This is a genomic window from Pseudomonas mandelii (assembly GCF_006438925.1).
Lineage (GTDB): Bacteria > Pseudomonadota > Gammaproteobacteria > Pseudomonadales > Pseudomonadaceae > Aquipseudomonas > Aquipseudomonas mandelii_C.
The window spans coordinates 227364-283544 of the sequence record NZ_RCZA01000007.1 but is presented as its reverse complement, the minus strand read 5'-3'; the positions used below and the strand labels follow the sequence as shown (position 1 = coordinate 283544).

Here is a 56181-nt window from a genome sequence, read left to right as displayed (position 1 = left end):
ACAAGCGATTGACGACACCCACAAAGCCGCAGAGCAGGCAATCAGTGACGCCACTGGCGGGCTGATCAGCAAGAAAGAACAACCGGCCAAAGAATCGGACAAAACCGAATCTACGTCCCAGGAAATCTAAACCGTCTTAAAAGAGTCAGGACTGACCCATGGAATACCTTTTAGAACTTGCTGCAAGCCCTACCGCCTGGGTCGCCCTGGCTACGTTGATCGTCATGGAAATCGTACTCGGCATCGATAACCTGATCTTCATTTCGATCTTGACCAATAAACTGCCTGAGCAGCACCGGCAGAAGGCGCGGCGCATTGGTATCGGCATGGCGCTGATCCTGCGATTGGCGCTGCTGAGCACCATTGCGTTCATTGTCCAGTTGACTGAGCCTGTGATCGATATCTTCGGCCAGACGTTCTCCTGGAAGGACATGATCCTGATTGCCGGCGGCCTGTTCCTGTTGTGGAAGGCGACCACCGAGATCCATCACAGCATGGACCCGGCGCCGGATGATCCGACGTCGGCCACCTCGACTGTGACCCTGGGCTTTGCCGCCGCGATCGGTCAGATCCTGCTGCTGGACATGGTGTTCTCCATCGACAGCATCATTACCGCTGTCGGCATGACCGAGCATTTGCCGATCATGATCATCGCGGTGGTGGTGTCGGTACTGGTGATGTTGCTGGCGGCTGATCCCCTGGCCAAGTTCATCAACGACAACCCGACGGTGGTGATGCTGGCGCTGGGCTTCCTGATCATGATCGGCATGACGCTGATCGCCGAAGGCTTCGGTGCCCACGTACCGAAAGGCTACGTGTATGCGGCCATGGCGTTCTCGGCGACGATCGAGGGTTTGAACATGATGTCGCGACGGGCGAAGCAGAAGCGTTTAGCCGCTGAAGCTTAATCTGCGTTAAACGAAACGGTCGCCTGTGCTCGAAAGAGCCCAGGCGGCCGTTTTTTGTTTGGAGACAAGGGTGTCGGTCAGTGCGCGGTAGCGTGCTGTTCAGCGGTTTTATCGGGTTTTGCCACTGGCGCCGACTGAGCCGGATGATGGTGCCGGCGGGTAATGCGCAGGACCCCCCATAGCATGGCGGCGGCAACGGCCAGCCAGCCAGAAATCAACATCACAATGGTCATTGTCAGGCTCATCAGTGCCTCCTCTTCGCCCTGCTGCGGGCACATACTCTTTGCACATGAGAGTCTAGTCGCTGCTGTGTTTCAGACTATGGACCAAAGGTCGGCTGTCACCAATCAGTTCGCTCTATCGTATGCCATCATCTGCCGGTTAAGGCTATACCGCTGCCGCGCGGCGTCCTATGATCGACGGCCAAGCCGGGAGCGTGAATGCCTGGCGTCTAAATCAAGTGAGTGATGATGGTGCGGGTATTTTCTCGAATTCGATCTTTAGTGCTGGTCGTTGGCTGCGTTGCTGGTCTGGCTGGCTGCGCGGGGAGTGTGGCACCTGAAATCAAGCGCCTGCCGGAACGAGTCGAGCTCAGTGGTACGTTCTACCGTGGCGTGGCGAATCAGAGTGGGCCGCAAGTGCTGGCCAGCATGTTGTCCCAGCAAGGCATTGTGATTACGCCAGGTTTGCTCGAAAAACCGTTGCATTTGCCGGGCGCAGAAGCCCAGTTGCAGCAGAACATGCAGAACCTCGCTCGTGAGTACGGCATGGTCGTCTATCCCCTCGACAGCAATTTGCCTGCACTGTTGACCCAGGTTGCGGCCGGTTACCCGGTAATGGTGCGTTTCACCGAAGGCTCGGCGTTCTGGGCTGAACCGCGTTACGCCATTCTTGCCGGGTACAACCGTCAGAAGCAGACAGTGCTGCTGCGCTCGGGCATGAATCGACGGGAGTTGATGGGCTTCGGTTCGTTTGAATCGGCGCTCAAGGATGCCGGTGGCTGGGCCGTGCTGATTCAGAAACCGAATCAACTGCCGGCCAATGTCGATCAGCAGCGATGGCTCAAGGCAGCGAGCGACCTTGCCCAGGCAGGTCAAGAACAGGCGGCCGCCAGAGCGAAGAAAGCGCTGAACGCGCAATAAGTCCGTTCGTCATCTGTCGGGCACCCTTGCACGTTGCCGACCTCTAACAAAGTAGGGCCCGGATTTCTCCGGGCCAGACTCAAAGGAGGCGTCCATGGCTCATTCCACTACCCCCGTCGGCCCGCACTCGTCTGAGCATTCTTCGGGTGATGAGTTGGGCTTCGATCCCGATTCGCCGGACCTCGCCGATCCTCAGGTCGACCCCATCGGACCTGCCAAGGCGCCCAGGGATGTGAAGCCGGGCGACAATCCCAAGGCTCCCGCGAAGCCTTATGATCCACTCGCCGATCTGAAACCCTAAGCCTGAGTGAGGTGCGTATGTCTACCGATTCGAGTTTCAACGACAAACGTCCGGACAGCGTTCCAACCACGCCGGAAGAGGGTATTGACCCCGTGATGGATCCGAACGATCCGTTAAGGGATCCCTTGGCGCGTCCGATGGTAGTGCCAACGGAACATCCCCACGGCACGAGAGATCCGAGTGCCGGGGACGGTATTCCAGATGACGACCAGATGCCGCTGCCCAATGACTGACGCTGGACGAAAAAAAGCCCCGAATAGTCGGGGCTTTCTTTTATCTGTAGTTATCTGTAGTTAATTATTTCGACGCTTCAACCACGCCGCTTTGACGATGCTTGAGATTCTTGTCGGATTTGTACTGCAAGGCTACAGACGGCACGTCCGCGCCCCTGCCGGTTTCAACCCAGCTGCGGATGCGAGTGGCATCGGCAAAGTGTGTGTACTTGCCAAAGGCATCGAGGATGACCAGCGCAACGGGGCGATTGCCCATGCTGGTGACCAGCACCAGGCAGTGACCTGCCTCGTTGGTGAAGCCGGTTTTCGTCAGCCTGATGTCCCAGTTCGGCTTGTTGATCAAATGGTCGGTATTACGAAAACCCAGGCTGTAGTTGGGTTTACGGAACGAGACGGTTTTTTCCTTGGTGGTGCTCAGCTCGGTCAACAATGGGTATTTGTGCGCAGCGATCAGCAGTTTGCTCAGGTCGCGGGCTGTGGACACGTTGCGAGGGGAGAGACCGGTGGGTTCGACGAAGTGCGTGCTGGTCATGCCCAGTGCTTTCGCTTTGGCATTCATTGCGGCAATGAACGCGACGTAGCCACCCGGATAATGATGGGCCAGGCTCGCGGCAGCGCGGTTTTCAGAGGACATCAGGGCAATCAGCAGCATTTCCTTGCGCGGCATTTCGCTGTTGAGTTTCACCCGGGAAAACACACCTTTCATTTCCGGGGTGTCGCTGATGTTGATGTTGATGTATTCGTCCATGTTCTGCCTGGCTTCAACCACGACCAGGCCGGTCATCAGTTTGCTGACGGAAGCGATCGGCACAACCACGTCAGGATTGCTGGCAAAGATGACTTTGTTGGTCTGCAGATCCATCAGCAATGCGCTACCGGAAGCGATTTTCAGTGTTGACGTATCTCGCGGCGCCGAAGTGGTGTCGGCAGCGTTGACCATTGGTGTGGTGAAAGTCCCTGTAAATGCAAAAAATAGGCTCAGGATGGAAAGACGGATTTTCACGCTGGCGAACTCATAAGGGTGGATATGCCGTTTTGTTACGGGCTGTTTCTTAAAAACGACGCATTTTAGGAGTATGAGCCACGAAAGCGCTAGGCGCCTGTATGGCGAGAGCATTATATGAAAAAAAATTTACGGTTTTTGATGCCTGCCCCTTGGTGAGCAGGCGCCGGATTGACTTACTTTTGATCGTTGCGCCGTGGGTCGGGTTTACGTTTGGTCAGAGGCACCAGCATTGCGACGTTCTGCTGATAGCGTCGGTATTGCTCCCCAAACAGATCCACCAGATCTTTCTCTTCAAAATGCACCCCAATCAGGATGTAGAAAGTGTTGAGTAGCGCAAAAAGTAGATGTCCGGCTGTCATGTCGGGTGTCGCCCAGAACACCATCACAAACCCCAAGTACATCGGGTGGCGAACCAGCTTGTAGAGTAAAGGGGTTTTAAAGGCAGGGTTCTCGGGTCTGGCGGGGTAAAAGGCGTTGAGTGCCTGCTTTATGCCGAACAGTTCGAAATGGCTGATCAGGAACGTCGCGAGCACGACCAGGCCCAGGCCCAGCCAGAATAAAGCCATGAGTAATCCGTGGCCCCATACAGACGTTACGCGCCAGATGGACGTTTCCATGGGTTGCCACAGCCAGAACAGCAGCGCGAGCGGCAGGCACGTGGACAATACGTAGGTCGCGCGCTCGATGGGGGGCGGGACGAACCGGGTCCACCAGCGCTTGAAGCGCTTTCGCGCCATGCCGCTGTGCTGTACGGCAAACAGCGTAATCAGCAAGGTGTCGACGAGGATCGCCACGGGCCAGTCGAGGCTGGAGCCGGAGTTAATGTCTTTGGGCACTCCGATGCCTGAGAGAAAACCTGTCAGGTAAAGCGCGGTGAGCAGAAAACACAGGTAACAGAAGAGGCTGTAAAGCAGGCCAGCGAGTTTTCCAGTGAACACGAAAAAGCGATGTTGAGTCAGGCCGCGGGGGCTCATAAATGATGCCTTTTCAGCGTCGCGCGTACTTCCCGATTCGCGTCTACGGTTTATGGGATGTTTCGATAATCAGTCTAGGACGATTTAAGGTTTTCGCCGTTGCTCTGTCCGGCAGTCCTTCAGGGGTATTACTTGTTCCATGGCTGAAAACAAGAAACCCCACCAGAGGCGGGGTTTCTTGTTTGTTCGGCGTGGCGTGGAATCAGCTGTGCAGTGTTTCGGCTGCGTACAGAGTGTTTTCCAGCAGGCAAGCGCGGGTCATCGGGCCAACGCCACCCGGAACCGGAGTGATCCAGCCGGCGCGGGGCAGGGCGGTGTCGTAGATCACGTCACCGACCAGTTTGCCGTCTTCCTGACGGTTGATGCCAACGTCGATCACGATCGCGCCTTCCTTGATCCACTCGCCTTTGACGAGGCCCGGCTTGCCGGCAGCGACGACAACCAGATCGGCACGACCGACGTGGCCTGCCAGATCCTTGGTGAAGCGGTGGGTGACAGTCACGGTGCAGCCGGCCAGCAGCAATTCCATTGCCATCGGGCGGCCAACAATGTTGGAGGCCCCGACAATCACTGCGTCCATCCCGTAGAGATCGACACCGGTGCTTTCCAGCAGCGTCATGATGCCTTTAGGGGTGCACGGACGCAGCAGCGGAATACGCTGTGCGAGACGGCCGACGTTATAAGGGTGGAAACCGTCGACGTCCTTGTCTGGACGAATGCGTTCCAGCAATTTGGAGGCGTCCAGGTGTTCAGGTAAAGGAAGCTGAAGCAAAACGCCATCAATCGCCGGGTCGTCGTTCAGGCGATCGATCAGATCGGTCAGCACTTCTTGAGTGGTTTCGGAAGGCAGGTCGTAGGCTTGGGAAATGAAGCCGACCTCTTCACAGTCTTTACGCTTGTGCGAGACATAAACCTGAGAGGCGGGATCGCTGCCGACCAGGATCACCGCGAGACCGGGCGTGCGCAGACCTTGCTGGCGACGCTCGTTGACGCGTTTGGCGATCTGCTGGCGCAGGCTGGCGGCGATCGATTTGCCGTCGATTAGTTGTGCAGTCATTGCGCGTGATTAACCATCGAGAGGGGAAAAAAAGAGAACGCATTCTCGCATGTCATGAGGTGAGGGCAAAGGCGCTTGGTCTGCAAATTCCCCTAACCCCTTTAATTAAATGAATTTTTTTTAAAAAAGAGTTGACGACCTTCAGGGTCACCTATAACATTCGTCGCACTTGTCGGGCACAGCCTAGCACTGGTTAAGAAGGTCGAGCAGAGTTGATGTTTAATTCGGTGAGACTGAAAGCACTTAGTTTGTAATCGTCCAAGAATACAGATTAACAAGGCGCCCGTAGCTCAGCTGGATAGAGCATCCGCCTTCTAAGCGGATGGTCGCAGGTTCGAGTCCTGCCGGGTGCGCCATTAGGCAGCTTTGGCACAAGTAGCAACATGGCAATATGGTGGGCGTAGCTCAGTTGGTAGAGCACGGGATTGTGACTCCCGTTGTCGAGGGTTCGATCCCCTTCGTCCACCCCATATTTAGAAAGGCGCCAGATTAACAGTCTGGCGCCTTTGCTTTAAAAGCTTGATGCGGATGTGGTGGAATTGGTAGACACACTGGATTTAGGTTCCAGCGCCGCAAGGTGTGAGAGTTCGAGTCTCTCCGTCCGCACCATTACAAGTAGCTATTTAATAGCAGAAAACGGCGCAGCACCTGAAAAGGGCTGCGCCGTTTTTGTTTTAGAAGTCTGAATTTTCAAAGCGGCCGCAGGTTCTGGGTCGAGAGGGCGGCTCGGATCGTCGGATTTATGTTTCTCGATGATGCTGATTCGTCCGTTGGTCCCCTTGTGGGGTCGACTGTCAGGGATGGATTGCCGATGCCTTCTATATATAGAAGGATTGGTGCAGAGTCTTGGCATGATTGGCTGTATTTGCTAACAGGGCGAGGCACAACCGTTTGTCCCCGCCTATAAATTGCCTGCTGCTTTTTTACCCGTTTTCAGTAGGGTGACTTCTTGAGTTTGACCCACTAGAATGCATGCCCTTGATTCTGGGGTCGGAAACGGCCGGCTAACGTCTGTGCAACGAGGAATATCCATGCAAGTTTCTGTTGAAAATACTTCTGCTCTTGAGCGCCGCATGAGCATCACCGTGCCGGCTGAGCGCATCGAGACTCAGGTCAACAAGCGTCTGCAGCAGACTGCCCAAAAGGCCAAGATTGCTGGCTTCCGTCCAGGCAAAGTGCCAATGAGTGAAATCAAGCGCCGTTTTGGTGCTGATGCACGTCAGGAAGCGGTCGGCGACGTGATCCAGTCCTCTTTCTACGAAGCTGTCGTTGAGCAGAAGCTGAACCCGGCTGGCGCTCCTTCGATCGAGCCGAAATCGCTGGAAGCAGGCAAAGATCTGGAATACGTCGCGATTTTCGAAGTGTTCCCTGAGTTCACCGTTGCCGGTTTCGAAGGCATCGCGGTTGAGCGCCTGAGCGCTGACGTGGCTGATGCCGATCTGGACAAAATGCTGGAAGTGCTGCGCAAGCAGAACACCCGTTTCGAAGTGGCCGATCGTGCTGCTCAAAACGAAGACCAGCTGAACATCGATTTCGTTGGCAAGGTCGACGGTGAAGTGTTCGCTGGCGGTTCCGCCAAAGGTACTCAGCTGGTTCTGGGTTCCGGCCGCATGATCCCTGGTTTTGAAGACGGTCTGGTTGGCGCTAAAGCCGGCGAAGAGCGCGTTCTGAACCTGACCTTCCCAGAGGACTATCAGAACCTCGACCTGGCAGGCAAAACCGCTGAGTTCACCGTAACCGTGAACACTGTTTCCGAGCCAAAACTGCCAGAACTGACCGAAGAATTCTTCGCTCAATTCGGCATCAAGGAAACTGGTCTGGAAGGCTTCCGCACCGAAGTTCGCAAGAACATGGAGCGTGAACTGCGTCAGGCGATCAAATCCAAGGTCAAGAATCAGGTAATGGACGGTCTGCTGGCCACCAACCCGATCGAAGTGCCTAAGGCTCTGCTGTCCAACGAAGTTGACCGTCTGCGCGTGCAGGCTGTTCAGCAGTTCGGTGGCAACATCAAGCCTGAGCAACTGCCGGCCGAGCTGTTCGAAGAGCAAGCCAAGCGTCGCGTTGTGCTGGGTCTGATCGTGGCTGAAGTGGTCAAGCAATTCGACCTCAAGCCTGACGAAGCCCGCGTTCGTGAAATGATTCAGGAAATGGCTTCGGCTTACCAAGAGCCTGAGCAGGTTGTGTCCTGGTACTACAAGAACGACCAGCAACTGAACGAAGTCCGTTCGGTTGTGCTGGAAGAGCAAGTTGTGGATACTGTTCTGCAGAAAGCTAGCGTGACCGACAAATCGGTCTCTTACGAAGAAGCAGTCAAGCCGGTAGAAGCTCCACAAGCCGACTGATCGTTTTTGCGGTAAGAAGTACACACCATAAGCCAGCCTTCGTGCTGGCTTATGCGTATTCAAGACATAACTATTTGGGAGTGACTGCAGAGCATGTTCCGTAATTCGTATATTCAGCAGAACTCTGATATCCAGGCCGCAGGCGGCCTGGTCCCGATGGTTGTCGAGCAGTCTGCTCGTGGCGAGCGCGCCTATGACATCTACTCGCGCCTTCTCAAGGAGCGAGTGATCTTTCTGGTTGGCCCGGTAGAGGACTACATGGCCAACCTGATCTGTGCGCAACTGCTGTTCCTTGAAGCGGAAAACCCGGACAAGGACATCCATCTCTATATCAACTCCCCGGGCGGTTCGGTGACGGCGGGCATGTCGATCTATGACACCATGCAGTTCATCAAGCCAAACGTGTCGACCACCTGTATCGGTCAGGCGTGCAGCATGGGTGCGTTCCTGCTGACGGCCGGTGCTGCTGGCAAGCGTTTCTGCCTGCCGAACTCGCGTGTGATGATTCACCAGCCATTGGGCGGTTTCCAGGGCCAGGCTTCGGATATCGAAATCCATGCCAAGGAAATCCTCTTCATTCGTGAGCGTCTCAACACGCTGATGGCCAAGCATAGCGGGCACACTCTTGAAGAAATCGAGCGCGATACCAACCGCGATAATTTCATGAGTGCAGAAGCAGCGCGTGAATACGGGTTGATCGATGAAGTGATCAGCCAGCGCCCCGCTTAAAATAAGCAGCTCAAAATAGGCTTGGTCGGCGCGTCTGATCACTAGCGGGCTTGAAAAAGCCCGCAATAGCCTTCATCTTGTGTTGCAAGCCTATCGGATTTGGATCGAACGAATGACTGACACCCGCAACGGCGAGGACAACGGCAAGCTGCTCTATTGCTCCTTCTGTGGCAAAAGCCAGCATGAAGTGCGCAAATTGATTGCCGGCCCCTCGGTCTTTATCTGCGACGAGTGCGTCGACCTGTGCAATGACATCATCCGTGAGGAGGTGCAGGAAGCCCAGGCCGAAAGCAGCGCGCATAAATTGCCTTCGCCTAAAGAAATCAGCGGCATCCTTGATCAGTACGTGATTGGTCAGGAGCGTGCGAAAAAGGTTCTGGCCGTAGCGGTGTACAACCACTACAAGCGCCTGAACCAGCGTGACAAAAAGAATGACGATGTCGAACTCGGCAAGAGCAACATTTTGCTGATCGGCCCGACCGGCTCGGGTAAAACCCTGCTTGCCGAAACACTGGCCCGCTTGCTGAACGTTCCGTTCACCATCGCCGACGCAACCACCCTCACCGAGGCAGGTTACGTGGGTGAAGATGTCGAAAACATCATTCAGAAGCTGCTACAGAAGTGCGATTACGACGTAGAAAAGGCCCAAATGGGCATTGTCTACATCGATGAGATCGACAAGATCTCGCGCAAGTCTGACAACCCGTCGATCACCCGGGACGTTTCCGGTGAAGGCGTGCAGCAGGCCCTGCTCAAGTTGATCGAAGGCACGGTCGCTTCCGTTCCACCTCAAGGTGGTCGCAAGCATCCGCAGCAGGAATTCCTTCAGGTTGACACCCGTAACATCCTGTTCATCTGCGGTGGTGCGTTCTCCGGTCTGGAAAAGGTTATTCAAAACCGTTCCACCAAGGGCGGCATCGGTTTCAACGCGGAAGTGCGCAGCAAGGAAGAAGGCAAGAAAGTCGGTGAGTCCCTGCGTGAAGTCGAGCCTGACGATCTGGTCAAGTTCGGTCTGATCCCGGAGTTCGTCGGTCGTCTGCCGGTACTTGCCACGCTGGACGAGCTTGATGAGGCTGCGTTGATGCAGATTCTCACCGAGCCGAAAAATGCTCTGACCAAACAGTATGCCAAGCTGTTCGAGATGGAAGGTGTGGACCTGGAATTCCGGGCCGACGCTCTGAAATCGGTCGCCAAACGTGCCCTGGAACGCAAAACCGGTGCCCGTGGACTGCGTTCGATTCTCGAAGGTGTATTGCTCGACACTATGTATGAAATTCCCTCGCAGTCCGAGGTGAGTAAAGTAGTGATCGACGAAAGCGTTATAGAAGGCAAGTCCAAGCCACTGTATATCTACGAAAACAGTGAGCCGGCTGCCAAGGCAGCGCCAGACGCCTAAGCGTCACGCTGCTGGAATAAAGAAGGGGCCTTCGGGCCCCTTTGCTTTTTGCGCGTTTTAACACCTTCTTTAAGCTTGTTTTTTTTGAAGGTAGCCCCCATCTTGGTTTCAAGCTCACTTCCATCTGTTTACGGCCTTATGGCCGCCGTAGAGGCGAAATCATGAAGACAACCATCGAATTGCCTCTCCTGCCATTGCGTGATGTTGTGGTTTATCCGCACATGGTTATCCCGCTGTTCGTGGGGCGCGAGAAATCCATCGAAGCCCTCGAGGCCGCGATGACGGGCGACAAGCAGATCCTTCTGCTGGCTCAGAGAAACCCTGCTGACGACGATCCCGGTGAAGATGCACTTTATCGCGTAGGCACCATTGCTACCGTTCTACAGCTGCTCAAGCTGCCTGACGGCACGGTCAAGGTCTTGGTCGAAGGTGAGCAGCGGGGCGCCGTTGAGCGTTTCAGCGAAGTGGACGGCCACTGCCGCGCCGAAGTCTCATTGATCGACGAAGTCGACGCGCCAGAGCGCGAGTCGGAAGTGTTCGTACGCAGCCTGCTGGCTCAGTTCGAACAATATGTGCAACTGGGCAAGAAAGTCCCGGCTGAAGTCCTGTCGTCGCTCAACAGCATCGACGAACCAGGCCGCCTGGTCGACACCATGGCCGCACACATGGCCCTGAAGATCGAGCAGAAGCAGGAAATCCTCGAAATCATCGATTTGTCTGCCCGGGTCGAGCACGTTCTGGCGTTGCTGGATGCCGAGATCGACCTGCTGCAAGTCGAAAAACGCATTCGTGGTCGCGTCAAAAAACAAATGGAGCGCAGCCAGCGCGAGTACTACCTGAATGAGCAGATGAAGGCCATTCAGAAAGAGCTCGGCGACAGCGATGAAGGCCACAACGAAATTGAAGAGCTGAAAAAGCGCATCGATGCCGCCGGTCTGCCGAAAGACGCCTTGGCCAAAGCCCAGGGTGAACTGAACAAGTTAAAACAAATGTCGCCAATGTCTGCGGAAGCGACTGTGGTGCGCTCGTATATTGACTGGCTGGTTCAGGTGCCGTGGAAGGCACAGAGCAAAGTTCGCCTGGATCTGGCGCGCGCTGAAGACATACTCGATGCAGACCACTATGGTCTGGAAGAAGTCAAAGAGCGGATCCTCGAATACCTCGCCGTGCAAAAGCGAGTGAAGAAAATTCGTGGTCCGGTGTTGTGCCTGGTCGGTCCTCCAGGAGTGGGTAAAACCTCTCTGGCGGAGTCAATTGCTCACGCCACCAACCGCAAATTCGTGCGCATGGCGCTCGGCGGTGTGCGTGATGAAGCGGAAATTCGTGGTCATCGCCGTACTTATATCGGTTCGATGCCAGGAAGATTGATTCAAAAGATGACAAAAGTGGGCGTCCGCAACCCGCTGTTCCTGCTCGATGAAATCGACAAAATGGGCAGCGACATGCGTGGCGATCCGGCGTCGGCGTTGCTGGAAGTGCTCGACCCTGAGCAGAACCACAACTTCAACGATCACTATCTGGAAGTCGACTACGACCTGTCCGATGTGATGTTCCTTTGCACCTCGAACTCCATGAACATTCCACCCGCCTTGCTGGACCGGATGGAAGTGATTCGTCTGCCGGGTTACACCGAAGACGAAAAGATCAACATCGCCGTCAAATACCTTTCGCCAAAGCAGATTACTGCCAACGGTTTGAAAAAAGGCGAGCTGGAATTCGACGCCGAAGCGATCCGCGACATCATCCGCTACTACACCCGCGAAGCCGGTGTACGTGGGCTGGAGCGCCAGATTGCCAAGGTTTGCCGCAAGGCGGTCAAAGAGCATGCAATGGAAAAGCGCTTCTCGGTGAAGGTCACTGCCGAGATGCTGGAACACTTCCTGGGCGTGCGCAAATTCCGCTATGGTCTGGCCGAATCGCAGGATCAGATCGGTCAGGTCACCGGGCTGGCGTGGACTCAGGTGGGTGGCGAATTGCTGACTATCGAAGCCGCCGTCGTGCCGGGTAAAGGCCAGTTGATCAAGACCGGTTCCTTGGGTGACGTCATGGTCGAATCGATCACAGCGGCCCTGACTGTTGTTCGCAGTCGCGCGAAGAGCCTGGGGATTCCCCTGGACTTCCACGAGAAGCGCGACACGCATATCCACATGCCGGAAGGGGCGACCCCGAAGGACGGCCCTAGCGCCGGTGTGGGCATGTGCACGGCTTTGGTGTCGGCATTGACCGGGATCCCTGTGCGCGCGGACGTCGCCATGACTGGCGAAATTACGCTGCGTGGTCAGGTGCTGGCGATTGGTGGTTTGAAAGAAAAACTGCTCGCTGCTCACCGTGGCGGAATCAAGACGGTGATCATTCCTGAAGAGAACGTACGCGATCTGAAGGAAATTCCTGACAATATCAAGCAAGATCTGCAGATTAAACCGGTTAAATGGATTGACGAGGTCCTGCAAATTGCGCTGCAATACGCGCCGGAGCCCTTGCCAGATGTAGCTCCAGAGATAGTCGCAAAGGATGAAAAACGCGAGTCTGACTCTAAGGAAAGAATTAGCACGCATTAGTACGCATTTGCCTGGGTGGCTTGTTGACAGCTTTTTAGAGCCCTTGTTATAAAGCGGCTCTTAAGTGTCTGTAGGCCATTCAGCACTCGTTTTTGCTTTCACCAAAAAACTTAGAATCATACTCAAATAGATATAAGGGGACTTAGAGTGAACAAGTCGGAACTGATTGATGCTATCGCTGCATCCGCTGATATCCCGAAAGCTGCTGCTGGCCGTGCGCTGGACGCTGTAATCGAATCCGTCACTGGCGCTCTCAAGGCTGGTGACTCTGTTGTTCTGGTTGGTTTCGGTACTTTCTCCGTAACTGATCGTCCAGCTCGCATTGGTCGTAACCCACAGACCGGTAAGACGCTGGAAATCGCAGCAGCCAAAAAACCAGGTTTCAAAGCCGGTAAAGCACTGAAAGAAGCTGTCAACTAAGTTCGATTCAGGTTTTTGCCTATCCGGGTCGGGGTCATGCCTGACCTGGCAGCGGAGCGGTAGTCCAGTCGGCGAGTCGCCGATTCGAGACGCCGAGGCTCGCAAGTTCGAGTCATCGGTCCGCTCCGCCAGTTACGAGAAGGCGCATCCTCGGATGCGCCTTTCTTCTATCCGGATTCTACCCACGCTCCACGGTTGCCTAATTTTGAAGTTCAACCGTTTCTGGGGGACGCATGCTGCAGAATATCAGGGACAATTCACAAGGCTGGATTGCCAAGACCATTATCGGGGTCATCGTTGCACTGATGGCTTTGACCGGTTTCGACGCCATCTTCAAGGCCACGACGCACAAAAATGATGCGGCCAAGGTCAATGGCGAAGAAATCAGCCAGAACGAGCTGAGCCAGGCGGTCGATATGCAACGCCGTCAGCTCATGCAACAGCTGGGCAAGGATTTCGATGCTTCCTTGCTCGACGAAAAAATGCTGCGTGAATCGGCTCTCAAAGGCCTGATCGATCGTAAGCTGCTGCTGCAAGGCGCAGAAAAATCGAAGTTCGCATTTTCCGAAGCTGCTTTGGACCAGGTGATCCTGCAAACGCCTGAATTCCAGGTTGATGGCAAGTTCAGCTCTGAGCGTTTCGACCAGGTTATTCGCCAACTCGGTTACAGCCGCATGCAATTCCGCCAGATGCTGGCTCAGGAAATGCTGATCGGTCAGTTGCGCGCTGGTCTGGCAGGTAGTGGTTTCGTCACCGATGCACAGGTTCTGGCATTCGCCCGTCTGGAAAAACAGACCCGCGACTTCGCTTCCCTGAACGTCAAGGTTGACCCGGCGGCTGTGAAGCTGACCGACGATGAAGTCAAAGCCTACTACGACGAACACGCCAAGGAATTCATGACGCCGGATCAGGTGGTCATTGATTACCTGGAGTTGAAGAAGGCTTCCTTCTTTGATCAGGTCAGCGTCAAGGACGAAGACCTGCAAGCTGCGTATCAGAAAGAAACCGCGAACCTGTCTGAACAACGCCGGGCCGCGCACATTCTGATCGAAGTGAACGACAAGGTGACCGAAGCGCAAGCCAAGGCCAAGATCGAAGAGATCCAGGCACGTCTGGCAAAAGGCGAGAAGTTCGAAGTTCTGGCCAAGGAGTTCTCCCAGGATCCTGGTTCGGCGAACAACGGCGGTGACCTCGGCTATGCCGGTCCTGGCGTCTACGATCCAGCCTTCGAAACAGCGCTGTATGCGCTGGCCAAGGATCAGGTCTCGGCGCCGGTCCGCACCGACTTCGGTTTCCACCTGATCAAGCTGTTGGGTGTCGAAGCGCCTGAAGTGCCGACGCTCGCCAGCCTGAAAGACAAGCTGACCCATGAACTGAAAACCCAGCAGGTCGAGCAGCGTTTCGTCGAGGCGACCAAGCAACTGGAAGACTCGTCGTTCGAAGCCTCCGATCTGGCTCAGCCGGCGCAGGACCTGAAGCTCACTGTTCATACGTCCAAACCGTTCGGCCGTGAAGGTGGCGAAGGTGTTGCGGCCAACCGTGCCGTGATTACTGCTGCGTTCAGCCCTGAAGTGCTGGATGAGGGTGCCAACAGCACCGCCATCGAGCTCGATCCGGAAACCGTGATCGTGCTGCGCGCCAAAGAGCACCTGAAGCCTGCGCAACTGCCGCTGGAAAGCGTTGCTGCAAGTATTCGTGCGCAATTGACCAAGGAACACGCCAGTGCCGCCGCCAAGACCAAGGCTGAAGAGCTGATTGTCAGCCTGCGCGATGGCAAAACGCCGCTGGACAAAGCGATCGACGGCCAGAACTGGAAAGTGACCCAGGCAGCTACTCGTGGCCAGGAAGGGGTAGACCCAACCGTGCTGCAGGCGCTGTTCCGCATGCCGAAGCCCGCCGCCAAGGACAAGCCGACCTTCAGCAGTGTGACCCTGGCCGATGGTAGCCTGGTGATTGTGCGTCTGAACGGCGTGAATGAAGCGGCTGCGCCGACCGAAGAAGAGAAGGCTCAATACCGTCGCTTCCTCGCTTCGCGCATTGGCCAGCAAGACTTTGCGGCCTACCGCAAACAGCTGGAAAGCGAGGCTGAGATCAAGCGCTTCTGATGCCTGACTAAGCTTTGCGCTACACAAAAAACCGGCCGAAAGGCCGGTTTTTTTATGGGTGAAACGAAAGCAGCGCGGGTTACCCGTCGCCTGAGTATTTACCGTGCGACTTTTTCCTGTAAATGACAGTCAGTACACTTGTAACTGTTTTAAGACACTAATCGATGCTCCGCTAAGCATCGATCTGTTGCACAATACGCCCCGGACCGTTTTCCTCAGGATGTTCAATGTTTAAATCATTTCCCATGCGTGTTGCAGGGCTGGCGTTGGTGCTGGCCGCCGCGGCCGGCTGCTCGTCGAAGAAAGCCCCTATCTACGAGCATGAGAATTTCGCTGACTCCGGTACGTTTTCGCGCAGCTACCCAGTGACTGACGCACAGACATGCGAAGCCGCCCGTCGGGCGTTGCTCAGCCAGGGCTACATCATCACCAGCTCCGACCCGAAACTGGTCAGCGGACACAAAAGCTTCCAGCAGACCGGCGAGAGCCACATGGAGATCAGCTTCAGTGTGGTCTGTGCCGATGACGGCAGTGAGGGGCACCACGCGACCATGTTCGCCAACGCCCTGCAGGACCGTTATGCGCTGAAGAAGACCAACAACTCCGCCAGCGTTGGTGTGGGCGTGTTGGGCTCGGTGTCGATGCCGATCGGCTCGTCCGACGACTCGATGGTCAAGGTTGCCAGCGAAACCGTATCGTCGCCCAAGTTCTACGAGCGTTTCTTCACCCTGGTCGAGTTGTTCCTGCCGCCGGAAGCGAAAAAGGCCGCGCACATCAAGGATAAGCCGAAACCCGATCTCGGCGTGCCTGAAGCCAAGACCGCACAGGCTCCATTGGCACCGCCTGCGGCAGAACCTGCGCCGGCACCTGCCGAAGCTGCTCCAGCAGCCTCTGAACCTGTTGCACCGCCGCCTGAAGCCGCTCCGATTGCTCCGGCCGAGAATGCCGAACCGGCACCGACCACGGAAACCGTTACTCCACCGCCCCAATCAAGCCTGCCTCCACCCACCGAGCCTATTTCGGCCATTCCTGTTTCAGGCGAGTAATCGGGTTCCTGCACTACGGGATCGGGTCAGATGACACCGATTCCGCAGCGTCTTTAAAGATTGATCCACGTCAACCCAGGCCGTTGTCCTACGGACTGTATCGAAAAAATCCTGTGATAAATTCCTGACTGCCTGCTACGTTTTATCAAGTAGCTGCTGAGCGGCGTGCCTGCGTCATTTTTCTTTCACGTGGGCACTTTATGCTCGGGGCGCTGGTCATTTATTCAGGCGTTTTTTCAACGAGCTGTGGGGGATTCAAAATGGACGAATATCAAGAAGAGCTGCTCGAGTATCAGGCGTTTGAACTGGACCCGCTGGAACCGGCCGAAGACGCTACCGAGCTGTAAGCGTCAAGCGGATTGGCGATGACTGCGGCGAAACTCGCCGGGAGTCTGGCCGTTCCAGCGTTTGAAGGCCCGTTGAAAGGCTTCGGCTGAGGCAAAGCCCAGCAGGTAGGCGATTTCTCCGAACGCCAGTTCGGTATCGCGGATGTAGGTCATGGCCAGGTCGCGACGTGTGTCATTGAGGATCGCGCGAAATTGCGTGCCTTCCTCGGCGAGTTTGCGGCGCAAGGTCCAGGTCGGTAGCTTCAGGCGTGCCGCCACTTCTTCCAGGTCGGGTTCCCGGCCACCATTGAGCAATGGCCCCAGTAACTGAGTGATGCGTTCACGCAGGCTGCGGGTGCGTGTCAGTTGCTCCAGTTCCCGCTCACACAGTTGCAGCAAGTGTCGCCAGGTGCTCGGGCAGTGTTCCGGGTTGCGCTGGGCGAGGCTGGCAAGGCTCAGGCGCAGTTGATTGTGCTCGCAGCCAAACTGGATCGGGCTGTCGCCCAGCACTTCATAAGCCGTGCGGTAATCCGGCTCTTCGAACTCGATCTCTATGCGTTCGGCCCGCAACGGGGCAGGGCTGACGCTGGACAATTGCTGCAACCAGCCCGCGATGATCGAATCCACCACGAAGCGGTTATAGGCGTTGTAAGGGCTGATGGAATAAAACCGCAGCCAAGCACCTTGGGCGTCTTCGTGAAAGCTCGATTGACCGCGATAGTTGGAGCCATACAAGGCTTCGAAGCGAATCAGGCACCGCGCGGCTTCGCGTACCGTTGGCGCCTGAGCGGCCGTGACCCCGGCCAGGCCGACCTGGCTCAGGCGACTGAGCTGACCCATGCGCAAGCCAAGTGCCGGGTTGTCGGTCAGTTGAATGGCGCTGTGGCCCAGGCGCATGTAACGCGGGATCGAGAGCCGGGCGCCCGCTTCGCTGAGGCGAGCCGGGTCGAGGCCGTATTGTTCGAGCAGCGGCTGAGGGTCTGCACCGTGGCTGCGCACGGCGTCGGCCAGGCTGTGAACAAAGCCCACCGACAGATCGCCGAGGCGCATCGGCAACGGTTTCATCGGTTACAACCAGAGGTTCAGCAAACGCGCGCCACGGGCATTGCCGTCGGCGAACTGCTGCCCGTTGCTGCTGAGAAAACTTTGACCGGCGCTACCCTTATCCCAGAACTGACCACGCAGGAACACGCTCATGCCGGCGATTGCCTGGCTGCTGGGCGGTTGAGCGGTGAGTGTCAGACGATGCCAGGCCTGGCCCTCGCTGAGCTCCCCGGCCTTGAGACTGACCGAGCCAGGCGTCGACAGCCCCTTGTAACCGCGCCACGGTTGGTCCCAGGTGCCGCGCCCGACCACAAACGCCGGGACCGCGACGAACTTCGCACCCTGGTCGTCGAGCTTGCGGTAATTGTCCGGGTACCAGCTGTCGCTGCCGATCAGCACGCCCAGGCGTCCGGCCGGGGTGTCGACGACGTTGAGCGTATGCTCGCCATTGGCGGCGATGACGTCATGTTCATCGAAAATCGGGTGCATCTGGCGCTGGGGTTGGCCGATCGGAAAGCCATCGCGACCGAACACCACGCTGCTGTTGTACAACGCGCCGCGGCCGATTTTCAGGGTGCCGTCGATGATGCTGGGCTCGGGTAGCACGATGGAGCCCGCCACCAACGTCACGTGGAATTCTTTCGCCAGACCACCAAACAGCGCCTGGTAGTCCTTGGCCATGCCTTTGGCCTTCATGCGCAGGTGCGCGTCGTCCAGACGTTTGTCGCCCTTGGCGTTGATCAGTGCGCGGACGAACTTCAAGGGATTGCTCACCGCCAGCCAGTTCATGGCCTCCTTGAGCGTGGTGGCCTGATACAGCTCATCTTTCTCGCCGCTGACCATCAACCAGGTGCCGACATGTTCGGGCAGGACGACGATGGTTTTTTCATTCAGCAGGCCCTGGTCCTGGGCCTGCTGCAAGTAAGCCGCCAGCTTACGGTGCAGGCGCTCGGGGCTTTGATAGTCGGTGGGAAACAGCTCGGGCTGGATGCCCAGCAAATTGCCGCGATCAGCGGGTGTGCCTTGGTCGACCGCGAGGTTGATACGCAGGTCCGACAGGTAATGACCCACCGGGCGGTCCGCGGCCCACATGGCGTAGGTCGTAAGGGCGGCAATCAATGCCATGGAGAAGGTCAGGTACAGAAGTTTGCGCATGGGGAAACAGTCAACGGCCGTGTGCAGGATTCGCGACTAGGGTAGGGCGCATGCCCGCACTTGCCAAGGGGCGCTGTACATTTGGATCAATAAGTTGTCAGTTACGGTCATTGAGTGACGGCGGCGCGACTCTTAGTCTGTCCAACATGACTGACGGGGGCCGAAGAGCTCCTGCACTTTTTCCGTGATCGCTCGATGTGGAGTTACCGATGGCCGCCGCTCATTACCCGCACCTGTTGGCCCCGCTGGACCTGGGTTTTACCACGCTGCGCAACCGTACCCTGATGGGGTCGATGCACACCGGTCTTGAGGAAAAGCCCGGCGGTTTCGAGCGCATGGCGGCGTACTTCGCCGAACGTGCCCGCGGCGGCGTTGGCCTGATGGTCACTGGCGGTATTGGCCCGAACGACGAGGGCGGGGTGTACTCCGGCGCAGCCAAACTGACCACCGAGGAAGAAGCGCTCAAGCACCGGATCGTCACTCGCGCGGTGCACGAGGCGGGCGGCAAGATCTGCATGCAGATCCTTCACGCCGGGCGTTATGCCTACAGCCCGAAGCAGGTCGCGCCGAGTGCCATTCAGGCACCGATCAACCCGTTCAAGCCTAAAGAGCTGGACGAGGAAGGCATCGAGAAGCAGATCAGCGATTTCGTCACCTGTTCGACCCTTGCGCAACAGGCCGAGTACGACGGCGTCGAGATCATGGGCTCCGAAGGTTATTTCATTAACCAGTTCCTCGCCGCCCATACCAACCACCGTACTGACCGCTGGGGCGGCAGCTATGAAAACCGCATGCGCCTGCCGGTGGAAATCGTCCGCCGGGTGCGTGAAGCGGTAGGCCCGAATTTCATTATTATCTTCCGCCTGTCGATGCTCGATCTGGTGGAAGGCGGCAGCAGCTGGGAAGAAATCGTCCAGTTGGCCAAGGCCATCGAGCAGGCCGGTGCGACCATTATCAACACTGGCATCGGCTGGCACGAAGCGCGGATTCCGACCATCGCCACCAAAGTGCCGCGCGGCGCGTTCAGTAAGGTGACGGCCAAACTGCGCGGTTCGGTGAGCATTCCGCTGATCACCACCAACCGTATCAACACCCCGGAAGTGGCCGAGCAGATTCTGGCCGAAGGCGATGCCGACATGGTCTCCATGGCGCGGCCGTTCCTCGCCGATCCGGATTTCGTCAACAAGGCCGCGGCGGGTCGTGGCGATGAAATCAACACCTGTATCGGCTGCAACCAGGCATGCCTCGATCACACCTTCGGCGGCAAGTTGACCAGTTGCCTGGTGAACCCGCGCGCCTGTCACGAAACCGAACTCAATTACCTGCCGGTGCAACAGATCAAGAAAATCGCCGTCGTCGGTGCCGGTCCTGCCGGCCTGTCGGCTGCCACTGTGGCAGCCGAACGTGGTCATCAGGTGACACTGTTTGATTCGGCCAGCGAAATTGGCGGCCAGTTCAACATCGCCAAACGCGTGCCGGGCAAGGAAGAGTTCTTCGAAACCTTGCGTTATTTCAACCGCAAACTGCAGACCACCCATGTTGAGGTGTGCCTGAACACTCGCGTCGACGTCGCACAGCTGGTCGAAGGCGGCTACGACGAGATCATTCTCGCTACCGGCATCGCCCCAAGAACTCCAGCGATTCCGGGTGTCGAGAACGCCAAGGTGCTGAGCTACCTGGACGTGATCCTTGAGCGCAAACCGGTGGGCAAGCGCGTCGCGGTGATTGGTGCCGGTGGTATCGGATTCGATGTCTCGGAGTTCCTGGTTCACCAAGGCGTGGCCACCAGCCAGAATCGCGAGGCGTTCTGGAAGGAGTGGGGCATCGATACGCATCTGCAAGCGCGCGGCGGTGTCGCGGGCATCAAGGCTGAACCTCACGCACCGGCGCGTGAAGTGTTCCTGCTGCAGCGCAAGAAATCCAAGGTCGGCGATGGTCTGGGTAAAACCACGGGCTGGATTCACCGCACCGGTCTGAAAAACAAGCAGGTACAGATGCTCAACAGCGTCGAGTACCTGAAGATCGACGACGAGGGTTTGCACATCCGCATCGGCGAAACCGGCGAGCCGCAAGTGCTGCCGGTGGACAACATCGTGATCTGCGCCGGACAGGATCCGCTGCGTGAATTGCAGGAGGGTCTGGTGGCGGCTGGGCAGAACGTGCATTTGATTGGCGGCGCGGATGTGGCGGCGGAGCTGGATGCCAAGCGCGCGATCAACCAAGGGTCCCGGTTGGCTGCTGAGTTGTAATAAGCAGGCTCAGCGTGCCAATGGCTTTCGCGAGCAGGCTCGCTCCCACACTCGATCCATGTCGCACTGAAGATCTACTGTGGGAGCGAGCCTGCTCGCGAAGGCGTCCACAGAGCGACTAGAATGCCGGCTCTTCACCCAGAGCCGGTATCGATGCTTCTCCCGCCCAACGAATGGCTACCCCAAGCCCCCCTCGAACCCCTTCATCTTGATTGGCTCACCCGATCAAGCATCGAAGTCGCGATCCTGCGCCTCGACCAGATCGATCCACTGATCAGCGGCAACAAGTGGTTCAAACTCATCGAGCACCTGAAAGCCGCTGACCAGATCGGTGCCAAAGGCATCATCAGTCTCGGCGGTGCCCACTCCAATCATCTGCATGCACTGGCCGCGGCGGGTAAACGTTTTGGTTTTCGCACCGTTGGCCTGCTGCGTGGACATCCACAAGAAACGCCGACGGTGAAAGACTTGCTGGCGTTCGGTATGCAGCTGCATTGGCTCGGTTATGGCGGTTATCGAGCGCGGCACGAGCCGGGTTTCTGGTTGCCATGGCAGGCGCAATATCCCGATCTGCATCCGGTGCCGGAAGGTGGCGGCGGTTTGCAGGGAGCCAAGGGTTGCCTGCAGCTGAGGACAATGGTCAGCGAGCAGTTGAACGGTCTGGGCTGGAACGGCTACGACGGCTGGTGGCTGGCCTGCGGAACGGGTACCACCCTGGCTGGTCTGGTGCTGGCCGAGGCGGGTGAACACCCGGTGTATGGCGCACTGGCCGTGCCCGACGATCATGGTGTGGCGCAGCAAGTCGAATCAATTGTGCAAGAGGCGGGTTTACAGGATCGCGCTTATGAATTGTTCGACGCCAGCCGTGGTGGCTTTGCCAAAGTCGATCCGCTGTTACTTGAATTCATCGATCAGACCGAACAGGCCAGCGGCATTCCCCTCGAACCGCTGTACACCGGCAAAGCACTGTTGGCACTCCAGCAGCAAGTAGAAGCGGGAAGATTCGAAAAGGGCACGCGCCTGATCTTCGTCCATACCGGCGGTTTGCAGGGCCGCCGGGGTTTCCACTGAGCGGCGGGATTCACCCGCGCTTGGGCATCATCCGCAGCAAGGTGTTATCGCCCACGACATAGTGGTGATAAATCCCCGCCACGGCGTGCAGGCCGATCAGCCAGTAACCAATGGTGCCGCCGAGTTCATGCCAACCCTGAATCTGCTTGGCCAACGCCTTGTCTTCCTCGATCAGCAACGGCAAGTCGAAGCCGAAGAACATCACTTGGTGACCCTTGGCGCTGGTGACCAGCCAGCCCAGAATCGGCATGGCGATCATGAAAATGTACAGCGCCCAATGCATCAGTTTGGCCACCACGATCTGCCACTGAGGCGAAGCCGGGAAGATTTTCGGTGCCGGGCCCAAGCTGCGAGCGAACAGCCGCAGCCAAACCAGAACAAACACCAACAAACCCAGCATGAAGTGCGATTCGGTGATCAGCGTCCGGCCGCCACTGCCTTTTGGAAAGCCCCCGCGAAATTCGATACAGGCATAAACCAGCGCCAGCAGGACCAACATCAACCAATGTAGCGCGATCGATACGGTGCTGTAGCGTGAGTCCGAATTCTTCCAGGGCATACAGTGTTCCTCACAGGTCAGGTCGAACCACCGTTCTTGTTTGACGGTGTGCTTTAACTGTAATCCGCTTTGGTGGATTTGCCTGTGGCTATTTGGATGTTCAATGCTCTGGATCAGATGGTCGCCCAAAAAAAAGCGCCAGTTCCGTTAAGAAACTGGCGCTTTTTTATGAGACGACAGGCGCAATTAGTTGGTTTGCGGCATCTCGCCCTTGGCCAGGCGCTTATTGATATCGGCGATCACTTCCGGCAAATCGGTGATGGTGTCGATCATGTAGTGCGGACGCGAGCCTTCGAACATCCCGTGGATGCGCTTGCGTTCGCTGGCCAGTTGGTCGCTGCCCAAGGCACGATAACCTTCGTAGTCCAGGCCCAGCGCGTTGCCCGAGCAGATCAACGCCACGGTCCACATGCCGGCGCGACGACCTTCAAGAATGCCCGGCACGGTATCGTCGATCTTCACGCAGGCTGCGACATCATCGATCCCGAGGGCGATCACGTTGGCCAGCGCCTGGGCCGGCCATGGGCGGCCGTTGGGCACTTCGTCGGTGGCGACCACGTGGTCGGCGACGTAACCGTTAGTGGCGGCCAGCTCGACAACCTTGTCCATGACCTGTTTTGGATAGCCGGAGCAGGAACCGATTTTGATTCCTTGCTGGCGCAGATTGGCGATGGTGTCCAGCGCGCCCGGAATCAGCGCCGAATGCTCGGCGATTTTCTCGATTTGCAGGGGCATGAAGCGTTTGTAGATAGCGGTGACGTCATCATCGGTCGGCGTGCGGCCGAACACCTGGCGATAACGTTCGGCCACTTGCGGCTGATCGCACAGGGTGCGGATGTGGTCCCACTTGCCCATGCCCATCGGGCCGCGGGCTTCTTCGATGGAAACCTGGACGTCGAACTCGGCGAATGCTTCGACAAAAATCTGCGTCGGGGCGAAGGAGCCGAAGTCGACCACGGTGCCGGCCCAGTCGAGGATGGCGGCTTGCAGCTTGGTTGGGTTTGCGTAGTTCATGTCTCAAATCCTGTATTGGGGAATGAAGAGCCGTGTAGCAGCTGTCGAGCCCCAGCGAGGCTGCGTTCGGCTGCGCAGCAGTCGTTAACTATGGCGACTCGGTTCATCTAAAAACACCGAGGTGGATGGCTTTTACGACTGCTTCGCAGCCGAACGCAGCCTCGCTGGGGCTCGACAGCTGCTACAGGTCGTCGTGAATCAGATTTCGAGGACTTCCATCTCGCGCAGTACGTCGGCGACCGCCGCCACGGCCGCGTGCATCTCGGCCTGGTTGACGTGGCCGATGCAGCCGACGCGGAAAGTTTCGACCTGGGTCAATTTGCCGGGGTAGAGGATGAAACCCTTGGCCTTGACGCGTTCGTAGAACTCCTTGAACTGGTAACGCGGATCTTTCGGCGCATGAAAGGTGACGATGATCGGCGCCTGGATCTCTGCGGGCAGAAAGCTGCGCAGTCCGAGCTTGGCCATGTCTTCGAGCAGCACCTGGCAGTTGTTGGCATAGCGCCGATGCCGGGCGGGCAAACCACCTTCTTCGTTGTATTGCAGCAGGGCTTCGTGCAGCGCGGCGACCACGTGGGTCGGCGGGGTGAAGCGCCATTGGCCGGTCTTGGCCATGTAGGTGTGCTGATCGAAAAGGTCCATCGCCAGCGAATGCGAGTTGCCGGCGGCATTGGCCAGCGCTTCTTTGCGAGCGAAGACAAAGCCCATTCCCGGCACACCTTCCAGGCATTTGCCCGAAGCGGCGATCAGCGCGTCGAACGGCACCTGTTGCGCATCGATCGGCAACGCGCCAAAAGAACTCATGGCGTCGATGATCAGGCGTTTGCCGTGTTGCGCGATGACGTGGGCGATTTCCGGCAGTGGGTTGAGGATCCCGGTGCTGGTTTCGCAGTGAATCAGCGCGACGTGGGTGATGCTGGCATCGGCGCGCAGCAGGCGGTCGACGTCGGCGGCGGTGGTCGGCTCGTCTTCGGCGGTTTCAAAAGTGCTGAAGGATCGGCCGAGCACTTCGCAGATTTTCGCCAGGCGTTTGCCGTAGGCGCCGTTGATCAGCACCAGGACTTTGCCGTCCCGAGGCACCAGCGTACCGATCGCCGCTTCGACCGCGAATGTGCCGCTGCCTTGCAGGGGCACGCAGTGGTGGCTGTCGCCGCCGTTGATGATCGCCAGCAATTGTTCGCACAGGCTGGCGGTCAGTTGATTGAAGCGGTCATCCCATGAACCCCAGTCGACCATCATCGCCTGACGGGTGCGGGCCGATGTGGTCAGTGGTCCGGGGGTGAGCAGGATGGGTTCGGCAGTACTCATTCTCGTGTCCTCGCAATCGATGGGATGAAGCTACGGGGCTTAAATTGCAATTTGCCGTGCTATCAATCAAATTGTTTGTTGTTATGCCAGCCATCAGTGAGGGTTATTCATGAACCTGTTCCAGCTCCGCGCCTTCGATGCGGTGGCCCGCGAGGGCAGCTTCACCCGGGCCGCCGCACGACTGTTCATCAGCCAGCCGGCGGTCACCGGGCACATCAAGGCGCTGGAGGAGCATTACCAGATCACCCTGTTGCGGCGCACCGCGCGACGGGTGGAGCTGACGGAGGAGGGCACCAAACTGGCCGCGATCACCTGGGCAATGTTCGGTCTGGCTGAAGAAGCGCAGGTGATGCTCGAGGCCAACCGGCAGTTGCTGACCGGGCGTTTGGAGGTTGCGGCGGACGGGCCGCACATGGTCATGCCGATGCTTGCCAGTCTGCGCGCGCGGTATCCCGGCATTACCGTGAACCTGCGGCTGGGCAATGCTCAGGAAACCCTGGCGGCGTTGTTGTCGGAGCATGCCGACGTGGCGGTGCTGACCGAGGTCGAGCCGCGCAAGGGCCTGCATTTGCAAGCCTTAAGCGAATCACGGATTTGTGCGCTGGTGCCCGACGGTCATCCCTGGGCGCAGATGTCCAAGGGGGTGCCGCTCAAGGCGCTGGATCAGGTGATCATGGTGTTGCGCGAGCCAAGTTCGATCACCCGGCGCACCTTCGACGAGGCGTGCGCGATGGCGTTGGTCAGTCCACGGGTGTTACTGGAGCTGGACAGTCGCGAGGCGGTGACTGAAGCCGTCGCCGCAGAGTTGGGGGTCGGCGTGGTGTCGTCGGTGGAGGTCAGCCACGACCCGAGGGTGGTGGCGGTGCCGATTCTTGGTGACGGGTTGGTCAATCGGCACATGATTGGCTGCATGGAGCGGCGGCGGGATTTGCGCTTGATACAGGCGTTTTTCGAGTTGGCGCCGAATCTGAATTGACCGCGCAGTCTCTGTAGGAGCTGTCGAGTGAAACGAGGCTGCGATCTTTCCCGGTTCACTTGAGTCTCAAGCGAAAGGTCAAAAGATCGCAGCCTCGTTTCACTCGACAGCTCCTACAGGGGGAGACTCTCGCGGACCATCTCCAGAAACGTCGCCACCACTCGCCGCGAACTCTGCTCGCGCAAGCACACCAGGGTTTCAGTTAGTCGCCGTTTGCAGTCGGTAATCGGCAACGCACACACCCGTGAATCCGCACCGAACTCGGCAGCAGAAACAACACCAACGCCAATCCCCACGACCACCGCCTCACGCGCCGCTTCCCGACCTTCAACCTGAATCGCCGGGCGAATGCGAAAGCCTGCCTGAGCCATTTCTTCTTCCAGCGTCTGCCGCGTCACCGAGCCGATTTCCCGCAGCACCAACGGCGTGTCATCCAGATCCGCGAGGCAAATCGACTCACGGTCGGCCCACGGATGATTGCGCGAAACGAACGCCACCATCGGGTCGTTGCGCAGCGGCAACGAGATCAGACGCTCGTCACTCACCTCCCGGCCCAGCAACGCCAGATCGGCCTGGTAGTTGAACAACCGGAACAGCGATTCGTCGGTGTTGCCAGTTTCGATCTTCACGCTGATGCCGGGGTAGCGTTCGCAGAACCGCGCGATCTGCGGCAGCACATGTACCGGCGCATCGACGGCGAGAATCAGAGTGCCGGTCTGCAGTGCCTGAGACTCTTGAAGTAATTCCTGCGCCTCGGCCTCGATGACGAACAGCCGCTGAGTGATGCTCAACAAGCGCTCGCCCAAATCCGTCAGACGGACCGAACGTTTATTGCGGTGGAACAGCAGCACACCGAAACGCTCTTCGAGCTTGCGCACTTGGTCGGAAATCGCCGGTTGCGTGAGGAATAGCCGCTCGGCGGCTTTGGTAAAGCTTCCGTGCACGGCCACGGCGTGGAAGGCTTTGAGCTGGGCGTGGGAAACCGACATCGAAACCTCCAGTAACAAGCTGAGCTTATATTGGAAATACGATAAATCGATTTCACTTATTAATCAGTAATTGTTTTTATCCACCTCAGCCCCGGTGACTGGTCAGTCGAACAGCGTCGGCGGCCATGAGCCTGTGCGTGCAACAGCAGGACTCATCTGACCGATATCGCCAAAGGGAAGCCGCGATATCGAAGTGCTCAACAATAAAAAAACAGGCGTTATTTCTCAATTTCTGCCGGCACACTCACACCCTGAGGTCAGAACCACCATGAACAAGCACATCGGCACCATCAAGCGTTGGCGCGTGCAGATCTTCGCGATCACCTGGCTCGCTTACGCCGCGTTCTACTTCACCCGCAAAGCTTTTTCCGTGGCAAAACTGGGGATCGCCGAAGACCCCACCTTCATGCTCGACAAAATGGCCATGGCCAACCTCGACGCCATCTACCTCACGGCTTACGCCATCGGGCAATTCACCTGGGGCATTCTGGCCGACCGCTTTGGCCCAAGGGTCGTAGTGTTTGGCGGGTTGTTGATTTCAGCGGCGGCCGCCTTGGTGATGGGCAGTTTTGCGACGTTGCCAATCTTCGCTACGTGCATGTTGATTCAAGGGTTTGCCCAGTCCACCGGCTGGTCCGGGCTGTGCAAGAACCTCGGTAGCTTCTTTCCCGCCGAACAGCGCGGGCGGGTGCTGGGGTTGTGGAGTTCCTGCTACGCCTTTGGTGGGTTGGTGGCTTCGCCGTTCGCTGGCTGGTGGGCGTATACGCTGATCGGCACCTGGCATGCGGCGTTCTTTTCCAGTGCGGCGGTGGTTGGGCTGGTCGCCGTGCTGTTTTTTATTTTTCAGCGCAACAAACCCGAAGACGTTGGCTTGCCGGCGGTGGAACCGGAGCCGCAACTGACGGCGCAAGAGGCCGATGCGCAAAGCAAGATCAGCATTCTGGAACCGTTAAAAGAAATTCTGCGCAACCGCACCGTGCTGGTTCTGGGCCTCGCGTACTTTCTGCTGAAACCGGCGCGCTACGCGATTCTGCTCTGGGGGCCGGTGATCGTCTTCGAGCAGATGCCCTCGGTGGGCAAGGTCGGCGCGGCAATCATTCCGACCGCGTTTGAACTGGCCGGGTTGCTTGGGCCCATTCTGCTGGGTCTGGCTTCGGACAAACTGTTCGGCGCCCGACGCATGCCGGCGTGTGTGCTCAGCCTGTTGGCGCTGACGGTGACCCTGGCGTTGTTCATGGGCGCCCTGCATACCGGCAGCGTGATGCTGGTGGTGGCGCTGCTGTTCGTCATGGGCCTGACCCTGTACGGACCGGACTCGATGATCAGCGGCGCGGCCGCGATCGATTTCGGCACCGCCAAGGCGGGCGCCACAGCGGCCGGTTTCGTCAACGGTTGCGGCTCGGTCGGGGCGATTCTTGGCGGATTGCTGCCGGGCTACTTCGACTCGGTCACCGTGTTCATCGTCTTCGCCGGTTGCGCGATGTTTTCAGCCCTGGTGCTGATCCCGCACTGGAACAGCCGCCCGGCTGGCCTGCGTGCCGAAAGCGCTTTCGTGCCTAACCAACGGATGACTGTAAAACCTCTGCGTAGCTGAACCCCTTTCCCTCGCGGCTTGCTGCGCCTGCGGCAGGCTAGCGGGTGGACATCTGACTGGAGATTTCCAATGAGACCCTTTTGGCTGGACCAGGCCCTGAAGGCCGATGTATCCGACACCTGTCCGGCACTGGAAGGCGACACCCGGGCCGACGTCTGCATCGTCGGCGGCGGCTACACCGGGCTGTGGACCGCGATCATGCTCAAGGAACAGAACCCCGAACTGGATGTGCTGCTGATCGAGGCCGATATCTGCGGCGCTGGCGCCAGTGGTCGCAACGGTGGTTGTGCGCTGTCGTGGTCGGCCAAGTACTTCACCCTTGAACGGCTGTTCGGCGTCGAAGAAGCGGTGCGATTGGTCAAGGAGTCCGAGCGCAGCATCCATGCCATCGGCGCCTTTTGCGAGCAGTACGCGGTGGACGCCGATTACCGCCTCGACGGTACGCTCTACACCGCCACCAACCGTGCCCAATGCGGCTCGACCGATGCCGTGATCGCGGCGCTGGAGCGCAATGGCATCAACTCTTTCACCCAACGGCCGGTGGCCGATGTGCAACGCATGGCCGGTTCCAGCAAACATCTGGAAGGCTGGTTTTCCCCGGCGGCGGCAAGCGTGCAACCGGGCAAACTGGTGCGCGGCTTGCGCCGGGTCGCCTTGCAACTCGGGGTGAGGATTCACGAGCACACCGCCATGACCGGGTTGCAGGAGGGCAAGCCTGCGGGGATACAAACCCCGAACGGCACCGTTCGAGCGGATCGCGTGGTGCTGGCGATGAACGCCTGGATGGCCCGGGCGTTTCCACAGTTCGAGCGCAGTGTGGCGATTGTTTCCAGCGACATGCTGATCACCGAACCGCGACCTGATCTGCTCAACGAGATCGGCTTGACCAGCGGCGTCACCGTGCTCGATTCGCGGATTTTCGTGCATTACTACCACAACACTCCGGACGGCCGAATCATGCTCGGCAAGGGCGGCAACACCTTTGCTTACGGCGGTCGAATGTTGCCGGTGTTCGATCAGCCATCGCCCTATGCCGGATTGTTGCAGCACAGCCTGAGCGAGTTCTTCCCGGCGTTTGCCCAGGTCAAGGTCGAGGCGACCTGGAACGGTCCGTCTGATCGCTCGGTCACCGGTTTGCCGTTTTTCGGTCAGATGAGTGCCAGCGGCAACGTGTTTTATGGTTTCGGATACTCCGGCAGCGGGGTTGGCCCGTGTCATATGGGCGGGCAGATTCTCGCCTCGATGGTTCAGGGACTGGACAACGCCTGGACCCGTTCGCCCCTGGTCAACGGCCCGTTGGGCTTGTTTCCGCCGGAACCGATTCGTTACCTCGGCTCATTGATGGTGCGCAACGCCATCCGCCGCAAGGAACGCGCCGAGGATCACGGGCGCCGGCCACGGCATCTGGATGTGCGTCTGGCGAAGTTCGCGGCGGCGGCAGGCAAGGCCGACAAGGTCTGAGTGTCAGGGCGTGAGGTCCGAGCGATTGACCAGCCAATCGAGCAGCAAGTGGCTATCGCGGCGTGGCTCGGGAACAGGCCGAGTGCGCGGGTGATGGCCCATGCCGACGCACAGCACCGGTCGGTCCGGGTCGCTGTCGAGAAAACTGATCAGGACGTCGCTGCCGGCCTTTGGCAGGCTGGACGGGTCAATCCGGCCGTCCGGCGCTGCAAAGGCCACCGGTAACCAGATACCGGCAGATTCAAGCGGATCCGCTTGCGCTGTTGGCCACAGCCCAACCTGTATTCGACCTCGATCATCCAGCGTCGCCGGCTGCCCGGCAGGGCCCAGCACCCGGGCGGGCTGATAGCCCGGGATGCTCGGCCTGGTCTGTCTGAGCGCCGGCCTGAAGACCGTTGACCAGGGAATGGCGGTGAACCGATTGCGGTAATGGCGGACAGTAACGGGTTTGTCGGTGGCAAGAATCGAAGGTTGTTGCCCCTGATGTCGGGTTTCGGTGAGCAGCCATTGATCGTTGAAATTCGGCATTGGATGTTCTGACACTTGCACTATCCGTGCGCTGCGCAGTGCACTCTGGTTGCTTTGGCCGTGGATCTGCAGGTGCTGGCAACGCAGACGTTCCAGTTGTCGTCGGCTCAACTGATCGTGATGGATGTGCTCGGGCGCGGGGCGGACCATCACCGGCAATGGTTTGCTGAAAGCGTGGTTGGCCGCTCCCTCGTCGGTTTTTTGCGAACCACGGTTCCTGGCCTCCAGTCGTGAGGGAAAGGGCGGCGAGTCATGGCGCTGGAACAACTCACTGATCACGGGCACGTCACTGTCTTCGGGCGCGTTGCCCTGGAAAGGCGTAAGGACGGGGTCCTGGGGGAAACTCAGGCTGTCATCCGCCAGGACCAACACATGCCCCTCGCGCTGATGTTCGAAATGATAGTGAATGCCTTCTTCTTCGCACAGCCGTTGCAGCAATGCCAGATCGCTCTCCTCGTACTGAATGCAAAAAGGCCGGACGGGATAGCGTCCGTTGGATAATTCGAAACGATAGCTCCCCTCGGGCACATCATGTTCTTCCAGCAGTTGGCGCAGGATCATGGGTACGCTGAGGTGATGAAAGACTCGGCGTGAACGCTGCCGGTCGAGCCATTGAAGGTAGGGCACCAGCACCAGTTTGTAGCCGATCCGGTGTGGGCCGCGATGCTCGCGACTGGCACTGTGAAGGATGCCATGAATACCCTGGCCCTCCATCAGACTGAGGAACACCGGCTGTTGCAGCAATCGGTCGAGGTTCATGGCCGGTGCGAGGCCGATCACTTCGATGTCGAATCGATAGGGCTGGTTGAGGGCTTCTCGGCCACTGAACTGCAACACCTGCAAACTCAAATCGCCGTCGAGAAGTGTCAGGGTGAAGGGACTTTCCTTGTCGTTGTGCATCGAACGCGCTTCTGCCATGGAATTCGGGCGCAGAGGGTACGAAACCACAGCCCTTTATGGTCACCGCAAATCGAAGTTTCAGAATCGCCCTACAACTGCCGGTGAAGATGTCGATTCGTCATGCGGGTGAACAGGGTGGATTTTTTGGTCGATTGCCAACTTTAGGGCGTATAAACTTGCGCCATGCGTCGGCCAATAGATGTCTCGGCGCCACAGATCAAGAGAGTGAGTAATGGGCGCACAGTGGAAGGTTAAACACAAAGAAGCGGCATCTAACGCCAAGGGCAAGATCTTCGGCAAACTGGTAAAAGAAATCACCATCGCTGCCCGTAACGGTGCCGATGTCACCACCAACGCACACCTGCGTCTGGTGGTTGAACAGGCTAAAAAAGCTTCGATGCCCAAGGAAACCCTGGATCGCGCGATCAAGAAAGGCGCGGGCCTGTTGGGCGAAACCGTGCAATACCATCGCGTGACCTATGAAGGCTTCGCACCGCATCAGGTGCCGCTGATCGTTGAATGCGTGACCGACAACATAAACCGCACCGTTGCTGAAATCCGCGTCGCGTTCCGCAAGGGCCAATTGGGCGCTTCCGGTTCGGTCGCGTGGGACTTCAACCATGTCGGCATGATCGAGGCGTCCCCGGACAGCCCGGATGCCGATCCGGAAATGGCCGCCATCGAAGCCGGCGCCCAGGATTTCGAGCCGGGTGACGAAGAGGGCACGACCCTGTTCCTGACCGAGCCTGCGGACCTGGACGCCGTGCAGAAAGCCCTGCCGGAGCAAGGTTTCACCGTGTTGTCGGCCAAGCTGGGTTATCAGCCGAAAAACCCGGTCAGCGGTCTGAGCGATGAGCAGATGGCTGAAGTCGAAGCCTTCCTCGAAGGCCTCGATAACCACGATGACGTGCAGGACATGTTTGTCGGGTTGGCGGGGTAATTTGATTTTTCAGTGATACCGCCATCGCGAGCAGGCTCGCTCCCACAGTAGGTTGTGTTGAATAAAAATTATATGTTCGACACAAAACCTGTGGGAGCGAGCCTGCTCGCGATTGACCGCGCCGCGGTCACCAGCGATTCAACGCCTGCACAATCTCGCTGAACCCCGGTCGCGCAAGCACCTGCGACTGACAGCAGCGCTGCTGCAATTGCTCCAGCTGCAAACGACCTTCATCGCTCAACCCCGAGTCGATCCGCTCCAGCAATTCCCCCAGCAAAACACCAAACGCCCGTACCTCGATCCGTTGCAGCGCACGGCTTTCAAGGCTGTCCGAGGTGGCATGGAAAGACGCCGCACCAAAATCCCCCAGCAGGCAATCACCGTGCTCGTTCCACAAAATGTTGTGGCCGTAGAGGTCGCCGTGGGTGATGCCATGCTGGTGCAAATGCTCGGCTGCCGAGGCGATGCCACAAGCGATGCGCAATGCCACGCCAGCGCTGAACCGGGTGTCGTTGGCGTAAACATCGCGGGTACATGACGCCAGGCTCGGCAGGCTGGCCAGATTGCGATAGCTCGGATCGATCAATTGCATCACCAGCCCGGCCTGGGCTTCTGGATGCCCGACGACTCGTCCTTCAACCCGGATCAGGTTGGGGTGACTACCGGCGGTGATGCAGGCGTTCATCTCGTGCAACGGCGAGCCATCGCTGGTCATTTCGCCTTTGTAGAGTTTGACGGCGACCTGAGTGGCCGGCTGGCCCGGTCGATCCCAGATAGCCCGATGAATCACTCCTGAGGCGCCTTCGCCCAGTTGCTGCTCCAGACGCAGTTCAGACCAGGGAATGCGAGGCGTGGCTTCGAGGGCGGCCGCATCGGCTTCGGTCTCCAGCGGATTACCGGCGTACGCCAGCCAGGTCAGGCTCGGCAGGGACATCAGCCACTCGGGTAACTCGCTCAACTGGTTGGCGGCGATGCGGATCAGTTCGAGTCGATGGCAATGACGCAAGCTCTCCGGCAAACGTTGCAAGCGGTTGCCAGCAAGCATGAGTTTTTGCAGGTGCGGGCGTTCACCCAGCTCGACCGGCAGTTCAGTGATGCAGTTATCGGTCAGGATCAGCCAGCGCAGCAACGGTGGCAGGGCAGCGCCTGGCACGCGCTCGATGCGGTTGGCCTTGAAGCCGACCATCGTCAGTGCGGCGCATTGGCCCAGGCAGTCGGGCAGTTCGGTGAACAGATTGTCCGAGCAGAACAACACGCGCAAACGGGTCAGGCGGTGCAAGTCGTCCGGCAGGCTGCTCAAGGCGTTGCCGCTGAGGTTGAGGACTTCCAGCGAGTCCGCCAGGTCGAAAATTTCTCGCGGAAACTCCGTCAGGCCGCCGGAGAGGTCCAGGCGGGTGATGCCCGACAGTTGGCCGGCGCGTAGTTGGGCAAGGGTATCCATGAACAGATTCACTTTGATCGGGAGGAGGCTCGGGGGCCAGAGAAAGGGCGACATGATAGCGGGAAACGTGTGGTGTCTGTCAGAACGCCTTCGCGAGCAGGCTCGCTCCCACAGTTGACCGAGTTGTCTGGATGGACGCGATCTAATGTGGGAGCGAGCCTGCTCGAGAAGGCGGTCTGAACTGCACCACAAAACCTACGGATCACTGACTTCGACCAACTGCCCCAACCGGCTGCGCGTGCGCGCCAGATCGATGGCATCACCGCCCAGGCTGTCACGCAAAGACTGCTGGCCGAGCAGAATCAGGTGCTTGTCCTGGTCGTACAGGACGTCGACCAGGTTGATGAAGCGCTGCTGGGCGGCGATGGAACAATCGGCGAGGTTGGGCAGTTCATCGATAAACCAATGATCGAAACGTCGGCACAGCTCCAGGTAATCCATGACCGCTGTGGGGTGGTCGCACAGATCGCCGAAGGTGAAACCGATGGTTCGCCCTTCGCAGTGTCGGGCCTGAAGGTTGCGTGTCCCGACGGGCAGTTGAATGGCCGGCGCGTCGCGTTCGGGCAGGTTCAACGACTGACGCTGCGCCAGCGTGGCCGGCCAGATGTACTGGCCTTGGGTAAACAGCTGCTGGGCGTGGGTTCTCGCCTGACTGCGGTAGTCGTGAGGGCCGCCGACCTCCATGACCTGCATGCGAGCATTGATCAGGTCGATCACCGGTTTGAAGCGCGCGTGGTACAGCGGGTTGGACAGCAGTCCTTCCGGTGGGTAGTTGGAAGTGACCAGCAGCAGGATGCGTCGGCGGAACAATGCCTTGAACAGCCGGGTAATGAGCATTGCATCGCCGATGTCATGGACGTGAAACTCGTCGAAACACAGCACCCGGCAATCGCGCAGCTGTTCGTCGAGGGTGGTTTCCAGCGCATCGGGCTGATCGCGATGACTGAACATTCCTTGGTGTAGCTGCGCAAAAAACTCATGAAAATGCAGGCGCTGTTTTTCCGCGATGGGAAGGGCCTGGAAAAACCCGTCGAGCAGCCAGCTCTTGCCGCGACCCACGGCGCCGTGCAGGTAAAGGCCGGGAAGCGTTTTTGCCAAGGTGCCCGACAGCGCTGCGGCGTGTTGCGCCATGCAGTCGATGACGCGCAGTTGGCTATGGCTGAGGGTGTAACCCTGGGTGTGGGCCTTGCGGTGGAAGTAGTCGTGGATGACTCGACTGGTCGCGGTGTTACCGGCGGATGTCGCCGATGACTTGCCGAACAAGCGGCGTAGCGCAGGCCAGCGTGGTGTGAGTCGCGAACGGTTTGGCGGTCGAACGGCCACTGTGATTTCACCCCGTAATTTGCACGCCGGCTCCCCCGAGCGGCGGCATAGTGTAACCAGAGGGGGAATAGCCCGACCACTCCGGACGGTGTGGTCGTCGTAAAGGTCGCAGCCTGCGCCAGCTCCTACAGGTGCGCATACACCTGTAGGAGCTGGCGAAGCCTGCGATCTTTTGACTTTGATTTTCAGCAACTTAATCAACTACAACCGCACCCAGGATCAAAAGATCGCAGCCTGCGGCAGCTCCTACCGCTCGATACTGCGATTCCACCGCGCATTCCATGCCGGGCGCTGTTCGTTGACCTGATCCCAATCGATCGCAATGGCAGTGGTCAGGTACTGCTTCATCGCCTCCACCTGACCGCGAGTCTTGTCGGTGGTCGGGGTATTGGGGTTGGACGGGATCTGGTCGCCGTCTTCAAGCGCGGTGGCCTGCGCTTCAGGTGTCAGCAAGAAAGCAGCGAGTTTCTGCGCCAGTTCCGGCTGAGTATTGTTGGCGATGGCACATTCGGCCACGTTGAGCACCACGGCGCCTTCCTTCGGTTGCGCATACTCCACCGGCATGCCTTTGAGTTTCAGGGCGGTGACCTGGGTCGGCGTCAACGGGAACAGCGCGGCTTCGTCGGTCTGAAGCATTTCGGAAATCTTCGCCGAGCTCGGAATGTACTCCAGCACGTTGCGCCCGACGGTGTTCGGCCAAGCCTTGAAGCCTGGCTCGACGTCGGTTTCGCTGCCGCCCTGAATCCGGTTGAACATCAGGAACCCGTGCAGGCCAAAGGTCGAGGACGCCATCGACTGGAACACCAGTTTGTCCTTGAAGCGCGGGTCGGCCATGTCCATCCACGAGGTCGGTGCGGTCCAGCCTTTCTCCTTGAACAGACGCGTGTTGTACGCCAGCCCGGTCACGCCGAGGCTGACCGCCACCGCTTGATCCTTGATGCGGCCCTTGGCCGGAATCTGCGCCAGCGATGCGCTGTCTTCGAGTTTGTCGCACAGGCCCATGGCGATGGCGCGGTACATGATGCCGTCGTCGAGGAACATCACGTGCATCTGCGGGTTGCCTTTGCTGGCCTGGACCTTGGCCAGAATATCGGCAGAGGTGCCGGGCACAATCACCACTTTGACGTTATTGGCCTTCTCGAAAACCGGCAGCACCTTATCGGCGTAGAGCCGCTCCATGGTCCCGCCGTTCATGCCCAGGTAAAGCGTCGGTTCGGCCTGGGCCTGGGTGACCGTGAGCAGGGCGGTCAGACAGGAGAAACCGAGCAGTGCAGTGCGTTTGACGTTATTCATTGGCGCGACCTTCCTCTATCAAGCAACGGAGATGGAGTGAAACCGGGTGATGGAAAACGCATCCAGCGACGTTTTTGAAGCGCCGCTGCAGATGATTTCGGTGAGCGCCTGGCCCACCGCGGGGCCGATCTGAAAGCCCGCACCGGCAAAGCCGAATGCGTGCAACAGACCGGGTTGAGTGCCACTGTGGCCGATCACCGGTTGGCGATCGGGCAGGTAACCTTCGGTGCCGCTCCAGGTGCGAATCGCCTGGGCGCCTTCAAGAAACGGATAAAGCTCGACCGCCTGACGCAGGATCTCGATGACCGCGTGCTGGCCCGGCCGGGCGCGGGCACCGTCGAGGGCAAAACCCTGGCCGCCACCCAACACGCAATTGCCGCGCGCGACCTGACGGGCATAGATACCGCCGCCCTCGACCCCGGTGCTGGCATTCATCACCAACGGCAAGGGCTCGGTGACCAGCATCGCCGGGTGCCCGGCGTGCATCGGCACGCCCTCACCGAATTGTTCTGCCAGGGTGTCGGCCCAGGCTCCGGCGCAATTCAGCAGCCAGGGCGCCTGCAGCTCCAGACCGGTTTGCGTGCTGACGCGAAAGCGCTGACCGTCGTGTTCCACCGCCGTCACCGCGCATTGTTCATGGACCTGTGCGCCGTGCCGACGCGCCGCCCGGGCAAACGCCGGGGACACCAGGCGCGGGTTGGCATGACCGTCATCGGGGCAAAACGAGGCACCGACCGCCACCTCACCGACCCACGGAAAACGTGCGCGTAACTCAGCGCGATCGAGTACCTGCAAATCCAGGCCAAAACCCCGACTGCTGGCGGCATAGTCTTGCAAGGCGTGCAGATCGTTGAGGCTGCGGGCCAGTTTCAGGTGGCCGCTGCGCTGATACTCACCGTCGATGCCAATCAGCTGCGGCAGCTGCCCCCAGATGTCGTGGGCCCGTTGCGACAGCGGCAGTTGCGACAGCGGTCGCCCCTGGCGCCGCACGCCGCCGTAGTTCACGCCGCTGGAATGCGAGCCACAGAAGTCCCGCTCCAGTAGCGCCACGCGCCGCCCGGCCTTGCTCAGAAACAGCGCGGCGGAGGCGCCGACAATTCCTCCACCAATGATGACGGCATCGACTTCGATCATGACTCGACCTCCAGACCAAACGGCAGGGGTTTGATGGGGGCCTGAGCCCGAAGCCTGCCGATGTCGGACACGCAGCGCTGACTTTCGCAGGCAATGATTTCCGCGGCGGCGGCGCCACACATCCGTCCCTGACAGCGCCCCATGCCAACCCGGCAATGCGCCTTGACCCGGTTGATCTCCCAATGACCCTCGCGCACCACTTGGCGGATGTCGCCGGCCCGCACTTCTTCGCAGCGGCAGATCATCACCTCATTCGGGGCATCGGCGGCCCAATTCTCGGGAAAGATGAAGGCCCGTTCCAGACCTTGGCGGAAGGTATCGATCCGTCCCAGCGCCTGCTCCAATTGCGCCCCACGTTGCGGCGGGATCAGGTAACCGATGTCTTCGAGCAACGCCAGGGCTGCGCGTTCGCCGGCCATTTCGGCCGCGTCGGCGCCCATGATGCCGGCACCGTCGCCGGCCAGGTAAACCTCGGCGACACTGCTGCGACCGGCGCTGTCGCGTTGCGGCAGCCAGGCGCGGTTGAGCGGGTTCCAGGCGAATTCACAGCCGAGCAGGTCGGCGAGTTGGGTTTCACTGCGCAGGCCGTGGGCGAAGGCGACGGCGTCGCACTCCAGAGGCTGAGTGCCCTTCGTGTTGCGCCAGGTCAGCGATTGCACACGCTGTTCGCCATTGATGCCTGTGAGGCTGGCGCCCTGATGCACCGGGATGCCGTGGGCAGTCAGCCAACTGCGGTAATAGATACCTTTGGCCAGGGTGGCCGGTTGCGAGAGCAGGCCGGGCAGGGCGCGGGCCTGAGCGCTGAAGGGCGAGCTGTCGAGCACCGCGACCACCTTGGCGCCGGCCTTGGCGTATTGATACGCCACCAGGTACAGCAGCGGCCCGCTGCCGGCGAACACCACGCGTTCACCGATGGCGCAGCCTTGAAACTTGAGGGCGATCTGCGCGGCACCGAGGCTGTAAACCCCCGGTAGGGTCCAGCCCGGCACCGGCAGAATCCGGTCGGTGGCGCCCGTCGCGACGATCACTCGCGAGAACGCCAGCCGTGCAGCGCGGCCTTCATGCAAGGTGTCGAGCGCACCGTCCTCGGCGTTCCATACCAATGTCTCGGGACGGTAATCGAGTTGCTCGCGCAGCTCATCGATCGTCTGATGCAGCGCGTTGGCCTTGCCGGCTTCGAAGCCATACAGCTTGACCGGCGAGCGCTTGAAGTTTGCCGGTTGGCGACGATAAATCTGCCCGCCACCGCGTGCTGCTTCGTCCAGCAGGACCGGGCGAACGCCATGGGCGACCAGGGTTTGTGCGGCACGAATACCGGCCGGACCGGCACCGATGATGATCACGGAATTCATATCGACCCCATGAAATTCAAGATCAAAAGATCGCAGGCTTCGCCAGCTCCTACAGGAGACCGCGTTCGGCGTAGGAGCTGCCGAAGGCTGCGATCTTTTGGGTGCACCGGATAAATGACGGTCATACGCAACGTCCCGGTTCGCGGCTGATCTGCTGCCCGGCTTCGAGCAACGTCGAGCAGGCGCGCACGCGTCGGCCATCGCCCAGTCGAACCCAGCAGTCCTGACACGCACCCATCATGCAAAACCCTGCGCGGGGTTCGGCGCTGAAGTCGCTGCCGCGCAAGTGTTCGCTGCAGGTCAGCACCGCCGTCAGTAAGGTGTCGCCGAGCAGGCCGGTAGCCGGTGTGCCGTCGAGGGTAAAGTCCAGGGCCGGGCGGTCGCCTTCGGCCAGTCGTTTCAGCAGAGCCATGGCGCCCTCATTGTTTGCCCACCAGAACCCGATCGAGGCCGTAGACCCGGTCGAGCAGAATCATCGTCAGCGCGGTCAGCGCAATTACCAGTGCCGACACCGCCGCCATCATCGGATCGATGGATTCGGTGGCGTACACGTACATCCGCACCGGCAGGGTTTGCGTGGCCGGCGAGGTGACGAAAATCGACAGTGTGACCTCATCGAAACTGTTGATGAACGCCAGCAGCCAGCCACCGGCGACCCCCGGCAGAATCATCGGCAAAGTAATTTCCCGAAACAGCGTGAAGCGCCCGGCACCGAGCGATTGCGCGGCGTGTTCGGCGCTGCGATCCAGGCCGATGGCCGACGCCAGCACCAGCCGCAGCACGTACGGCGTGATCACCAGCACGTGGGCGAAGATCAGCCAGGCGAAGCTGCCATTCACGCCCATCAGCGCAAACAAGCGCAGCAATGCGACACCCAGCACCAGGTGCGGAATGATGATCGGCGACAGGAACAGACCGTTGAAAAAGTCCCGTCCGGGGAACTCGAAGCGGGTGATCGCCAGCGCTGCCGGCACCGCGATCAGCGTCGCCAGACTGGCGGCGCAGAATGCGAGAATCAGGCTGTTGTAGAACGCATCGACAAAGTCAGCACGCTCGAACACCGCGCGGAACCAGCGCAGGGAAAACTCGGTGGTGGGCAGGCTCAGGGTGTTTTCCGGGGTGAAGGCCACAAGGCAGACCACCACCAGCGGCGCCAGCATGAACAGCACCACCAGGGTATGGAACAGCAGGGCGAAAGGACCGTTCTTGGACATGACGAGTTATCCCAATGACTTCTTGTAGCGGCCTTCGATCATCCGGTTCCACGACAGCATGATCAGCAGGTTGAGCAACAGCAGAGCCACGGCGATGGCCGCACCCATCGGCCAGTTGAGCTCCGACAGGTACTGGTCGTAGATCAGCGTGGCGACCATTTTTATCCGGCGTCCGCCGAGCAGGCCGGGGATGGCAAACGAACTGGCGGCGAGGCCGAACACGATCAAGGTGCCGGAGAGCACGCCGGGCATGATCTGTGGCAGCACCACTTGGCGCATCACGGTGAAGTGGCTGGCACCGAGGGACATCGCGGCTTGCTCGGCGGCCGGGTCGAGTTTTTGCAACGAGGTCCAGACCGGAATGATCATGAACGGCAGCATCACGTGGACCAGCGCAATCACCACCGCGAACGGCGTATAGAGCAGCTTCATCGGCGAGCCGCCAAAGGCTTGGAGGGTCTGGTTGACCAGGCCGTCGGCACCCAGCAACAGGCTCCAGCCGAAGGCGCGCACCACCACCGAAATCAGCAACGGGGTGAGGATCAGAATCAGGAAAATCGAGCGCCATGGCGCGCCCATGCGGCTGAGGATGTAGGCCTCGGGCACGCCGATCACCACGCAGAGCAGGGTGGTCAGGGCGCTGATCCACATCGTGCGCAGAAAGATTTCGTAGAAGTACGGATCGCCCAGCAGGCTGCTGTAGTGATCGAGGGTGTAGGCGTCGCCGTTGATCCCCGAGCTGTAGTCGAAGACGTTGAACGACAGCACCAAGGTCAGCAGCAGCGGGATAACCAGCAGGCCGAGGTACAAGGCCAGGGCCGGTGCCGACAGCCAGTAACCCTGGCGTCCGTGGCGAATGGCGACAAGCGTACTCATGCCGGCACCTCGTCAACACTCAGCACCCGCAACAACGCTGCGTCCCAATCGAGCCCGACCGCGGTGCCTTCGGTCAGCGGTGCCGAACCGTCGTTGCGGCGTACTACGCTGAGTTCGCCCAGGGTCGTCGATACGCCGTACAACCATTGGCTGCCGAGAAAGAAGCGACTGACGATGTTGCCTTGCAGACGGCCCTGACCTTTGTCCCGCAGATCGATTTTTTCCGGACGCAGGCTCAAGGTCAGTTCTCCGTCGCCGCGGTTGCACACCTGAACGACACCGGCGCTGTCACGCTCGCCCGGCAGCAGATTGGCCTTGCCGACGAAACCGGAAATGAACTCGGTGCGCGGGTGTTCGTAGAGGGTGTAAGGCGCGTCGATCTGGGTGATGCGCCCGGCCTGCATCACCACCACCCGGTCGCTGATGGACAGCGCTTCGGACTGGTCATGGGTGACCATCAGCGTGGTGATCCCGACTTCGCGCTGGATGCGGCGGATCTCGAATTGCATCTCTTCGCGCAGGTTGGCGTCGAGGTTGGACAGCGGCTCATCGAGGAGCAGCACCGGCGGCTCGATCACCAGGGCCCGAGCCAATGCAACACGCTGACGCTGGCCGCCGGAGAGCTCCCGGGGGTAACGCTCGGCATGCTGGTTGAGGCGCACCAGTTTCAGCACCCGGTCCACCCGCTGCTGCAATTCGGCACCAGGCACTTTGCGCATGCGCAGGCCGAAGGCGACGTTGTCTTTGACGGTCATGTGCGGGAACAGCGCGTAACTCTGGAACACCACGCCCAAACCACGACTGGCGGGTTTGGCGTGAGTGATGTCGCGACCGTCCAGCACAATGCGTCCGCTGCTGACTTCGACGAAGCCGGCGATCATTTGCAGGGTGGTGGTTTTGCCGCATCCGGAGGGGCCGAGCAGGGAGACAAACTCGCCTTTCTCGACCGAGAGGTTGGTGGCAACGACGGCGTCGATCTCGCCGTAACGTTTGCCGAGTCCTTCAAGTTGCACAAAAGCCATAACTGCGCTCCACCTGAGATTGTTATGCGTCGCCCGAAGGCGCGCTTTTTTGTATGGGCAGATACGAAAAGGTCTGGCTGGGTGCGTTGGCGCTCGACTTCTGTCGGCTGCCGCTGTTGTTCGAATCGCCCCTGTCTGGACGCAGAGTAGGACGAAGAATAGGATGGGCTCAATGGCCTATTTCACTGAAGCGATGACTATTTTCAGTTTCATTCGGTGAGTAAATTATTTCTCGAGAAAACCCATGACAGATTCCATTGAGCGGAATGAAAACAAAAGTGATGTCGGTGTTGGCGCGGTCTCCAGACTGTTTGCCGTGCTGCGCAGTCTGGGTGACACCGTCGAGGGCGGGGAGCGGGTGACGCAACTGGCCCAGCGCATCGGGTTGTCGCAACCGACCACCCACCGATTGCTGCGCAGTTTGATGGATGAGGGCATGGTCGAGCAGGATGCGCGCAGCAAACGCTATCGTCTGAGCCTGGAGTTTTTCGCCCTGGCGGCCCGCGCCGGGAACACCGGAAACCTGCGCGAACTGGTGCGTCCGGCGCTGCTGCGGCTGTCGGCGTCGTTGGGGGATTCGTTGTTCTTGCTGGCGCGCAGTGGTTTTGATGCGATCTGCCTGGATCGCAGTGAAGGGCCGTTTCCGATCCGCACGTTTACCGGTGACATCGGCGGGCGGGTGGCGCTGGGCGTGGGGCAGGGCAGCCTGGCGATTCTGGCGTTTTTGCCGGAAGAAGAGCGCGACACGGTGATTCACTACAACTTGCCGAGGCTCAAGGATTTCCACCTGTACGACGAGGTGTTCCTGCGTTCGGAAGTCGAGAATGTGCGCAAGCTGGGTTATGCCGGACGCAACACGGGCGTGTTGCAGGGCATGGCCGGGGTGGCGGTGCCGATTCTGGATCGTGAAGGGCGGGCAGTGGCGGCGTTGAGTGTGGCGACCGTGAGTGATCGGCTGGGGCCGGATCGCTTGCCGACGGTGGTGGACATGCTCAAGCGCGAAGCGGCGCTGATCGGACCGCGGATCAATCCGTTCGACCCGTTGCTGCGCCGGCCTTCGCAGGTATTTGGGCAGGGTTGAACACGGTCCACAGGCCTCCATAAATCCCCTGTGGGAGCGAGCTTGCTCGCGATGAGGCCTGTACATTCAACATTGATGTCGACTGATACACCGCCATCGCGAGCAAGCTCGCTCCCACAGGGAATGATGGTGCTCAGAACTGCTCGGTTTGCTTGAGCATCTGCGCCGCCGGCGTATCCGTCGGGCTGACCATCGCGTAGTTGTACCCGCCCCCCGACCAGTACTCGGCCTGCAACTCACCATCGCTGCGACTGCCCCTGGGCAACAGGTAGTTTTTCGGACCCGGTGGACGGACGTAGAAGCTGACCTTATGGCCGCTTTGATCCTCGTAGACCACCATCGCCGCCGGCCCTTGTTCGGTGCTCAGCAAGCGCCCGCTGACCGGTTTGAAACCGGCGCCCGAGAGGTCAGGCAAGCGATTGGCCTGAGTGAAATAGCGGTCGAGCCAACCCTGCATGTCGCCGTCATCGCTGACTTTGTAGTCGGCCGGCAGGATGCCTTGCTGGGCAATCAGGCGATAGGCCTGCAGGGCATCGGTCATCGGCGGCGTGGCACTGATGAGCGTCATCTCCCGGGCTTGCCAACCGCTGAATCCGCCGACGCTGACCGCGATCAGCAACACGGCGGCGCTGGCCAGGTGCCGGCGAGATTGTCGTTTGAGGCGTTGGCGAATCAGCGCCGGGTCGAGGTCCGGGTTGGCCGGTTGCTGCAGGGCGCCGCTCAATGCCGCGCGCAATTGCTGGGCGTCCTGCTGCCAGGCACGCACTTTGGCAGCCACTCCTGCATTGCTGGCCAGAAAAGTGTCCACCAGACGTCGGTCGGCATCGCTGAGTTGCTGGTCGACATAGGCGTGCAGGTCACGCTCGCTTGGGGGCAGGCTGATCATTTGAGTCTCCGCAGAGAAGGGCGGGTGATTTCGCCGTCGCTCAACTGGCGCAAGGCTTGGCGGGCACGGGACAGGCGGGACATCACGGTGCCGGTGGGGACGTCGAGAATCTCGGCGACCTCTTTATAACTCAAGCCTTCGACCGAGACCCAGAGCAGCAGGGCGCGTTGTTCGGTGGTGAGTTGATCGAAGGCTTTCAGGGTTGATTGGGCGATCACGGTACGTTCCACCGACGGCTGCGCATCGTCACGTCCGGTAAAGAATTCGAGCATTCGTGCATAACGTCGTGAGCGCCGGTGAGCATCGAGAAACTGACGATAAAGAATCGAAAACAGCCAGGCGCGCAAGTCGCCCTCGGGGCGTTTGTCGCCCCACCTCGACAGCGCGCGCTCAAGGCAAGACTGCACCAGGTCGTCGGCGCTGCTGGGATTGCGCGTCAACGACACGGCAAACCGGCGCAATCTGGGAATGATTTCTCTCAGCTGTTCGTCGATATCGTTCATGGAAAAGGACGTGTTCTCTGTCAGTGAAGGGCGGCAGTGACAAGGAAGACGCCGGCTACTGCAGATTATTCCCTCTGCCGGAAAAGAAAATCCCACGGTCAATTTCTGTAGGTCATTTCCCTGTTGGTTGTAATCCATGTAATGGAATCAAGCATCGTGGCTCAACCCTCATAGCAAGCGCAAACGGCATTCAGCCCAGCCTATCAACAGGCTCGGCAGAACCGTCCGGACTTGAGCTTTCACATTGAGCCCGATGAGATTTTTGATATGCAAGAGCACGCAATTACCCTGAAACCGGCATTGACCTATTCCTCGATGCCTGCGTCCCCTGTTGATCAGGACCGTTGGCAGCAATTCGGTCATGGGCCGACGGTTACGCCGACGTTTTCCTTGATTCATCACGCAATTGAAGCGCAAGCCGCGACCAACCCTCAAGTCGTTGCGGCCCATTGGATGGGTGAAACCATCACCTACAACGAGTTGAACAGGCAGGCCAATCGACTGGCTACGCTGTTAATCAGCCAAGGCGTCAAACCAGGCGATCACGTTGCTTTATTTGTAGAACGCTCGATCCCCATGCTGGTGGGCATGTTGGCAGCGTTGAAAACGGGCGCAGCCTACATCCCTCAGCACGTGGGGATTACACCGCCCCCACAACTGCGCCACATCATGGAGGTTGCCGCTACACGGGTGGTGCTGACGCTGTCGCGCCTCGAATCACGGCTTCCCCTGATACCGGCGCAGCACTGCATTTGCCTCGATGAGTTCATGAGGTTGCCGTCAACACTATCAGACGATTTGAACGTGGCCGGTTCGCTGTCATCGACCCCGGATCAACTTTGCTTCGTTTTATTCACTTCCGGTACCACCGGGTTGCCCAACGGGGTTCGGGTTACCCACCGCAATGTCTGCAATATTTTGCTGACGGAGCCTGGCAACCTCGGTATGAGGCCTGGGATGAAGGTCGGGCAGATTCTGAACATCGCCTTCGATATGGCCGCTTGGGAGATTCTGGGCTGCCTGGCCCATGGCGCGACGTTGATGATCCGTGACAAGGACATTGATCAGACCGCCGAGCAATGCGATGTGCTAATTGCCACGCCGTCGATTCTCGGCACCCTCGATCCAGCGCGCTGCCAGCAGGTTAAGGTCGTGGCCGTTGCAGGGGAGCCGTGCCCGCAACCCCTGGCCGATCGCTGGTCGTCGTTCTGCACTTTTTTCAATGCCTGCGGCCCGACCGAGACCACCATTGTCAACACCATGCAGTGCTACAGGGGCGGAGAGGCCCTGACCATCGGCAAACCCACGCCCAACAACACCGTGTACGTACTCAATGAAGCCGGTCGACCTTGTGCGGTGGGCGAACAAGGGGAGATGTGGGCCGGCGGGGATTGTGTGACGGCAGGTTATCTGGGCAATGCCGCGCTGACCGCCGAACGGTATCGCCTCGATCCATTTCTCGGTAAGGGTCGGATGATGTTTCGCACTCGCGACCTGGGGCGCTGGACGGCGGAAGGCGATCTCGAACACTTGGGGCGCGTCGACGATCAGGTCAAGGTGCGGGGTTTTCGCGTTGAGCTCGATAGTGTTTCAGCGGTACTGGAGTCGTGCGACTCCTGCGAGCGGGCGGTTACGCTAAAACTCGACAATCGCCATCTGGTGGCCTTCGTCAGTCCCGCGACCACGAACATCGATGATGCGAGACGTCGCTGCGAGGAGCGGCTTGCCTACTATTGCGTACCTTCGTTGATGATCGCCCTGGACCTTATTCCGCTGACTTCACGGGGGAAAGTCGACAAGCGGCTGCTGCTGGAACTGGCGTTGGCGCACCAGGTCAGCCTTGGCGCCAACACCGGACCGAAGGTGATCGCATGAGCGCCACTAGCGGTTTACCCGCCAAGCATGCGCTGTGGCGACGCCTTGGAACGCTGCCAGTTTTTTCCCATTACAACCGTCTTGTGGCGTTGGTGCTGGTACTCAATGGTGCAGCGCTGGCGCATGGGCTGAATGCCGGGCAATGGTGGACAACCTCCGGTGTTGCCCTGGAAACGTTAGCGGGGCTGGTGTTGGCGAATCTGTCGATGGCCATTTTGATTCGCCAGCAATACATCATCAATCTGCTGTTCTGGTTAGCGACCCTGGCTCCCACCTGTTGGCCGCTGGCGATTCGTCGCTCACTGGCCAAGGTTTATCACTTCGGCGGTCTGCACAGTGGCGCAGCCGTGGCGGCCATTGGTTGGTTCGTGGCGTTACTCGGCTCATTGAGTTGGCATTGGATGGAGGATAAGGGCGGGGTTTCACTCGCGCTTCTGTGGGTGAACGGCGGGCTGCTGGGGGTGTTGTTGCTGGTGGCGACCATGGCTCATCCGCGGATTCGCTCACGCTTTCACAATGGATTCGAACGAACACACCGCTTCGGTGGCTGGATAGCGCTCGCGTTATTCTGGGTATCGACCCTATTGTTTGCCCAGGATCAGAACCCGCAAACGCCGTTGCAGGAAGTACTGGTAGCGTCCGTGCCATTCTGGATGTTGATGGGCTTGACGTTCAGCATCGCCCTGCCATGGCTGCGTTTGCGCAAAGTGCCGGTGCAATTGGTCAGGACTTCATCCCATGCAGTGATTGCCCGGTTCGGGCATGTCACGCCGTTTGCAGGTTCGTCCAATGCCATCAGTCTCAATCCGCTGTTGGAATGGCACTCGTTTGCCAACATTCCCACGCCGGGAGAGGCCGGTTTTCGCCTGATTATTTCCCGTGCCGGAGACTGGACCGGTGAGTTTATCGAGCACATGCCGACTCACGTCTGGGTCAAAGGCATCACCACCGCCGGCGTTGCGCACATTGAAACCCTGTTCAAATCGGTGGTGTATATCGCCACCGGCAGCGGTATCGGCCCGGTGCTGCCCCATCTGCTGGCCAGACAGGTACCGATACATCTGATCTGGTCGACCCGCAGTCCACGAAAAACCTACGGTAACGAACTGGTGGAGGAAATCCTGCGGGCCGAGCCCGATGCCTTGATCTGGGACACCGATCTGCTCGGCAAACCCGACCTGGTGCAATTGGCCTATGACGCAGTTCAAACGTTCGGTGCAGAGGCCGTGATCTGCATTTCCAACCAGGCACTGACTCAGCGGGTGGTCGAGGAAATGGAAGGGCGGGGCATTGCGGCCTATGGCGCGATCTGGGACTCCTGAGGTGTGAGTGAGCGCTCGTCATTCAAGCATTCAAATTATTCAATGAGGTCAACATGTACACACTGATCGAACGTCATGATCGAGTCGTATTGATTCGTCTCAATCGCCCGCAAGCCCGCAATGCCCTGAGTTGCGAGGTCATGCGCGAACTGCTGGACACACTGCAACGGTTGGACCGGGATCCGGGGGTGGGGTGTTTCGTCATTACCGGAACGGCGGATTTTTTCGCTGCTGGCGCCGATATCAAGGAAATGAGCGAAAAGTCATATCTGGACATGGTCCACGAGGACTTCTTTGCCGAGTGGGAAGACTTTGCAGCTTTACGGACGCCCAAGCTGGCCGCTGTCGCCGGTTATGCCTTTGGCGGCGGCTGTGAGTTAGCCATGATGTGCGACTTGATCTTTGCTGCCGATACCGCCCGATTTGGTCAACCGGAAATCAAGTTGGGTGTGATGCCCGGGATGGGCGGCACCCAGCGTCTCACGCGTCTGATCGGTAAATCGAAAGCCATGGACATGATATTGACGGGGCGCTCGATGTCAGCCCTGGAAGCTGAGCGGGCAGGGCTGGTGTCAAGAGTTATTGCCGCACCCGATCTGCTGGAACAATCCCTGGCTGCGGCGCAAACCATCGCCGGTTTCGCCAAAACCGCCACCGTGGCTGCGCGTGAAGCAGTTGATCGCGCGTTGGAGCTTGGGTTGCGCGAAGGCCTGCTGTATGAGCGAAGGATGTTTCATGGGTTGTTTTCCACTCCCGGGCAAAAAGAAGGCATGCAGGCTTTTTTGGATAAACGTGAGGCGTGTTTTAACCCAGTGTGACGGGATTCGGGCATTCGTCGCTCGCGGTGCTTTGAAAGAAACTACAGTTCAGAGGGAATAATCCTACGCGACGTTCGTCTCATAGCTCCTTCCCCCTGTGGCCGATGGCCCTGGAGTCTTTCATGGTAGATCGCTCATCACCGCCCACCCGGCCACCTTTGAGTGCCGCGAGCCTGACATTACGTCTGGCCGGTATCGCTGTGGTGGTTGCCGCAGTGGCCGGGGCTTTTGCCTACGTTAACGGCACCTTTGACCCACAGCGCCTGACGCCGAAAAAGCTGATCAATGTGCTGGAGACCAACAACGGCGTGCACCCGGGATTCCGGCGTAACCACTCCAAAGGCGTGTGCGTGATCGGGCATTTCGAGAGCAGCGGTGAGGCGCGCAGCTATTCCAGCGCTCAGGTGTTCAATGTCGCGCGGACCCCGGTGGTCGGGCGTTTCGCATTGCCGGCTGGCAATCCTTATGCGCCGGACAACAGCGTGCCGATCCGCAGCCTGGCCTTGCGATTCACCCAGGCCAACGGTCAGCAGTGGCGCACCGGGATGAACAGCATGCCGGTGTTCCCGGTGGGTACGCCCGAAGCGTTCTACCAATTGCAGCAGGCCCAGTCGCCGGACCCGGCCACCGGCAAGCCGAACCCGGCTGCGGTGCCAGCGTTCTTCGGTTCGCATCCGGAAGCAGCACCGTTCCTGGCCTGGATCAAAACTGCCAAGCCGTCGGCCAGTTATGTGACGGAAACCTACAACAGCGTCAATGCGTTTTACCTGGTGAACGCTGCGGGACAACGGCAGGCGGTGCGCTGGAGCATGGTGCCCGTCGCTCAGGATGCAGCGGGTGCTACGGCGCCTGAAGGGGGTGAATTCCTGGAGAAAGACCTGGTTCAGCGCCTTTCTGCAGGACCGCTGCGTTGGCAGTTGAACATCACGCTGGCCAACCCTGGCGATCCGGTCAACGACGCCAGCAAGGCCTGGCCCGAGGGTCGCAAAGTGTTGAACGCCGGCACCCTCGTACTCGAAAGCACCCAGCCGCAACTCAATGGCGAATGCCGGGACATCAACTACGACCCGCTGGTACTGCCCGCCGGCATAGAAGGTTCCGACGACCCATTGCTCGCCGCTCGTTCAGCGGGGTACGCCACTTCCTACTTGCGTCGTACCAGCGAAGTCAGCCAGTTGCCCTCTGCTAATAAACAGGAGTCTCGTCAATGAGCGCTCAACCGAACCACTTCGCGCCTTTAGCGCGACTGCTGCACTGGCTGATGGCGCTGATGATCATTGCCATGCTGTTTATCGGCGCGGGCATGGCCGCTTCGGTGTCCGAGCGTCATGAGTGGCTGATTCATCTGCACAAACCTTTGGGCGTGGCGATTCTCCTGCTGGTGATCGTGCGCCTGGCCGTGCGTTTTTCCACTCAACAGCCACCGCTGCCGGCGGATCTGCCGGGTTGGCAAGCACTGGCGGCCAAGGCTTCGCATGTTTTGCTGTACGCCTTGATGCTGATCCTGCCGCTGCTGGGTTGGGCGATGATTTCGGCGGCGGGGGATCCGGTGATGCTCAGCAGTTCGTTGCAGTTGCCGTCGATCGTACCGGCGAATGCGCAGGTGTTTGCGTTCCTGCGCAAGGCTCACGGGTATCTGGCGTACTTGCTGTTCCTGACGGTACTGCTGCATTTGGCGGCGGCGCTGTTTCACGGCTGGGTGCGCCGCGATGACGTGCTGGACAGCATGTTGCGGGGCAAGGATCGCGGCTGATCCCCTACGGGTCAGTGTGAAGCAGCTTCCACGGTTGGACCTTCGTGGCCAGCGTTCGCCACCAATAGATCAACGCCACAGCATTGATGCCTGCGCCCAGCAGGCATACACCGAGCCACCCGGCCCACGCGTACATCGCCGTCGAACCGATTGACCCCAAGGCGCTGCCAATTGAATAGAACAGCATGTAGCCGGCGGTGAGTCGGCTTTGGGCTTCGGGGCGCACGCTGTAGATCATGCTCTGGCTGGTGACGTGCACGGCCTGCAACCCCAGATCCAGGGTAATCACGCCAAGCAGCAATGCCCACAATGAGGACTGGGTGAAGGCGATCGGCAGCCAGGAAACCAGCATCAACAAGAGTGACAAACCGCTGGTCCATTGGCCCAGGTCACGATCAGCCAGATGCCCGGCGCGAGCGGCGGCCAGTGCGCCGGCAGCACCTGCCAGTCCGAATAATCCGATTTGTGTGTGGGACAACGATAGCGGCGGGGCGCTCAGCGGCAGCACCATGGGCGTCCACAACAGCATGGCGCTGGCGAAGGTCAGTAGCGCGAGCACCGCCCGCTGGCGCAGCACCGGTTCTTCCTTGAACAGCGTGAATACCGAGCCCAGTAAGGCGCCGTAGGAACTGGCGGGTTGCGCATCTTCATGTTTGGGCAACACACGAAACAGCAGCAATGCCATCACCAGCGTCAAACCCGCTGACAACAGATAAATCGAACGCCAACCGGCGAGGTCAGCCATGCCGCCGGCCACTGTCCGGGCGAGCAGAATACCGACGACGATGCCGCTGGTGACCACACCGACCACACGCCCTCGCTGTTCCGGGATGGCCAATGTTGCGGCGTAGGCCACCAACACTTGGGTCACGACAGCTAACAACCCGGTCAATGTCATGCCGATCAGCAGCCAGATGTTGTCAGGCGCCAGTGCGATCGTGAGCAAGGCCAGCGCCGACAGCACAGTTTGCGTAACGATCAGGCGCCGGCGATTGAGCAGGTCACCCAGCGGCACCAGCAACACCAGGCCTGCGCCGTAACCGATTTGCGTCAGCGTGACGACGATGCCGATGGTTGCGGGGTCCATGACGAAGGCCTCGGCCATGGCATCGAGCAGCGGTTGTGCGTAGTAAACATTGCCGACGGCCAAGCCGCAGGCGATTGCAAACAGCAGCACCACGGCGCCGCTCAATGGATGCTCAGGTTTCATGACGGGCTTCCTTGTGTGGTTTCTAAGTGAAACCAGTTGTACGGTAAGGAAGCTGGTTTTATATTGCAACTACATTTGATGGATGTGAGCGCGCTCATGGCTAAACGTACAAGCATGGAAAACGCCGAATGCCCGGTTGCCCGTTCCCTGGATGCCATTGGTGATTGGTGGTCGTTGCTGATCGTGCGCGATGCATTTGACGGCATACGCCGATTCGGGGAGTTTCAGCGCAATTTGGGCATGGCCAAGAATATTTTGTCTGCGCGGCTGCGCACCTTGGTGGCCCACGGTATTTTCGACCTGGTGCCGGCGTCGGACGGCAGTGCGTATCAGGAATATGTGCTGACCGAAAAGGGCAAAGGCCTGTTCCCGTTGATCATCGGATTGCGCCAATGGGGCGAGGCGTTTTTCTATGAGGCAGGGGAGGCGCACTCGCGGGTGGTTGACCGAGAGAACGGCCGACCGGTGCAGACGCTGGAATTACGTGCCGAGGATGGGCGCTTGCTGGGACCTGAGGATTGCGTGCGGATCGCTGCCGAGTGAGGCATGGCTGCATGCCGGGCATGCAGCCATCGAGCGTGATCAGCGCAAGGTATCGACCATGTCAGCCACGGTCGTCAGCACATCCTTGCCCAATTGCTTCGAGCGTTTTCCGGACCAGCCGGTGAGCGGATTCGGCGCATCGTTGTTGTCCTTGAAGGGCATTTCGAGGGTCAGCGACAGGCAGTCGAATTTCTCGCCAACGCTGTTGCACGCCAAGGTCATGTTGGCCTTGCCGGGCTCGTCGCGGGTGTAGCCGTGCTTGGTCTGGAAGTCCTTGGTCAGGTGCTTCAGATGACTGCGGAAGTGCTCTTCGAGTTTCTCGATCCGTGGCGTGTACCCCGGGTTGCCTTCGCAGCCGGCGGTGAACACGTAGGGGATTTCTTCATCGCCATGGATGTCGAGGAACAGGTCCACGCCGTACTTTTCCATCTGCTGTTGTACGAAAAAGACTTCCGGGCTGGTTTCCTGGCTGGCGCTCTGCCAGGCGCGGTTCAGGTCCTGGCCCATGGCGTTGGTGCGCAGGTGACCGTGGAAAGCGCCGTCCGGGTTCATGTTCGGCACCAAATACAGATCGGCGCTGGTCAGCAGTTTGTTCAATATCGGATCGTCGTGTTTTTCGAGACGTTCGATCACGCCTTCCATGAACCATTCGGCCATGTGTTCACCGGGATGTTGCTGGGCGATGATCCAGACTTTGCGTTGACCTTCGGCGCCCGTGCCTTTACGCAGCAGCTGGATGTCTCGACCTTCGACGCTTTTGCCGGTGGCCAGCAGTTCGGTGCCAGCCTTGGTCAGCGCTTGCTCGATCAGCCAGTCGTGACGGCCACGGCTGTAGGGTTCGAAGTAAGCAAACCAGGCGTGGGTGGCGGTGGCTTCAAGGCTGAAGCGCAGGCAGTCACCTTCGAAAATGGTCGGCACCCGGAACCAGTTGACGTGGTCGTAGGACGCCACGGCCTGATAACCATCCCAGGCTTTGTTGTAGGAGGACTTGCTGGCATTGTTCAGACGAAACCAGTGTTCCTGACCGACGTGCAGACCGCTGGCCTTGAAGTGGAACCACTGAAAGTGCTGGCTGCGGGTGTCTGGCTTGATGGCCAGCAGGGCTTGCAACGGATTGCTGATGTCCAGCACTTCAATGTTGCCACTGTCGAAGTTGGCACTGATGTCGAAAGAGGATTTAGCCACGGTCATAGTCGATTCCTGAATATGATTTTATGGCTGTTACTTTACACGCTGGGAAGGGAAAAACCGGGGGAAATTCTGGGGGGGGAAGCGGGGGGCGTCCTCCTTGACGCCGACGCAGCTTAGAGACTGCGCGATTGATTCTCAAGCGCTATTTTTGATTAGTTTGGGCCAATGATGCCGGGCTTCTCTTGGCTACGGATATTCTTTTGATATCATCCGCGCCATTCGAATTTGCAGCACCTAAAGACTTCATTAGCCTGAAGGTAAAGCCAGAATAACTGGCAAAAAAAAGACCCGGCAAAAAGCCGGGTCAAAAACCGTGATTAGCCTGATGAGGAGATCGTCCAGGAGACCGACCTAAGGCCACTTGGACAATCGACTGATCTCGCGACCAGCTGCATGCAATAATAATCATTCTCGTTTGCAAGTCAAATGCTTTTATCTGCGCGATTGGAAAAATCTTTCCCGTCCTCGCAAGCACCCGTGTCTCACCCGTTCTGATCGCCCTCCAGGGATCGATCCACCATCGCCTTGGCCATGTCGATCATGTGCACCGCTGAAAACGCCAGGTCCCGACTTGCGCCCTGCAAATTGCTGGCTGACTCGTACGCGATGGCGGCGGCACAACGTAGCAAATCCGTGGCATGGACCAGCGCCTCTTCGCAGCTGATGTTGCGGTTTACGTCAAAGAAACGTTCTTCGACCACTTCCTCTGAAACAGCTGGTTTCAAGTAATAGTCCAGTGCTCGTTGCGCGGCGGCAGAGCCTTTTGGCGAGGTGAGGGAAGTGTCGATTTGCATGTCAGGCAGGTCGTTGCAGGGGATGGACATGGCGATGGCAAACTCCGTGATAGATTCAGATCCGTGAACCAATCCTAGTACGTACTGTATTTATGACGAGAGATTAAATACTACAATTTGTGTTTTGACGGCCGGAGGCGCCCACGTATCGTGCCGCACATGGATAAATGGATTGAATTGGTCAAGGCCAAGATGAGTGAACTCAAAATCACTCAAGAAGAACTCGCAGATCGCCTCGGGATGTCTCAGGGCGGCGTCGGCCACTGGCTGAACAAACGCCGCGATCCTGGCGTCGTCAACATGAACCGTGTGTTGAAGGCGCTGGGCATGGACTTTCTCGAAGTGGCGTTGGTGATCCGCGAACCACTCGTCTTGGAAGAGGAGGAAATGCCCCTGGCGCTCAAGTACAACCCGTACTTCCGCTACCCGGTCAGTGACTGGAAGGAGCCGGCGCAACTGCGCGATGGCGAGCTGACGGTGTACCGCAAGGAGGAACGCTTCGAGCTGACCGACTATCACGCCCAGGGCCCGGCTTTCTGGCTGAGTGTGGTAGGCGATGCGATGACCGCGCCTACTGGCATCAGCGTTGCCGAGGGCATGATGATCCTGGTGGACCCGGCCATTGTGCCGGAACCCGGTAAGTTGGTGATCGCCCAATGGCCCGACAGCGCCGAGGCAACCTTTCGCAAACTGATAGAAGAGGGCGGGCAGCGTTACCTGGTCCCGCTCAATCCGACGTATCCGAAAGCCCTTTACACCGAGGAGTGCCGAATTATCGGCGTGGTAGTTCAGGCTACAGCCAGGTTCTAATCAGATCGGTCCTCGCAAGACGTAGGACCGATCTTCATTTCACGCTTCTTCAAACTCGACCAATGCACTGCCTTCACTGACCATCTCGCCTTCCTGGCAATACAGTGCCTTGATCACCCCGGCGTGTGGTGCACGAATGCTGTGCTCCATCTTCATCGCCTCCAGCACCACCAGCTGCGCCCCGGCTTCGACCGTTTGCCCGGCTTCCACCAGTACCCGCACGATGCTGCCATTCATGGGGGCGGTCAGCCCGCCGTGATGGCTGTGACTGGCCTCGACGGCGCTGATCGGGTCGTAGGACTCGATGCGGCGCAATTCACCTTCCCATTGCAGATACACAACGTCGCCCCGGCGGATTGCCCGATGCTGGCGGCGCAGGCCGTTGTGCTCGGTCAGCAGTTGCTCGCCCTTGAGTTGAGCGGTGTGGGCATCAGCGTCGCCCAATGTCAGCGCGCGATCCTGGCCTTCACAACTCAAATGCAGCGTGATTTCTGTCGGCAGTCCGGCACGGAAACCATTGCTGTTGGCCCAAGGCGAAATCGGGTCATCGGCACGGGTCGTACTCGGCTGGCTTTGGGTAAACGCCTGGGCGGCGGCTTGCCAGAATTCGTCACTGAGGTCCGAGGCGACCGGCAGCAGTTCTTCCTGATAACGCGGAATGAACCCGGTATCCAGTTCGGCCGCAGCAAACGCCGGATGACCGACGATCCTGCGCAGGAAGTTGATGTTGGTCTTGAGCCCGCCAATGGCAAACTCATCGAGCATGCTCAGCAGCCGCAGTCGCGCCTGTTCACGATCCTCGCCCCAGGCAATCAGTTTGCCGAGCATCGGGTCGTAGAACGGTGAAATTTCATCGCCTTCTTCGACGCCACTGTCCACCCGCCGTCCCGGACCTTGCGCGGATTCGCGATACAGCTCCAGTCGACCGGTCGCCGGCAGGAAATCATTGCCCGGGTCTTCGGCATACAACCGCACTTCGATGGCATGGCCGATCAGCGGAACCTCGGCTTGAGTCATCGGCAGCGCTTCGCCACGGGCCACACGAATCTGCCAGGCGACCAGATCGAGGCCGGTGATGGCTTCGGTGACCGGGTGTTCGACCTGCAGACGCGTGTTCATCTCCATGAAGAAGAACTCACCCCGCGAATCCAGCAGAAATTCCACGGTGCCGGCGCCGACATAACCGATGGCCTGTGCCGATCGCACGGCGGCCTCACCCATGGCGCGACGCAGTTCCGGGCTCAAGCCTGGAGCGGGTGCTTCTTCAACGACTTTTTGGTGCCGACGCTGGATCGAGCAATCACGTTCGTTGAGGTACAGGCAGTTGCCATGCTGGTCGGCGAAGACCTGGATTTCCACGTGGCGCGGTTTGAGCAGGTACTTCTCCACCAACATCCGCGAATCACCGA

At 59.1% G+C, this 56181-nt stretch carries 52 protein-coding genes, 3 tRNA genes and 1 pseudogene (2 of these 56 running past the window's edge); 30 read left to right on the top strand and 26 right to left on the bottom strand.

Annotated elements, in window-relative coordinates:
- A protein-coding gene (locus EAH74_RS18245) for a hypothetical protein (RefSeq protein WP_140680194.1) crosses the window boundary here: on the top strand, positions 1 to 130 show its 3' portion. Its footprint begins 113 nt before the window's first position; 130 of the gene's 243 nt are visible here — the last part of the coding sequence; its start codon lies beyond the left edge, outside the window; its stop codon occupies positions 128 to 130.
- Between the two features lie 28 nt (positions 131 to 158).
- Positions 159 to 908, top strand: a complete 750-nt coding sequence (locus EAH74_RS18240) for a TerC family protein (protein ID WP_123366156.1) — start codon at positions 159 to 161, stop codon at positions 906 to 908.
- A gap of 77 nt (positions 909 to 985) precedes the next feature.
- On the opposite strand, the gene EAH74_RS18235 is transcribed toward EAH74_RS18240, so the two are convergent.
- On the bottom strand, positions 986 to 1186 hold the full coding sequence (locus EAH74_RS18235; protein WP_123366157.1) for a hypothetical protein: 201 nt from the start codon (positions 1184 to 1186) through the stop codon (positions 986 to 988).
- Positions 1187 to 1320: 134 nt separating this feature from the next.
- Here EAH74_RS18235 and EAH74_RS18230 point away from each other — a divergent pair.
- The 3 genes and pseudogenes from EAH74_RS18230 (at position 1321) to EAH74_RS18220 (ending at position 2584) form a co-directional block, all read left to right on the top strand.
- Positions 1321 to 2050, top strand: a pseudogene (locus EAH74_RS18230) (peptidase C39 family protein).
- A 94-nt stretch (positions 2051 to 2144) separates the two neighbouring features.
- Positions 2145 to 2351, top strand: coding sequence for a DUF6021 family protein (locus EAH74_RS18225; protein WP_027925384.1), 207 nt, complete (start codon positions 2145 to 2147; stop codon positions 2349 to 2351).
- A 17-nt stretch (positions 2352 to 2368) separates the two neighbouring features.
- A complete protein-coding gene (locus EAH74_RS18220; RefSeq protein WP_140680193.1) occupies positions 2369 to 2584 on the top strand; it encodes a hypothetical protein in 216 nt (71 codons plus the stop codon).
- 64 nt (positions 2585 to 2648) lie between these two features.
- Here the strand turns inward: EAH74_RS18220 and pbpG are convergent, their stop codons facing one another.
- The 3 genes from pbpG to folD form a co-directional block, all read right to left on the bottom strand.
- The gene (gene pbpG, locus EAH74_RS18215; RefSeq protein ID WP_140680191.1) at positions 2649 to 3587 is read right to left on the bottom strand and encodes a D-alanyl-D-alanine endopeptidase; all 939 of its coding nucleotides are present in this window, start codon (positions 3585 to 3587) and stop codon (positions 2649 to 2651) included.
- Between the two features lie 176 nt (positions 3588 to 3763).
- Positions 3764 to 4564 (bottom strand): methanethiol S-methyltransferase, encoded by an 801-nt coding sequence (mddA, locus tag EAH74_RS18210; protein WP_140680190.1) that lies wholly within the window; start codon positions 4562 to 4564, stop codon positions 3764 to 3766.
- 202 nt (positions 4565 to 4766) lie between these two features.
- Positions 4767 to 5621 (bottom strand): bifunctional methylenetetrahydrofolate dehydrogenase/methenyltetrahydrofolate cyclohydrolase FolD, encoded by an 855-nt coding sequence (gene folD, locus EAH74_RS18205; RefSeq protein ID WP_140680189.1) that lies wholly within the window; start codon positions 5619 to 5621, stop codon positions 4767 to 4769.
- Positions 5622 to 5900: 279 nt separating this feature from the next.
- Here folD and EAH74_RS18200 point away from each other — a divergent pair.
- The 11 genes from EAH74_RS18200 (at position 5901) to EAH74_RS33110 (ending at position 16564) form a co-directional block, all read left to right on the top strand.
- Positions 5901 to 5977, top strand: a tRNA-Arg gene (locus EAH74_RS18200).
- A 38-nt stretch (positions 5978 to 6015) separates the two neighbouring features.
- Positions 6016 to 6091 (top strand) — tRNA-His (locus EAH74_RS18195).
- Positions 6092 to 6145: 54 nt separating this feature from the next.
- A tRNA-Leu gene (locus EAH74_RS18190) sits at positions 6146 to 6230 on the top strand.
- Between the two features lie 422 nt (positions 6231 to 6652).
- Positions 6653 to 7963 carry a trigger factor gene (gene tig, locus EAH74_RS18185; protein WP_046047576.1) on the top strand — a complete coding sequence of 437 codons (1311 nt, stop codon included), beginning with the start codon at positions 6653 to 6655 and terminating at the stop codon, positions 7961 to 7963.
- 93 nt (positions 7964 to 8056) lie between these two features.
- A complete protein-coding gene (gene clpP / locus EAH74_RS18180) occupies positions 8057 to 8692 on the top strand; it encodes an ATP-dependent Clp endopeptidase proteolytic subunit ClpP (RefSeq protein ID WP_008148423.1) in 636 nt (211 codons plus the stop codon).
- 112 nt (positions 8693 to 8804) lie between these two features.
- Positions 8805 to 10088, top strand: coding sequence for an ATP-dependent Clp protease ATP-binding subunit ClpX (clpX, locus tag EAH74_RS18175; protein WP_007946893.1), 1284 nt, complete (start codon positions 8805 to 8807; stop codon positions 10086 to 10088).
- Between the two features lie 161 nt (positions 10089 to 10249).
- Entirely contained in the window at positions 10250 to 12646 is a 2397-nt protein-coding gene (lon, locus tag EAH74_RS18170; protein ID WP_027926069.1) for an endopeptidase La, read from the top strand.
- Between the two features lie 147 nt (positions 12647 to 12793).
- Complete coding sequence (locus tag EAH74_RS18165; RefSeq protein WP_002552737.1) at positions 12794 to 13066, top strand: HU family DNA-binding protein; 273 nt, start codon at positions 12794 to 12796, stop codon at positions 13064 to 13066.
- 233 nt (positions 13067 to 13299) lie between these two features.
- Positions 13300 to 15171 (top strand): SurA N-terminal domain-containing protein, encoded by a 1872-nt coding sequence (locus tag EAH74_RS18160; protein WP_140680188.1) that lies wholly within the window; start codon positions 13300 to 13302, stop codon positions 15169 to 15171.
- A gap of 227 nt (positions 15172 to 15398) precedes the next feature.
- Positions 15399 to 16217 carry a DUF2242 domain-containing protein gene (locus tag EAH74_RS18155; protein WP_140680186.1) on the top strand — a complete coding sequence of 273 codons (819 nt, stop codon included), beginning with the start codon at positions 15399 to 15401 and terminating at the stop codon, positions 16215 to 16217.
- 200 nt (positions 16218 to 16417) lie between these two features.
- Complete coding sequence (locus EAH74_RS33110; protein WP_240050527.1) at positions 16418 to 16564, top strand: hypothetical protein; 147 nt, start codon at positions 16418 to 16420, stop codon at positions 16562 to 16564.
- Positions 16565 to 16567: 3 nt separating this feature from the next.
- On the opposite strand, the gene EAH74_RS18150 is transcribed toward EAH74_RS33110, so the two are convergent.
- Positions 16568 to 17608, bottom strand: coding sequence for an AraC family transcriptional regulator (locus EAH74_RS18150; RefSeq protein WP_140680184.1), 1041 nt, complete (start codon positions 17606 to 17608; stop codon positions 16568 to 16570).
- Between the two features lie 3 nt (positions 17609 to 17611).
- Positions 17612 to 18742, bottom strand: coding sequence for a nitrilase-related carbon-nitrogen hydrolase (locus tag EAH74_RS18145; RefSeq protein WP_140680183.1), 1131 nt, complete (start codon positions 18740 to 18742; stop codon positions 17612 to 17614).
- Between the two features lie 209 nt (positions 18743 to 18951).
- Here EAH74_RS18145 and EAH74_RS18140 point away from each other — a divergent pair, with 209 nt between their 5' ends.
- Positions 18952 to 20991, top strand: a complete 2040-nt coding sequence (locus EAH74_RS18140; RefSeq protein WP_140680181.1) for an FAD-dependent oxidoreductase — start codon at positions 18952 to 18954, stop codon at positions 20989 to 20991.
- Positions 20992 to 21144: 153 nt separating this feature from the next.
- Complete coding sequence (locus EAH74_RS18135) at positions 21145 to 22062, top strand: 1-aminocyclopropane-1-carboxylate deaminase/D-cysteine desulfhydrase (protein WP_140680179.1); 918 nt, start codon at positions 21145 to 21147, stop codon at positions 22060 to 22062.
- A 10-nt stretch (positions 22063 to 22072) separates the two neighbouring features.
- Here EAH74_RS18135 and EAH74_RS18130 read toward each other — a convergent pair whose 3' ends face one another.
- From EAH74_RS18130 to EAH74_RS18120, 3 genes are all read right to left on the bottom strand, one after another.
- Complete coding sequence (locus tag EAH74_RS18130) at positions 22073 to 22621, bottom strand: cytochrome b (protein WP_140680178.1); 549 nt, start codon at positions 22619 to 22621, stop codon at positions 22073 to 22075.
- 186 nt (positions 22622 to 22807) lie between these two features.
- Complete coding sequence (phnX, locus tag EAH74_RS18125) at positions 22808 to 23635, bottom strand: phosphonoacetaldehyde hydrolase (protein WP_140680177.1); 828 nt, start codon at positions 23633 to 23635, stop codon at positions 22808 to 22810.
- 198 nt (positions 23636 to 23833) lie between these two features.
- Positions 23834 to 24943, bottom strand: coding sequence for a 2-aminoethylphosphonate--pyruvate transaminase (locus EAH74_RS18120; protein ID WP_140680176.1), 1110 nt, complete (start codon positions 24941 to 24943; stop codon positions 23834 to 23836).
- Positions 24944 to 25052: 109 nt separating this feature from the next.
- On the opposite strand from EAH74_RS18120, the gene EAH74_RS18115 reads away from it, so the two are divergent.
- Positions 25053 to 25919 (top strand): LysR substrate-binding domain-containing protein, encoded by an 867-nt coding sequence (locus tag EAH74_RS18115; protein ID WP_140680174.1) that lies wholly within the window; start codon positions 25053 to 25055, stop codon positions 25917 to 25919.
- Positions 25920 to 26032: 113 nt separating this feature from the next.
- Here EAH74_RS18115 and EAH74_RS18110 read toward each other — a convergent pair whose 3' ends face one another.
- The gene (locus tag EAH74_RS18110) at positions 26033 to 26908 is read right to left on the bottom strand and encodes a LysR family transcriptional regulator (protein WP_140680172.1); all 876 of its coding nucleotides are present in this window, start codon (positions 26906 to 26908) and stop codon (positions 26033 to 26035) included.
- Between the two features lie 268 nt (positions 26909 to 27176).
- Here EAH74_RS18110 and EAH74_RS18105 point away from each other — a divergent pair, with 268 nt between their 5' ends.
- On the top strand, positions 27177 to 28502 hold the full coding sequence (locus EAH74_RS18105) for an MFS transporter (RefSeq protein WP_140680170.1): 1326 nt from the start codon (positions 27177 to 27179) through the stop codon (positions 28500 to 28502).
- 69 nt (positions 28503 to 28571) lie between these two features.
- Positions 28572 to 29963, top strand: a complete 1392-nt coding sequence (locus tag EAH74_RS18100) for an FAD-dependent oxidoreductase (RefSeq protein WP_140680168.1) — start codon at positions 28572 to 28574, stop codon at positions 29961 to 29963.
- 3 nt (positions 29964 to 29966) lie between these two features.
- Here EAH74_RS18100 and EAH74_RS18095 read toward each other — a convergent pair whose 3' ends face one another.
- Positions 29967 to 31391, bottom strand: coding sequence for a type VI secretion system Vgr family protein (locus tag EAH74_RS18095; RefSeq protein WP_140680166.1), 1425 nt, complete (start codon positions 31389 to 31391; stop codon positions 29967 to 29969).
- Positions 31392 to 31623: 232 nt separating this feature from the next.
- Here EAH74_RS18095 and EAH74_RS18090 point away from each other — a divergent pair, with 232 nt between their 5' ends.
- The gene (locus EAH74_RS18090) at positions 31624 to 32331 is read left to right on the top strand and encodes a YebC/PmpR family DNA-binding transcriptional regulator (RefSeq protein WP_140680165.1); all 708 of its coding nucleotides are present in this window, start codon (positions 31624 to 31626) and stop codon (positions 32329 to 32331) included.
- A 127-nt stretch (positions 32332 to 32458) separates the two neighbouring features.
- Here EAH74_RS18090 and EAH74_RS18085 read toward each other — a convergent pair whose 3' ends face one another.
- The 9 genes from EAH74_RS18085 to EAH74_RS18045 form a co-directional block, all read right to left on the bottom strand.
- Positions 32459 to 33772, bottom strand: coding sequence for a protein kinase (locus tag EAH74_RS18085; protein WP_140680164.1), 1314 nt, complete (start codon positions 33770 to 33772; stop codon positions 32459 to 32461).
- A 195-nt stretch (positions 33773 to 33967) separates the two neighbouring features.
- Positions 33968 to 35095, bottom strand: coding sequence for a cell division protein ZapE (gene zapE / locus EAH74_RS18080; RefSeq protein ID WP_140680162.1), 1128 nt, complete (start codon positions 35093 to 35095; stop codon positions 33968 to 33970).
- Positions 35096 to 35341: 246 nt separating this feature from the next.
- Positions 35342 to 36388 (bottom strand): ABC transporter substrate-binding protein, encoded by a 1047-nt coding sequence (locus EAH74_RS18075; RefSeq protein WP_140680160.1) that lies wholly within the window; start codon positions 36386 to 36388, stop codon positions 35342 to 35344.
- Positions 36389 to 36406: 18 nt separating this feature from the next.
- Entirely contained in the window at positions 36407 to 37522 is a 1116-nt protein-coding gene (locus EAH74_RS18070) for an NAD(P)/FAD-dependent oxidoreductase (RefSeq protein WP_140680159.1), read from the bottom strand.
- Complete coding sequence (locus EAH74_RS18065) at positions 37519 to 38874, bottom strand: NAD(P)/FAD-dependent oxidoreductase (protein WP_140680158.1); 1356 nt, start codon at positions 38872 to 38874, stop codon at positions 37519 to 37521. Before EAH74_RS18065 ends, EAH74_RS18070 begins: the two co-directional genes overlap by 4 nt.
- A gap of 121 nt (positions 38875 to 38995) precedes the next feature.
- Entirely contained in the window at positions 38996 to 39286 is a 291-nt protein-coding gene (locus EAH74_RS18060; protein ID WP_140680156.1) for a (2Fe-2S)-binding protein, read from the bottom strand.
- 7 nt (positions 39287 to 39293) lie between these two features.
- Complete coding sequence (locus EAH74_RS18055; RefSeq protein WP_056740278.1) at positions 39294 to 40088, bottom strand: ABC transporter permease; 795 nt, start codon at positions 40086 to 40088, stop codon at positions 39294 to 39296.
- 6 nt (positions 40089 to 40094) lie between these two features.
- Positions 40095 to 40964: an ABC transporter permease gene (locus EAH74_RS18050; RefSeq protein ID WP_074878410.1), complete on the bottom strand. Its 870-nt coding sequence runs from the start codon at positions 40962 to 40964 to the stop codon at positions 40095 to 40097.
- A complete protein-coding gene (locus tag EAH74_RS18045; protein WP_140680154.1) occupies positions 40961 to 41986 on the bottom strand; it encodes an ABC transporter ATP-binding protein in 1026 nt (341 codons plus the stop codon). Before EAH74_RS18045 ends, EAH74_RS18050 begins: the two co-directional genes overlap by 4 nt.
- A 244-nt stretch (positions 41987 to 42230) precedes the next feature.
- Here EAH74_RS18045 and EAH74_RS18040 point away from each other — a divergent pair, with 244 nt between their 5' ends.
- On the top strand, positions 42231 to 43067 hold the full coding sequence (locus EAH74_RS18040) for an IclR family transcriptional regulator (RefSeq protein WP_140680152.1): 837 nt from the start codon (positions 42231 to 42233) through the stop codon (positions 43065 to 43067).
- Positions 43068 to 43200: 133 nt separating this feature from the next.
- On the opposite strand, the gene EAH74_RS18035 is transcribed toward EAH74_RS18040, so the two are convergent.
- Positions 43201 to 43953 carry an anti-sigma factor family protein gene (locus tag EAH74_RS18035; RefSeq protein WP_140680150.1) on the bottom strand — a complete coding sequence of 251 codons (753 nt, stop codon included), beginning with the start codon at positions 43951 to 43953 and terminating at the stop codon, positions 43201 to 43203.
- Positions 43950 to 44456 (bottom strand): sigma-70 family RNA polymerase sigma factor, encoded by a 507-nt coding sequence (locus EAH74_RS18030; RefSeq protein ID WP_140680149.1) that lies wholly within the window; start codon positions 44454 to 44456, stop codon positions 43950 to 43952. Before EAH74_RS18030 ends, EAH74_RS18035 begins: the two co-directional genes overlap by 4 nt.
- A gap of 315 nt (positions 44457 to 44771) precedes the next feature.
- Between EAH74_RS18030 and EAH74_RS18025 the strand changes: the two genes are divergently transcribed.
- From EAH74_RS18025 to EAH74_RS18005, 5 genes are all read left to right on the top strand, one after another.
- Positions 44772 to 46331: an amino acid adenylation domain-containing protein gene (locus EAH74_RS18025; protein ID WP_240050530.1), complete on the top strand. Its 1560-nt coding sequence runs from the start codon at positions 44772 to 44774 to the stop codon at positions 46329 to 46331.
- Positions 46328 to 47653 carry a hypothetical protein gene (locus tag EAH74_RS18020; RefSeq protein ID WP_140680146.1) on the top strand — a complete coding sequence of 442 codons (1326 nt, stop codon included), beginning with the start codon at positions 46328 to 46330 and terminating at the stop codon, positions 47651 to 47653. Before EAH74_RS18025 ends, EAH74_RS18020 begins: the two co-directional genes overlap by 4 nt.
- 53 nt (positions 47654 to 47706) lie before the next feature.
- A complete protein-coding gene (locus EAH74_RS18015) occupies positions 47707 to 48471 on the top strand; it encodes an enoyl-CoA hydratase-related protein (RefSeq protein WP_140680145.1) in 765 nt (254 codons plus the stop codon).
- A 122-nt stretch (positions 48472 to 48593) separates the two neighbouring features.
- Positions 48594 to 49682 carry a catalase family peroxidase gene (locus tag EAH74_RS18010; protein ID WP_140680143.1) on the top strand — a complete coding sequence of 363 codons (1089 nt, stop codon included), beginning with the start codon at positions 48594 to 48596 and terminating at the stop codon, positions 49680 to 49682.
- Complete coding sequence (locus tag EAH74_RS18005; RefSeq protein WP_056740290.1) at positions 49679 to 50224, top strand: cytochrome b; 546 nt, start codon at positions 49679 to 49681, stop codon at positions 50222 to 50224. The genes EAH74_RS18010 and EAH74_RS18005 overlap by 4 nt, the downstream gene beginning before the upstream one ends.
- Positions 50225 to 50228: 4 nt before the next feature.
- Here EAH74_RS18005 and EAH74_RS18000 read toward each other — a convergent pair whose 3' ends face one another.
- Positions 50229 to 51434: an MFS transporter gene (locus tag EAH74_RS18000; protein ID WP_140680142.1), complete on the bottom strand. Its 1206-nt coding sequence runs from the start codon at positions 51432 to 51434 to the stop codon at positions 50229 to 50231.
- A 96-nt stretch (positions 51435 to 51530) separates the two neighbouring features.
- On the opposite strand from EAH74_RS18000, the gene EAH74_RS17995 reads away from it, so the two are divergent.
- Complete coding sequence (locus EAH74_RS17995; RefSeq protein ID WP_123366482.1) at positions 51531 to 51977, top strand: winged helix-turn-helix transcriptional regulator; 447 nt, start codon at positions 51531 to 51533, stop codon at positions 51975 to 51977.
- Positions 51978 to 52016: 39 nt separating this feature from the next.
- Here EAH74_RS17995 and EAH74_RS17990 read toward each other — a convergent pair whose 3' ends face one another.
- Positions 52017 to 53168, bottom strand: a complete 1152-nt coding sequence (locus EAH74_RS17990; RefSeq protein ID WP_140680141.1) for a M14 family metallopeptidase — start codon at positions 53166 to 53168, stop codon at positions 52017 to 52019.
- A gap of 482 nt (positions 53169 to 53650) precedes the next feature.
- Positions 53651 to 53992, bottom strand: coding sequence for a DUF6124 family protein (locus EAH74_RS17985; protein WP_123366193.1), 342 nt, complete (start codon positions 53990 to 53992; stop codon positions 53651 to 53653).
- 129 nt (positions 53993 to 54121) lie between these two features.
- Between EAH74_RS17985 and EAH74_RS17980 the strand changes: the two genes are divergently transcribed.
- The gene (locus EAH74_RS17980; protein WP_140680140.1) at positions 54122 to 54772 is read left to right on the top strand and encodes a LexA family protein; all 651 of its coding nucleotides are present in this window, start codon (positions 54122 to 54124) and stop codon (positions 54770 to 54772) included.
- Between the two features lie 39 nt (positions 54773 to 54811).
- On the opposite strand, the gene EAH74_RS17975 is transcribed toward EAH74_RS17980, so the two are convergent.
- Positions 54812 to 56181 carry the 3' portion of an acetyl/propionyl/methylcrotonyl-CoA carboxylase subunit alpha gene (locus tag EAH74_RS17975; RefSeq protein WP_140680139.1) on the bottom strand. Its footprint extends 586 nt past the window's final position, so the window shows 1370 of its 1956 coding nt (coding positions 587-1956); its start codon lies off the right edge, out of view; its stop codon occupies positions 54812 to 54814.

Excerpts from the sequence above, each read along its gene's own strand:
- EAH74_RS18060 (WP_140680156.1), bottom strand. The coding sequence starts at position 39,286 with ATGGCTCTGCTGAAACGACTGGCCGAAGGCGACCGCCCGGCCCTGGAC.
- EAH74_RS18030 (WP_140680149.1), bottom strand. The coding sequence starts at position 44,456 with ATGAACGATATCGACGAACAGCTGAGAGAAATCATTCCCAGATTGCGC.
- clpX (WP_007946893.1), top strand. The coding sequence starts at position 8,805 with ATGACTGACACCCGCAACGGCGAGGACAACGGCAAGCTGCTCTATTGC.
- EAH74_RS18085 (WP_140680164.1), bottom strand. The coding sequence starts at position 33,772 with ATGGATACCCTTGCCCAACTACGCGCCGGCCAACTGTCGGGCATCACC.
- mddA (WP_140680190.1), bottom strand. The coding sequence starts at position 4,564 with ATGAGCCCCCGCGGCCTGACTCAACATCGCTTTTTCGTGTTCACTGGA.
- EAH74_RS18120 (WP_140680176.1), bottom strand. The coding sequence starts at position 24,943 with ATGAGTACTGCCGAACCCATCCTGCTCACCCCCGGACCACTGACCACA.
- phnX (WP_140680177.1), bottom strand. The coding sequence starts at position 23,635 with ATGAACTACGCAAACCCAACCAAGCTGCAAGCCGCCATCCTCGACTGG.
- EAH74_RS17985 (WP_123366193.1), bottom strand. The coding sequence starts at position 53,992 with ATGTCCATCCCCTGCAACGACCTGCCTGACATGCAAATCGACACTTCC.
- EAH74_RS18220 (WP_140680193.1), top strand. The coding sequence starts at position 2,369 with ATGTCTACCGATTCGAGTTTCAACGACAAACGTCCGGACAGCGTTCCA.
- clpP (WP_008148423.1), top strand. The coding sequence starts at position 8,057 with ATGTTCCGTAATTCGTATATTCAGCAGAACTCTGATATCCAGGCCGCA.
- EAH74_RS18070 (WP_140680159.1), bottom strand. The coding sequence starts at position 37,522 with ATGATCGAAGTCGATGCCGTCATCATTGGTGGAGGAATTGTCGGCGCC.
- EAH74_RS18150 (WP_140680184.1), bottom strand. The coding sequence starts at position 17,608 with ATGAAACCGTTGCCGATGCGCCTCGGCGATCTGTCGGTGGGCTTTGTT.
- EAH74_RS18020 (WP_140680146.1), top strand. The coding sequence starts at position 46,328 with ATGAGCGCCACTAGCGGTTTACCCGCCAAGCATGCGCTGTGGCGACGC.
- EAH74_RS17995 (WP_123366482.1), top strand. The coding sequence starts at position 51,531 with ATGGCTAAACGTACAAGCATGGAAAACGCCGAATGCCCGGTTGCCCGT.
- EAH74_RS18155 (WP_140680186.1), top strand. The coding sequence starts at position 15,399 with ATGTTTAAATCATTTCCCATGCGTGTTGCAGGGCTGGCGTTGGTGCTG.
- EAH74_RS18025 (WP_240050530.1), top strand. The coding sequence starts at position 44,772 with ATGCCTGCGTCCCCTGTTGATCAGGACCGTTGGCAGCAATTCGGTCAT.
- lon (WP_027926069.1), top strand. The coding sequence starts at position 10,250 with ATGAAGACAACCATCGAATTGCCTCTCCTGCCATTGCGTGATGTTGTG.
- EAH74_RS18160 (WP_140680188.1), top strand. The coding sequence starts at position 13,300 with ATGCTGCAGAATATCAGGGACAATTCACAAGGCTGGATTGCCAAGACC.
- EAH74_RS18135 (WP_140680179.1), top strand. The coding sequence starts at position 21,145 with ATGCTTCTCCCGCCCAACGAATGGCTACCCCAAGCCCCCCTCGAACCC.
- EAH74_RS18095 (WP_140680166.1), bottom strand. The coding sequence starts at position 31,391 with ATGCACAACGACAAGGAAAGTCCCTTCACCCTGACACTTCTCGACGGC.
- EAH74_RS18140 (WP_140680181.1), top strand. The coding sequence starts at position 18,952 with ATGGCCGCCGCTCATTACCCGCACCTGTTGGCCCCGCTGGACCTGGGT.
- EAH74_RS18040 (WP_140680152.1), top strand. The coding sequence starts at position 42,231 with ATGACAGATTCCATTGAGCGGAATGAAAACAAAAGTGATGTCGGTGTT.
- tig (WP_046047576.1), top strand. The coding sequence starts at position 6,653 with ATGCAAGTTTCTGTTGAAAATACTTCTGCTCTTGAGCGCCGCATGAGC.
- EAH74_RS18050 (WP_074878410.1), bottom strand. The coding sequence starts at position 40,964 with ATGAGTACGCTTGTCGCCATTCGCCACGGACGCCAGGGTTACTGGCTG.
- EAH74_RS18005 (WP_056740290.1), top strand. The coding sequence starts at position 49,679 with ATGAGCGCTCAACCGAACCACTTCGCGCCTTTAGCGCGACTGCTGCAC.
- EAH74_RS33110 (WP_240050527.1), top strand. The coding sequence starts at position 16,418 with ATGCTCGGGGCGCTGGTCATTTATTCAGGCGTTTTTTCAACGAGCTGT.
- EAH74_RS18225 (WP_027925384.1), top strand. The coding sequence starts at position 2,145 with ATGGCTCATTCCACTACCCCCGTCGGCCCGCACTCGTCTGAGCATTCT.
- folD (WP_140680189.1), bottom strand. The coding sequence starts at position 5,621 with ATGACTGCACAACTAATCGACGGCAAATCGATCGCCGCCAGCCTGCGC.
- EAH74_RS18075 (WP_140680160.1), bottom strand. The coding sequence starts at position 36,388 with ATGAATAACGTCAAACGCACTGCACTGCTCGGTTTCTCCTGTCTGACC.
- EAH74_RS18015 (WP_140680145.1), top strand. The coding sequence starts at position 47,707 with ATGTACACACTGATCGAACGTCATGATCGAGTCGTATTGATTCGTCTC.
- EAH74_RS18100 (WP_140680168.1), top strand. The coding sequence starts at position 28,572 with ATGAGACCCTTTTGGCTGGACCAGGCCCTGAAGGCCGATGTATCCGAC.
- EAH74_RS18045 (WP_140680154.1), bottom strand. The coding sequence starts at position 41,986 with ATGGCTTTTGTGCAACTTGAAGGACTCGGCAAACGTTACGGCGAGATC.
- EAH74_RS17990 (WP_140680141.1), bottom strand. The coding sequence starts at position 53,168 with ATGACCGTGGCTAAATCCTCTTTCGACATCAGTGCCAACTTCGACAGT.
- EAH74_RS18115 (WP_140680174.1), top strand. The coding sequence starts at position 25,053 with ATGAACCTGTTCCAGCTCCGCGCCTTCGATGCGGTGGCCCGCGAGGGC.
- EAH74_RS18110 (WP_140680172.1), bottom strand. The coding sequence starts at position 26,908 with ATGTCGGTTTCCCACGCCCAGCTCAAAGCCTTCCACGCCGTGGCCGTG.
- EAH74_RS18010 (WP_140680143.1), top strand. The coding sequence starts at position 48,594 with ATGGTAGATCGCTCATCACCGCCCACCCGGCCACCTTTGAGTGCCGCG.
- EAH74_RS18105 (WP_140680170.1), top strand. The coding sequence starts at position 27,177 with ATGAACAAGCACATCGGCACCATCAAGCGTTGGCGCGTGCAGATCTTC.
- EAH74_RS18145 (WP_140680183.1), bottom strand. The coding sequence starts at position 18,742 with ATGCGCAAACTTCTGTACCTGACCTTCTCCATGGCATTGATTGCCGCC.
- EAH74_RS18240 (WP_123366156.1), top strand. The coding sequence starts at position 159 with ATGGAATACCTTTTAGAACTTGCTGCAAGCCCTACCGCCTGGGTCGCC.
- EAH74_RS18035 (WP_140680150.1), bottom strand. The coding sequence starts at position 43,953 with ATGATCAGCCTGCCCCCAAGCGAGCGTGACCTGCACGCCTATGTCGAC.
- EAH74_RS18065 (WP_140680158.1), bottom strand. The coding sequence starts at position 38,874 with ATGAATTCCGTGATCATCATCGGTGCCGGTCCGGCCGGTATTCGTGCC.
- EAH74_RS17980 (WP_140680140.1), top strand. The coding sequence starts at position 54,122 with ATGGATAAATGGATTGAATTGGTCAAGGCCAAGATGAGTGAACTCAAA.
- EAH74_RS18130 (WP_140680178.1), bottom strand. The coding sequence starts at position 22,621 with ATGCCCTGGAAGAATTCGGACTCACGCTACAGCACCGTATCGATCGCG.
- EAH74_RS18235 (WP_123366157.1), bottom strand. The coding sequence starts at position 1,186 with ATGTGCCCGCAGCAGGGCGAAGAGGAGGCACTGATGAGCCTGACAATG.
- EAH74_RS18055 (WP_056740278.1), bottom strand. The coding sequence starts at position 40,088 with ATGTCCAAGAACGGTCCTTTCGCCCTGCTGTTCCATACCCTGGTGGTG.
- EAH74_RS18000 (WP_140680142.1), bottom strand. The coding sequence starts at position 51,434 with ATGAAACCTGAGCATCCATTGAGCGGCGCCGTGGTGCTGCTGTTTGCA.
- EAH74_RS18090 (WP_140680165.1), top strand. The coding sequence starts at position 31,624 with ATGGGCGCACAGTGGAAGGTTAAACACAAAGAAGCGGCATCTAACGCC.